Below are 57,671 nucleotides of genomic sequence, written 5' to 3'. Positions count from 1 at the left end.
CTTACCGGAGGAAATCCTTACCTCGCGGGAGGGGAGATGTTACTAATTGGAGGATCTGCTGCAGCTGTTGCTTTTTTTATTGGAAGTTTGATCGAACAATGGCAGTAAATACAGAGTATCACCGTTAAACCACTGTTGTGGATAAAACATTTACTGTCCTTTCTTAGGAAACTCAATCCTGTAATTTAAAAAGGTGAGAAGGCAGTTATATTAATAATTTTCTCATCACTTGTCATATTAATTGACTTCTAATTTCTCTGATACATTGATTTCGGAGGTTATTTTTTGCTAAGCCAGTTATAAATCTTTTCCACGTCTTTTTTACGGCATAATTCTGTTGCGGGGGTTATTGTGGCAGCAGTACCTGCGGCAACTCCCCATCTTACGGCATCCAGTAATGAGTCTCCACGGGAAAGAGATAAAACCAAGGCTCCAACCATAGAATCCCCCGCACCTACGGTACTATCCTGTTTGACGGTAGGAGGTACTACGTATTCAATGCTGTCTTTAGTAACTAGCATTGCTCCCCGGGCACCCAGGGAAACTATTAGGATGTCTGCTTTGCCTTCATTTATTATCTTTTTTGCGATCTTCTCCTGTTCCAGTCCTGAAATTTCCTTTTTCTCTGCCAGCGTACTTAACTCTCCTAAATTGGGCTTCATGATACAAACCCCCATTTCTGAAGCTTTCACTAAAGCCTTTCCTGAAGTGTCTATTATGCATTTAATATTTTTGCTTTTGGCAATTTCCGCTATTGTCCCATAAAAATCATCCGGTGCATCGGGCGGTAAACTGCCGCTGGCAACCAGGTATTTAACATCATCCGGGAGATTCTTTATTGCATCCAGGCATTTTTGAAGGCCTTCTTGTCCTGCATTTGCTCCCGGCATCCCGAATCTAAAATGATTTCCGGTTAAATTTTCAACAACCATCAAATTTTCCCGTGTATTTTCTTTTACGTTGACGCGCTGTTGATTTACTTCTTCCTTCTTAAGCAGTTCTTCAATTTTATCGCCAACAGGTCCCCCTCCTGCATAAATTGCTAAGGATTCGCCCCCAAGGATCTTTATAGCCCTTGAAACGTTAATACCACCTCCCCCGGGATGATAAACAGGTTCCTTACAACGTAGTTTCTTCTGCGCCTGCAACCTATCTATAGATGTGCTTTTATCCAGTGCCGGATTCAGGGTTAAGCTTACAATTTTCATATGTATTTGTTTATTGATTAAGAGTGAGTATATCAGTTAATTTTTATTGAAAGATATTTTACTTAGCCGTTTAGACTTAAAAGTTTTTTTTGAAAATTTTTATAAGCTGAATTATTATTAAGGGTAGTAAACTTGTAATAATTATAAGTCCCCAAATCCTTAATTCAAGTTGTTGAAAAGAAAGAATTTTAGAAATTCCGGGAATAAAATAGGCGGCAATCAGTATCGTGAAACAAAATGCGAGGGCCATCCATATATATTTATTACGGGTTACCTGGTTATTAAAAATTTTCTCTTCAGTTTCTCTCATATTAAAAACGTGGAGTAATTGAGCAATTGCAAGACTAAAAAAAGCAACGTTATTTGTAATCTCTTTGGGCTGATTCCATACATAGTGGGCAAAGAAATACGCTCCTGAAATACAAATCGTCAAAATCACTCCGTATAAGCCTATCTGGATCCAGTTCTTTTTGGTTAGAATAGGTTCTTCAGGATCTTTTGGAGGGTTTTTCATAATCCCCGAATTTCCCTTCCCTATACCCAATGCAAGAGCAGGAAAAACATCTGATAATAGATTAAGGAAAAGTAGTTGTAGCGGAAGTAAGGGCAGGTAAAAAAGAGTAAAACTAATAAGTGCTATTATAAGAATTTCACTCAGGTGATAAGAGAGCTGATAAATGATGAATTTTCTTATGTTTCCAAAAATAATTCGCCCTTGTTCAATGGCAATTACAATAGACGTGAAGGAATCATCCTTGAGAACCATATCAGACACCTCCTGGGCAACCTGGGTTCCGCGTTTGCCCATGGCTATTCCTATATTAGCCCTTTTAAGGGCAGGAGCATCGTTTATGCCATCCCCGGTCATTCCCACTATCTCTCCGTTTTTCTGAAAATGTTTTATCACAGCTAATTTCTGGGCAGGATCTACTCTGGAAAATATTTTGGTGTTTACCAAGCTCGAAACATTTTCTTTTTTAATTTCATTTCGGAGTTTTTCCCCGGAAAGTACTCCGTCTCCGTTTTCTTCTTCCTCGTCATACAAACTAACCTGTTTTCCAACATTTTTTGCCGTCCCGGGATGATCTCCGGTGATCATGATTACTTTTATTCCTGCCTCTTTGCATACATCAATTGCATCGGAAACTTCTTTTCGGGGCGGGTCAATAAAGCCTATTAAACCGGCAAAATTCATTTCATGAATAAAATCTTCCGCTTCTTTTCCTTCAGGTAGCTTGTCTATATTTTTATAGGAAAAAGCGAGTACCCGTAAGCCTTCTTCAGATAATTCATTGTTTTTTTTACGCCAGTACTCTTTGTCTTCATCAGAGAGTTCTTTTAGTTCATCACCAACTAGAACTTTGGTTGAACGATCAAGAATGGCTGTGGCAGCGCCTTTTCCCGCCACATAAAAACCTTCATCAACCTGGTAAATTGCCCCCATAATCATCGATTCGGAGTCGAATGGATCATGTAATTCTCTCTTTAATTCACGATTTTTCCGGTAAAGATTCTCATCAAACTTTTTAGTGAAGTTTAGTAAGGCTATTTCCAGTGGATCTCCATCTCCTTTTCCGCTTTTCTCAATTCCTTCATCATCTTTTTCCTCATTTTCTTCTTCAGATATACCTTCTTCTAAACTCGCATCATTGGCCAGTATTGATATTTTGAATATCTGAAGAAAGTTTTCGTTTTCCTTTGGTTCCTGTTTTTCTTCAATATTGGGTTTAGCATCTTTCCACTCCGCATCCATTCTTATGTCTCCAGGAAAAAATAAGGTGTTTACCGTGAGCTGATTTTTTGTAAGGGTTCCGGTTTTATCTGTGAAGATGACTGTGGTTTCTCCAAGAGTTTCTACAGCTTCAAGTTTCTTAACAATAACATTTTTTTTTGCCAGGCGAAGCATGCCCCTTGCGAGAGCTATACTGGCTACGATTGGTAAACCTTCGGGGATGGCGGCAATTGTCCATGCGATAGAGGTTTGAATAAGCAAGTATATTTCTTTTCCGGCTATCCAGCCGAATACCAGGAAAGCAATGGCAAGCCCTAAAGTTACAAAGATTAGATTTTTAGTGAGTTCACTTAATTTTTTATTTAAAGGAATCTCATCTTTTTTCTCTTCTCCTACCATGGCCGAAATGCTCCCTAATTCGGTTTGCATTCCAGTTGCATACACCACAGCTTTTGCTGTACCGCCGCTTACAGCGGTTCCCTTATACAGAATATTTTTGCGATCAGCTACGGTTTTTTTTTCCTCCAGGGTATCTGAAGATTTGCTTATAGGTACCGATTCTCCGGTTAACGGGGATTCGTCAATTTGCAATTCTGTGGCCTCAATTATTCTCCCATCGGCGGGAATAAGGTCGCCAGAATCCACAATTAAAATATCGCCGGGCACTAAATTTTCAGCATCTATATTTTCTTTTTTGCCGTTGCGAATTACTCTTGCTTTTATTTTATCTAAATCCTTTAGGGATTTCATGGATTTCTGGGCTTTATATTCCATCCAGAATCCTATAATTGTATTTATCACGAGAACCACAACAATAGCGATTCCTTCGGCAATATCATTAAAGGAGAAGGCTAAAATAGCCGCAGCGGTTAAAAGGTAAATTATTGGGTTATTGATCTGGGAAAAAAGTATTTGCCAGATACTTTTTTGGGATTGTTCTTCCAGAATATTCTTGCCATGTTTTTTCAATCTTTTCCGGACCTCTTCTTCTGAAAGCCCTCTTTCCTTATCTACAGAAAATGCATTAAGAATCTCTTCTGAAGACTTAAGAGAGGCATCTTTAATGTTTACCTTCGGTCTGTTTTTCATTTTCATTAATGATTTTGTTGAAAAAAGATGTGAATTTTATCTTCAGGGGTTTAGGATTGTGGCAAGAGAGAAAACTCCCTAACTTCTCCAATTTTGAATTTATATATTTTATTAAGAACCCCAATATTCACTTCATTGCTCCAGCCTTCTTCAAAGGAAATTTTTATCTTTTCATGTTGCACTGAGACATAGATCCAGTGCTTTTTGTAATTAATGCGCATAGAAATCTGTTTAATACCGTCAGGCACGCTTGGATTTATCCATAAAGCATCATCGCATACAGCAAGTCCTGCAAAATTGCGTTGAATAAGGTCTAATGATCCTGCCATCGCTCCCAGATGAATTCCCTCTGGTGTAGTCCCGCCCTGAATGTCTTCAAAATCACTGATAATGAGTGTTTCAAAATTCTTCCAGGATTTTGCTTTGTCGTATTTTGACTGGATCCAGGAAAAAACCAATCGGCTAAGCGTAGATCCATGAGAAGTGCGTTCGCTGTAATATTCAATGTTTCTGTTGATCATCTCTTCCTGAAATTCATACCCCAGATTTTCAAGAATATTTTTTAATTCCTCCTGAGTGAACAGGTAAAAAAGCATGAGGACATCTGCCTGTTTACTAGCCTTATAGTTGTTTGGGGTGTCTCCTTCTTTTTCAAGGATCCTGTCCAGGCGTTGTATATCATCATATTTATTCTGGTAATCCTTCCACGGAAACTCCTGAAGCTTTTCATAACCTTCAAATTGATTGATAATACCATCTTTGATAAAGGGGACGTACATTTTTTTACTGATGTCCTGCCACAAAGAAAACTCTGCATCATCGATACCCAGAACCCGGAGCAATTCACGTTTTCGGCTTTTCTCAATAAGTTCCAGAATCTCTAAAGCTTTTTGTAGCACCCAAGCTGCCATTATATTTGTATAAGCATTGTTTTTTAGGCCTTGTTCCTCAGAATCTGGATAGGAGGTGTGGTACTCGTCGGGCCCAACCACTCCGTGAATTTCATAACGATCCCGCTCCTCATTATACTTAGCTTTACTAGCCCAGAATAAAGCGATGCTCAGGAACATTTCTGCTCCAAAATAGGAAAGGAAAAGTTTGTCATCTGAGGCTACATAATAATTCCAGATATTAAAGGCAATAGCTGAATTTACATGTCTTTGTAAATGGGTGTTATCGGGGATCCAATTCCCCGATTCGGGATTCAAATGTATTATTTGGCTTTCTTCCCTTCCGTTGCTTCCACTTTGCCATGGAAACATAGCACCTTTGTAACCTTTCTGGGTGGCGGCATAACGGGCTTCATCCAGCCTGTAATAACGATACATCAGTAAACTTCTGGTGATTTCAGGAAACCTCAGGTTCAGAAAAGGATAAATATAAAGCTCATCCCAAAAAATATGGCCTCTGTAAGCTTCCCCATGCAAGCCCCTGGATGGCACTCCTGCATCAAGGCTTATCGTGTTTGGAGAAATGGTTTGCAGACTGTGAAAAATATGTAGGCGTGCTAATTGTTGAATTTTTTTACTACCAATTATTCCTATGTCCGAACGGTGCCACAAAAACCTATATATTTCTTCTTGCCTATTTAGTAAATGTTTGAATCTTTTCACCCGGCTAATATCATTACAGGCTTCAAGGGATGGTTCGGTGATGGCTCTGTCGCGGTTGGTATAAATAGCCACGATCTTTTCAACCACGTATTTTTTTCCTTCTTTAGCTGGAAAATGAAAAACCTGCTCTATATATCCATCTTTTTGATGTGAGGTAATATCACTTTTTACGATTTTCTGCCTGGAATAAATCTGGGTTCTGGCTGCCTGGGCCATTATAATTTTCGATTGTTTTGTCTGGACCTGTAAAAGCATGCTATTTTGATTGAATACCTCCGTGTTTACAGGATCCAGATGATGCCCTTCCAGTTCCTTGTATCGGGCAACATTATCATTTTTAACAGTACCGTCCAGAGCTGTGCGTATTTCCAAATTCCCGCTCCAGTTTTGAGGAGTAAAATGCCATTGTATAGCAGCCAGATGCATATCTTTCATACTTACAAGGCGGCGGCTGTGAATAGAAGTTATTCTGCCATCTGGATCTTTAATTTTGAAAATTCGTTCCAGCGTGCCTTTTTTCATGTCCAGAACCTGCCGGTATTCAAGTATTTCTACATTCTCGAGATTTAACCATTCCCCTCCCTCCGGTCTGAAACTAAGGCAGAGCCAGTTGGGGAAATTCACCAGGTCTTCATTTTCAATATTTCTGTCTGCAATTTTTGTTTTTGCCCGGTTGTATCCTCCAGCAAGATAAGTTCCGGGGTAATTGAAGCTGTTGTTGGAATTTTCTTCAGCCGCACCTCTGGAGCCAATATAGCCGTTACCTAAAGTACAAAGAGCCTCCCGGAGTTTTTGTTCCTCTGGTTTCCATTCATTATAGGTAATACGAAAAGGCGCCATAATTCTTTTTTTTCTGCCTATTTTATCTAATCTTTTCTTCTAAATGTTGAAGAAAACTGGTCACTTCTTTAGTATTACGAAGTGCTAAAGAAGCTGAAGTTTTTTCACCATGTGTACCTACCAGGATTCCGATACCATCTTTTTTGATCACCTCAAATCCGTCCTCATCAGTAATATCATCACCCAGATATATTCGAAGATATTTTTTCTTGTCCCAGCCTAGTTTTTCAGTAAGCCAATCTAATGCATAACCTTTGTTCCAATCTATATTCGGCTTGAGTTCACGGATCTTCTTCCCGCTGCCGATTTTTAATATTTCCAGACGATCGGCTTCTTTCTGAACTACATCTTTTATTTCCTGAATATTTTCTTTTTCTACATTCCTGTAGTGAACGGCAATAGCGAATTTTTTTCTTTCGATTTTTACCCCCTGGATATTTTGTAGCTGTTCTTTTAAATGTTTTTCAGCTTCGTCGAGGGCAGGAGTAACTTCTTTTTCAGATTCATGTACCATTTGCAAGCCTTTAGGACCTGTAATATCAAAGCCATGACTTCCGGCATAAATAACAGTGTCTATTTTAATCTTTGATTTTAGATCTTTGAGATCACGTCCGCTGATGATCGCTACGGGAGTAATATTAGAAAGCCCGGTGATAATTTTCCTGTTATCATCCGGCAATTCTGCGGCATCGGGATCTGAAACAATAGGGGTCAAGGTGCCGTCATAATCGAGAAAAATGGTGATCTTCCTGTTCCCTTTTTTTTCGAATAGGTCCTCAATTTCTTCGAGGGCATTGGGGAGGGTCTCCGGGTTTTTTTTATCCTGGTATAAAAGTTCTGTGAGTTTATTAACTACTATATCTGCACCGGCCTTCTCTAATGATTTTTCTTTGCCATTTCTTGACACCCCAACTACATAAGCAAAGTTTCCTTTTTTTCCTGCTTGTACACCCTGGATGGCATCTTCTATTATGATAGTATCTTCAGGCTTTACCTGGAGATATTCAGAGGCTTTTAGAAACATATCCGGTTCCGGTTTTCCTCTTAAGTGTTCTTCTTTTAATGTATTTCCATCTACTCTTACCTTAAACTTATCTTCAAGGCCTGTTTTTTGCATGATGTATTTACAGTTTTGACTGGAAGAGATTACGGCAAGTTTTATATTCTCTTTTTTCCACTTTTTAATCATTTCCGCGGCATCGTCATAAACCTGAACTCCATCCTTTTCAACAACATCCATAAAGATATTGTTCTTTCTTTTGCCCAATCCGTGAACTGTGTTTTTTCCAGGTTCATCATCTGGGTTTCCTTCCGGGATGTTGATATTACGAGATTTTAAGAAACCCCTGATTCCGTCCAGTCGTGGAATGCCATCTATGTATTTGTTGTAGTCAATTTTGATGTCCAATGGCCGGAAACTTTCTCCTTCTCTTTTCTCTAAAAATTCATCAAACATTTTTTTCCATGCCTTGGCATGAACTCTTGCAGTTTTTGTAATCACTCCATCCATGTCTAAAATTACAGCTCCAAAATTCAGGTTTTTAATTTCCGACATCTCTTATATCTTTTATTAATAAACGTTATCAATTTTTAATACTACCTAATGATTACTTTAAAATAAGTTACTAATAATTTCCAGAAAAACAGGGGGATTTTACAGGATTAGAATAAATTTAACGAGCAAGGAACATTGATATACAGCAGTGTAACAGGATAAGTTTTCTAAAAATAAGTCAAAAAAAACCTGCAAAAATAAAAGTTCTGCAGGTTAGGTATAAACGTAGAAATTGTAACTTATTCTATAAAAGAAGAATCAATATAAAACTCAAGGTCGTTTACTCTTATATCATCCAGATCCTCCACTTCCGGATCAAAAAACTGCCAGCTTTCAGTGGGAAAGATTCTCTTTTCGGTACCATCAATAAAAATATCAACCGGCATTGTAAACTCTTCAACGTCGGCTTGCCAGCGATAACCCACTCTCTCATTTTCTTTTTTAAACTGAAGTTCTGGTAGGTCGGTATAACGTAAATATTGATCAAAAACAGGTTGTAGGTCTACCTTCACAGGCTCATTAAAAAATGCTTCAGTTTGCTCTGTAACTATAGTTTGGTGTTTATAGGTTTCGGTGTAATCTTTTAAGGTTTTCCACCATAGCTCATCGTCGTCATAGATACTTCTAATCATATTTAATAAATTAGCTCCTTTAGGGTACATATCGCCAGAACCTTCACTATTCACACCATAATCCCCGATTATAGTTGTAGAATTACCAATTCCTTTTCTTGTGCCTTTAAGATATTCAAGCGCTTCTTCTTTTCCCCAGCGACATTCAATATAAACGGCTTCAGAATAAGATGTGAATCCCTCGTGGATCCACATATCGGCAATATCGTTAGCGGTTATACTGTTGCCATACCATTCGTGTCCCGATTCGTGAATAATGATGAAATCCCATTTCAAGCCTATCCCTGTTCCCGAAAGATCATTGCCCAGGTAGCCCATTTTATATTCATTCCCGTAGGCTACTGCACTTTGATGTTCCATTCCCAGATATGGAGTTTCCACCAGCTTAAAACCATCATCTACAAAAGGATATTCCCCAAATTTCTCATAAAAACAATCCATCATGGGCTTAACCTCTTCAAACTGCTTTTTGGCTTTTTCCAGGTTGTAGGGCAAAACATAATAATCGAGTTGCAGATCTTTATAGGAATCTGAAAAATGTTCATAATTCGCAATGTTTATCATTACGTTATAATTATTGATTGGGTTTACGGTTTTCCAGCTCCACTCGGTAAAACCATCACCTAAATTTTCCTCGCCTAAAAACTGCCCGTTAGAAACGTTCATTAGTCCGTTGGGAACTGCAATATCCAGCTGAACTTCTTCCGGTTCGTCACTTTGATGATCTTTGTTGGGGTACCAAAGGCTGGCCCCGGTTCCCTGTACAGCTACTCCAACCCAGGGATTCCCATCTTCATCCTCATCCCAAACAAATCCGCCATCCCAGGGAGCATTTTTTGCTACAATAGGATGCCCCGAGTAATAGAACTCAATTTCACCTTTCACCCCGGCACCTATCCTTTGATTCAATTCAATAAATACCGCATTATGTTTTCGTTCATAATCCAAAGTCTCCTCATTCTGAAGGATAGAATCTATTTTCATATTTTCAAAGAGATCAATTTGAATTGTAGAGAGTTCTTCTTCAGCAATAAAACTAATTGTATTAGATCCAGAAATAAATTCTTTATCAGGTAAAACCCTTAGTTTTAAATGATATTTCTGAACATCGAAAGCTCGCTCCGGCCTTAGGGAGCCACGAAGCGAATCGGCTTGAGTGTACCCTCCTTCTTTATTGGTTAAGACCTGGGCACATGAGACATTGGCAGCTGTAATTAACACAGCCAGAAATAGAATTATTTTTTTCATATATACTTTAAAATTTCTCTATTTGGGATTTAAGTGATTTTAGGTCTGGATAACCCCCATATTAAAATCCTTCTCAATAGGAGCGTGGTTGGCAGCTTCAATTCCCATGGAGATCCACTTTCTGGTGTCTAAAGGATCTATCACTGCGTCTGTCCATAAGCGGGCGGCCGCATAATAGGGAGAGGTTTGCTCGTCGTACCGGGATTTGATCTTTTCAAAAACTTCTTTTTCCTTTTCCTCATCAACTTTCTCTCCTTTTTTCTCCAGAGCCGCGGTTTCAATTTGGGCTAGTACCTTTGCTGCTTGTGTTCCTCCCATCACGGCCAGTTCGGCACTTGGCCAGGCTACTATAAGTCGTGGATCGTATGCCTTTCCGCACATAGCGTAATTCCCGGCACCGTAAGAATTTCCCATAATGATAGTAAATTTCGGAACTACCGAATTACTTACTGCGTTCACCATTTTAGCGCCATCTTTTATAATTCCGCCGTGTTCGCTTTTACTACCTACCATAAATCCGGTTACATCCTGAAGGAATACTAAAGGAATTTTTTTCTGATTACAGTTAGCAATAAAACGTGTAGCCTTATCGGCCGAATCTGAATAAATCACCCCGCCAAACTGCATTTCGCCTTTCTTGGTTTTTACAACTTTTCGTTGATTGGCAACAATGCCTACGGCCCAGCCATCAATCCTGGCATAGCCGGTTATGATGGTTTGTCCGTAGCCTTCTTTATACTCTTCAAAGTCTGAGCCATCTACCAGGCGGGAAATAATTTCCCGCACATCATATTGGTCACTGCGTTTTTTGGGAAGAATTCCGTAGATATCTTCAGGTTTTTCTTTTGGCTTTACACCTTTTTTATGGCTGAAACCGGCTTTGTCGAAATCCCCAATCTTATCCATGATGTTTTTAATACGGGTAAGGGCATCTTTATCGTCTTTTGCTTTGTAATCCGTGACTCCACTTATTTCAGAATGCGTGGTTGCTCCCCCCAGGGTTTCATTATCTACAGATTCGCCTATGGCAGCCTTCACGAGGTAACTCCCGGCAAGAAAGATACTTCCGGTTTTTTCCACAATAAGTGCTTCATCGCTCATAATGGGTAGATAAGCACCACCGGCTACACAACTGCCCATTACCGCAGCGATCTGGGTGATTCCCATGGAGCTCATCACGGCATTATTTCTAAAAATCCTTCCAAAGTGTTCCTTATCCGGGAAGATCTCATCCTGCATGGGAAGATAAACCCCCGCACTATCTACAAGATAAATTATAGGAAGACGATTTTCTATGGCGATTTCCTGGGCTCGAAGATTCTTTTTTCCCGTTATAGGGAACCAGGCACCTGCTTTTACCGTGGCATCGTTGGCCACAATTATACATTGTTTTTCAGAAACATAACCTATTTTTACAACCACTCCTCCTGAAGGGCAGCCCCCGTGTTCCTCATACATCCCATCTCCTGCAAATGCACCTATTTCTATAGATTTATTGGGATCATCCAGGAGGAAATCTATGCGTTCTCTGGCAGTCATTTTTCCTTTTGCATGATGTTTTTCTATGCGCTTTTCACCACCTCCAAGTTTAACTCGTTTTAATTTATGGTTTAATGAAGATACCAGGAGTTTATTATGGTCTTCATTCTTATTAAAGGTCATATTCATATTATCTTTTTTCTGAAGTAAATGGATTATTCCTTATTAAAATTTCAGATTTTAATTTAAATGTTGTCTCTATTTTGGCTAAAATACAAAATAGGTGGTATTTTTAAACTCTAAATTATACTCAAAAAAATCCGATATTTACACTAAAGAATAGTTTATGGGAATGAATAAAAATACCATCTTCGGATGGGCCTCCTTTATAATGTTTATAATAGGTGCGGCCCTGATACTGCTGGGTGTGCTAAAATATATAGATTACGCCATAGGTTTTTCGGTGGCAGGCATTGGGTTTTTTGCTATTTCCTGGGCTTTTAACGCGCTAAAAGGAAGGGTTTAAAATGAATTCACCAGAATACCGGCAACAACTAATCAATCATCTTCGGGGAGGGGAAGCCTTTATGCCCATAGATGAGCTTGTTGATAAGGTTCCTTTCGAAATTTTGGGTGAACGCCCTTCAGAATTACCTTATTCATTTTATGAAATCTTCTATCATATCAAATATGCTCAGAAGGATATTCTGGAATTTTGTACTGCCGATAGTTATAAAACCCCGAATTGGCCTGATGACTACTGGCCTGGTGCCACAGCTCCTGAAAATGAGGTGACCTGGAAAAAAATTAAATCAGATTATTTTAAGGAACGTGAAGAATTTGCTTCTTTTATTTTGGAGGAAAGTAATGACCTGCTATCTCCGGTGAAAAATGCTAAAGATCAGAGTTTGTTGCGGGAGGCCATGCTGGTAGTAGAACACACCGCTTATCATACAGGCCAGCTTCTGATTATTTCCAGACTGCTCGGTGTTTATTCAGCATAAAAAGGATTAATTTTCTAAAGTTATTTTATGATATTTGCATTTCTTCAGAAATTAAGCTTCTGAAGTTCAATCTATTAAAAACAAATTATTATGTCAGACGATAAAAAAGTAATCTTTTCAATGTCTGGAGTGACTAAAACGTATAAAAATGCGAACACTCCGGTTTTGAAAAATATATATTTAAGTTTCTTTTATGGTGCAAAAATTGGGATTTTAGGTCTTAACGGCTCGGGGAAATCTACTTTGCTTCGCATAATTGCCGGGGAAGACAAAAATTACCAGGGAGATGTGGTATTCTCACCGGGGTATTCGGTAGGGTACCTCGAACAGGAACCTCAACTCGATGAAGATAAAACAGTTCTTGAGATTGTGAAGGAAGGCGTTGCTGAGACTGTGGAGATCCTTGACGAGTACAATAAGATCAATGATATGTTTGGTTTACCTGAGGTTTATGAAGATGCCGATAAGATGCAGAAGCTAATGGATAAGCAGGCAGTGCTTCAGGACAGGATAGATGCCAGCAATGCGTGGGAACTCGATACTAAGCTGGAGATTGCAATGGATGCGCTACGTACTCCGGAGCCTGATAAACCTATAAGCGTGCTTTCGGGAGGAGAAAGAAGAAGGGTGGCTTTATGTCGGCTTTTACTGCAGGAACCCGATATTTTACTGCTGGATGAGCCTACCAACCATCTTGATGCCGAATCGGTACATTGGTTGGAACATCACCTGGCACAGTATAAAGGTACCGTGATCGCCGTAACTCACGATAGATATTTTCTTGATAATGTGGCAGGCTGGATTCTTGAACTGGATAGAGGAGAAGGGATACCTTGGAAAGGGAATTACTCTTCCTGGCTGGATCAAAAATCGAAGCGTTTAGCCCAGGAGCAAAAACAGGCTAGCAAGCGCCAAAAAACGCTTGAACGAGAATTGGAATGGGCCAGGATGAACCCCAAAGGGAGGCAGGCTAAACAAAAAGCAAGACTTAATAACTACGATAAACTCCTTAGCCAGGATCAAAAACAGGCAGATGAGAAGCTGGAAATATACATTCCAAACGGTCCGCGTCTTGGTAATAATGTGATCGAAGCGAAAGGTGTAAGTAAAGCTTTTGGTGATAAATTGCTCTATGAAGATTTGAATTTCAATCTACCCCAGGCCGGGATTGTTGGGATCATTGGTCCTAACGGAGCGGGTAAAACCACAATCTTTAAAATGATTATAGGAGAGGAAAAACCCGACAAAGGAACTTTTGAGGTTGGAGAAACCGCAAAGATCGCTTACGTGGACCAGGCGCATTCCAATATTGAACCTGAAAAAACAATCTGGCAGAACTTTAGTGATGAACAGGAACTTATTATGATGGGTGGCCGTCAGGTGAATTCCAGAGCTTATTTAAGCCGATTTAACTTTAGTGGAAGTGAGCAAAACAAAAAGGTGAACATGCTCTCCGGTGGTGAAAGAAACCGACTTCATTTAGCGATGACTTTAAAAGAAGAAGGTAACGTTCTCCTGCTTGATGAGCCTACCAACGACCTGGATGTAAATACGCTTCGGGCTTTGGAAGAAGGTTTGGAGAATTTTGCAGGTTGTGCCGTGGTGATCTCTCACGATAGATGGTTCCTGGATAGAGTATGTACCCATATTCTTGCTTTTGAAGGGAATTCTCAGGTTTATTTCTTTGAAGGTAGTTTCTCTGATTATGAAGAGAACAAGAAGAAACGCCTGGGTGGTGATACAATGCCAAAACGAATTAAGTATAAAAAACTGGTGCGGTAAGCAATCCCGTTTATGTAAACTAAAAACCTCCTTCAATTTGAAGGAGGTTTTTAGTTTAATTTTGTTTCTTTTTAGGTTTCTTTTCGGGCATTGGTCCACGAAGATGAATAATGAGACCGTTAAGGAAGTTTCGGAGGAACTGGTCTCCACACTCCATATATTTTGGATGATCTTCACTGCGGAAAATAGCTCCAATTTCGCTTTTTGTCACCTTAAAGTCTACAAGCGCACAAATTTTCACAATATCATCATCGCGTAATTTATGAGCTACTCTTAATTTCTTAAAAATATCGTTGTTTGTTAATCCCATCCTGCAAAATTAAACTTTTCCGAATTCAACCTGTTAAGTATTCAAATTTAATTTTTCAGAAAGGTTTTTTAGTAATTCCTGATCCGCAGGGTTGGTGATGCTTTGAAACGCATCTACTAATAATGTTTTAGCCTCTTTGTCTATAACATCATAAAATCCGGGGTTGACACTTTCCTGGGTTTTTAAATACCGAAACATCTGCATAAGTTTTTGAACGATTGTAATATCCTCTTTGCAATAAGTGCGAAGGGAAGCCATGACATTATACATTAACTCTTCAAAACTTATAACATCTATTTTAATTTTATTGTTTTTCTCTGTGATATGCACACTGTAATCATTTTTTTGCATTCGCATCGCCCATAGTTCTGTTAAATAATCTATTCCATTCATTGCTGTACCGGGATCATTGATTCCCGGGGACATTGCTTTCACAATGATCTCGGTTATTTGTTTGAATGCAAGCGCATAATTTCGGGAAACCAGTTCATCTCTGGAATAAACAACCGTTTGGCGTATTTCCTGAAATGTGGCCTCATCTATTTTCCTGGATGTTTTTAACAAAGGGATACCTTTTAAAACAAAGACTCCCTTGACCGGAAGAATATGAAGGTTAATCTCTTTTTTGTCGCAAATCGCTTTTAAATTTTCGAGATGAAGATTCTGAAAGTATCCGCTTTTTTCAGCGTAGAATTCTGACCAGTCTGTGCTATCCGGGAAATTCTTTTCGTTATCTGCAGGATCTTCAATTAGAAATTTTAATCGGGTTTTTGCTGATTTATAAATTTTATCAAGAATATTATTGATCTGAATATTTTGTGAAATTGTATGAATGAAATAAATGAAGGCCCACATACAGATCACGGTAAAGATAATGCCCACCAAAACCGAAAATCCCGGGACCTGGTACTCTTCACCTTTAGGTTGAATTGACACCGCTATAAAAATGCAATAAAGAATTGTTGCCAGATAAACCCCCAAAATAACCTGGTGTTTTTTGTTGGAGATAAGCCCCGGTAGGAGTCGGGGAGAATAATTGGTAGAAGCCTGATTTAGCAAAACCATAACCATGGAAAAACTAAAGACCATCATAGAGATTAGTCCCGTAATACAGGCGCTCAAAATGGTTAATGCAGTATCGCCGTCATTAACCACAAGGCTGGGGAAATTATCCATAAGATATGCTGAGATTCCGCGGTTCTCAGCATAGATTAACAGGAAAGCCATAAAGAAACCAATCGCTGCAAACAGACTGGGGTAGAATGCGATTTTGCTTTTTAAGGAGTTGAAAGCACCAATGAGTTTCGACCAGAGTTTATTCATTTTAGAAAAGTTTGGTCTAAGTTAATTAATTCCCATTTAAGTGAATGCGTCAAAAAGGCAGTGAGAACAGCACTAATAAAGACAAATAGTCATTATTTTTCTATTGGAATTTAATTTGCTAATTACAATTCAGAAAATAAAATGTTCAACAAAAAATATAAAAGCTATGAGTTTAATTAAAAGAGATGAGACCAATTGGTTGCCTTCGGTTTTTGACGATATGTTTAAAACCGATTGGTTAGGAGGTACCACTAATGTTAACAGTATTGGGACCAGTATTCCTGCAGTGAACATCCAGGAAGATGATGAAGGATTTACCGTTGAGGTAGCCGCACCCGGAAAAACCAAAGCCGATTTCAATATCGAACTTGATAATGATGTGTTGACAATTTCCTCTGAAGAGAAAAAAGAAAAGGAATCTTCAGAAAAGAATGGAAGATACACTAGGAGAGAGTTTAGCTACGGCAACTTTAAGCGCGCCTTTAGTTTGCCGGAGAGCGTAGATACTGAAAAGATTTCTGCCTCTTACAGAGATGGAGTTTTGTTTATCGGTCTGCCAAAAAGAGAAGAAGCTAAGGTACAAGCGAAAAGAATGATTGAGATTAAGTAATAATTAGTTTATCTATTATTTAAACCCCATAGAATTTCTATGGGGTTTGTTGTTTTAAGGAGGCCAGGGGTTTTGATTTAGAAAGATATTTACCGGTGTTTTGAAGTTTTAAACTTATTTTAAATCGAAAATACACTTGAATATCCTTATAGTATGACCTCCGTCATACCTAATTACTCACGATACTTTTAAATTAGTTTTTAGAACTTAGAGTATTTTATGAAATGCCTGTTAAGAATTAAAAAATCACAGCTATGATTATCACCGTATTTCGTCCGTCTCATAAAAAAAATCACAGATGAAAAGTTTACTATTAGGTAATGAAGCACTTGCTCAAGGTAGTATTGATGCGGGTTTGTCGGGTGTTTATGCCTATCCTGGCACACCTTCAACTGAAATAACAGAATATATTCAAAATTCGAAACTTGCTAAGGAATTAAAGATACATACCACCTGGTCTGTTAACGAAAAAACAGCCATGGAAGCTGCTTTAGGAATGTCTTATGTTGGTAAGAGATCTATGGTAGTAATGAAGCATGTTGGTTTAAATGTGGCTTCAGATGTTTTTATGAATATGGCTGTTTCCGGAATAAATGGCGGACTGGTGGTCGTAGTAGCCGATGACCCTTCTATGCACTCATCTCAGAATGAACAGGATTCGCGGTTTTATGGAAAATTTGCGATGATTCCAACATTAGAGCCATCAAATCAGCAAGAAGCTTATGACCTTATGTTGTATGCTTTTGACCTCTCTGAGAAATTAAAATTACCTGTGTTATTCAGAATGGTTACCCGTTTATCGCATTCCCGTGCAGGAATAGATGTTAAGCAAAGACATCATCAAAACGATATAAATTTACCATTAGATACTTCACGCTTTGCTTTGCTTCCTATGAATGCTAGAAAGCAGTTTGATTTATTAATTGATAAACAGGAAACCTTAATAGAACTTTCTGAAAAATCTGAATTAAATAAACTAAAACTAGGGGACCAAAATGGGATAGGGATTATCGCGTGTGGAATAGCCTATAACTACGTGATGGAAAATATTGGGGAAGATGAAACCTCATATTCTGTCTTAAAGGTGTCACAGTATCCTTTACCCAAAGAAAAAATAAAAACTTTATACCGGCATTGCGAGCAAATCCTGGTTATAGAAGAAGGTTACCCGGTGGTTGAAGAGTTATTGCACAATTATTTTGATGAAAACGATAAGATTAAAGGAAAAATATCCGGTAATCTTCCACGAACAGGGGAGCTTAATCCTTCTATTGTTGGTAAATTATTAGGCCTTAAGGAAGGAATTGCTAAACCTATTCCCTCTGTAGTTACTGCAAGGCCTCCACAGCTTTGCGAAGGTTGTGGCCATACAGATCTATTTAATACTATTAATGAAGTGGTCGCCGATATTGGAAACAAAAGTGTTTTTGGAGATATTGGTTGTTACGCACTTGGTGCTTTGCCGCCTTTAAATACCATTAATGCCCTTATCGATATGGGAGCCTCTATTACAATGGCTAAAGGTGCTGCTGATGCAGGCCTGGAGAATGCCATTGCAGTTATTGGCGATTCAACTTTTACCCATTCCGGAATGACCGGGCTTTTGGATGCTGTGTATGAAAATTCCCCCATAACTGTTATTATTTCAGATAACTCTGCAATTGCTATGACTGGAGCCCAGGAATCAACTGCTGTGGGGAGATTGCATAAGATTTGTCTGGGAATTGGAGTTGATCCAGAGCACCTGAAAACTATTGTGCCTTTAAAGAAGAACCATGAGCACAATGCAGAAGTGTTGCGAAACGAATTAAAATATAAAGGCGTTTCGGTTATTATTTCTGAAAGACCTTGTGTTAGGTTGTCCAGGGAACAAAAAAAGGAGATAAAAGCCAAAATTGCATCCCTAAATTAAAGTAAACAGAGTGTAAAGTTTCTTTCGGGCTGGGCATTCTCTCTTAACTAAGTAAAAACATTTAAGTTTAAACAGATGAAAACAAATATTATATTATCAGGTGTTGGTGGTCAGGGTATTCTAACCATTGCTGCGGTTTTAGATACAGCGGCTTTAAGCGAAAACTTGTTCATTAAACAATCAGAAGTTCACGGGATGAGCCAGCGCGGAGGCGCGGTGCAATCTCATGTTCGGATATCTGATAAAGAAATATTCTCTGACTTAATCCCTGAAGGAAAAGCCGATTTAATTCTTTCGGTAGAGCCAATGGAACTATTAAGGTATTTGCACTTTTTGTCAGAAGATGGCTGGCTTGTAACAGATTCAGAACCATTTATTAATACTGCCAACTACCCTGATAAAAACGATTTGTTTGACCAAATAAAAAAGCATCCTAAGAATATCATCGTAAATGCTACTGAAATTGCAAAATCTATTGGGAATTCAAAAGTTGCAAATATGGTTTTACTGGGAGCTGCTTCTACTATTTTACCATTATCGGAAGAAAGTTTGTTGGCAGCTATTACAAAGTTATTTCAACATAAAAGTGAAAGGATTATCAAGTTAAACCAGGAAGCATTTTTTGAAGGTAAAAGAGTTGCTCAAGAATTTATGAATCTAGCTGCAAGGGAGTAAATGGGGTAAAAAATAAACCCCACCTATCTCTATTAGTATAGGGTTTTCATCTAGCCAATCCAGTGGATTTAACTACTAAAATGAAAATGTATCCAGCATACTGGTTTATTTAAGGGTGACTTCAGAATTTTCGAGTACCTTTTTTATGGCTTTGGAGAGTATGATTACCCCTTTCTCTATACTGTTTTTCGGCATATTTGAATAAGATAGACGTAATCTATCATCCTTTTTACTGTCTGGATCGAAGGTTCTCCCCGTAACGAATACCACCCCTTCCTTAAGGGTTTCTTTGAATATATCTGTTGATTTTATATGCTCCGGTAATTTAAGCCAGATATAGAAACCTCCTTTCGGTTCATTCCAGGTAATTTCTTTCGGCATATAGGTTTCAAGATGTTTTTGTAACAGGTTTTTGCGTTCGGAATATTCGCTTCTCAGAAATTTTAAATAAGGATCCAGCATATTTTGAGCTAAAAATTCATTTGCTAAAATTTGCATGAAATTAGAAGTGCAGGCATCCAATGCTTGTTTTACCGATTCTGCTTTTTCGAAAATTTCCTCAGAAGATAACATATAACCTAATCTAAAGCCCGGACCAAGTATTTTGGAAAATGAACCTGTATAAATTATTTCAACATCCTTCACCCCAAATGATTTCATGGACCTGGTTAAATGTTTTTCCTCAACTTTAAAAAACAAATCACTATATGCATCATCCTCCAATAAGATTATTCCCGTGCCTGACAGGACTTCCAGAAGCTCTTTTTTTCTTTCCGGGGTGTAAATGATACCAGCCGGATTATGATAATTCGGTGTAACGTATAGAAACTTTGGTGTTCTGTTTAAGGAAGTGATTTTATCTTTTAAGGCTTGTATGTCTATACCATCTTTGTTAATAGGGATACTATGTATCTCGGCTCCAAAAGTTTCAAAAACAGATAAAGCTCCGACAAAACTGGGGTTTTCTGTCAGTATAATATCTCCCTCGTTTACGAATTCCTGAGTAATAATGGAAATGGCCTGAAGAGAACCGGTGGTGATTAAAATTCTATTATCACCTATTTCTAAGCCTTTGTTTTCCAAATAGTTTTCAAGGGATTTGACCAAAGGAGGATACCCTGAGGTTGGTCCGTATTGAAAACATAATTTTTTAATTTCTTCAGGAAGAGAATTGTAAATAACATCAATTTGTTTTAATGGAAACAAGTCATTGTTGGGCATCCCACCGGCAAATGAAATCATGCTTTTTCCGGAAGCCTGTTTCATTAATTGCTTGATGTCTTCAGAATGCATAGAATTAACCGCGTTTGAAAATGCATACATATCCTTATGATTTAACTATCTTTTCAAAGCAACAAAAATTTATTTAAACAAATTGTGATGACGATCAGCTAAAAAGCCTTTTTTAATATTTTACTTTACAAGTATTAAATTTCTTGTCTTTTATGCTTCATTCAAAATTAATTAATCCGAAAAGTATCGTTGTTGTTGGAGGGTCTGATAATATACATAGTCCCGGTGGGAGAGTCCTTAAAAATTTAATCGATCATAAATTTAAAGGAGAATTATTTGTAGTAAACCCAAAAAAGGATATTGTTCAGGGTTTAATCTCTTATAATAATATCAATGATATTCCCGAAGTAGATTTAGCTATAATTGCGATCTCAGCAAAATATGTTTATGATGCTGTTAAAGTTCTCACCCAATACAAAAACACAAAAGGCTTTATCATTTTTTCAGCAGGTTTTAGTGAAAAGGATCGAAGTGGGGAACTATTAGAAAAAGACATTGTTAAATTAATCAATGATACAGGTGGGAGTTTATTAGGACCCAATAATATTGGATTGATTAATAAATACTATACCGGAGTTTTTACTACTCCTATCCCTAAACTTGACGATAAAGGAGTTGATTTTGTCTCAGGTTCAGGTGCAACCGCCGTTTTTACCATTGAAGCCGCAAAAGATACAGGGCTTAGCTTTTCCAGTATTTATACCGTGGGTAACAGTGCTCAGATAGGAGTGGAGGAAGTTTTGGAATATTTAGATGAGTCTTTTGACAAAGATTTAAGTTCAAAGGTTAAGCTACTGTATATTGAGAGCATAAAGAACCCTCTTAAGTTTTTAAAACATACAACTTCCTTAATACGCAAAGGCTGTAAAATAGCGGCTATAAAAGCCGGTAGTTCTGAAGCAGGAAATAGAGCTGCTTCCTCCCATACCGGTGCTATAGCCAATTCAGATGTTTTTATAGATACCCTGTTAAAAAAAGCGGGAATAATACGTTGCTATGGTAGGAATGAACTTATCACTGTTGCCGGAATTCTTTTGCAGAGAGAAAGTAAAGGAAAAAATATAGCAATCATCACTCATGCCGGAGGACCGGCGGTTATGCTTACAGATGTATTGTCTAAAAACGGAATAAATATCCCTAAGTTAGAAGGTAAGGAAACTGAAGCTTTATTAAGCCAATTATTTGATGGGTCTTCGGTTTCTAATCCAATTGATTTTTTAGCAACTGGCAATGCCCAGCAATTAGATGCCATTCTTGAATTCTGTGAAAAATCTTCTGAAATTGATGCTATTGCGGTTATTTTTGGGAGTCCGGGTTTAAGTGGCGTAGATGATGTCTACGAAGTGCTAAATGATAAAATCAAGAAATCTGAAAAACCGGTCTATGCCATCCTGCCCTCAGTGGTGAATGTAAAAAATGAGATTAAGCAGTTTTTAAAGAAAGGAAATATAGCCTTTTCTGATGAGGTTTTATTCGGAAATGCCCTAGCTAAGGTAATGAATCGGCCATTGTTTGATGATATTAATGGGGATACCGACTTTAAATTTTTACAAGAGGCAAGGAAACTGGTAGACGGGCTGCCTAATGCTTACATGCCAACAGAATCAGCTATTAAATTGTTGAATTACGCAGGAGTAAATTTCGCCACTCCGTTTCATGTTAAGAATAAAACGGAACTTCATACTGTTTCAAAATCAGTTGCCTACCCTGTAGTACTTAAAGTTGAAGGGCCTTTGCACAAGTCTGATGTTGGTGGCGTTATCTTAAATGTTTCTAATGAAACCGAATTATATGACGGTTTCTATAACTTGATGCAAATTGATGGGGCTTTATCTGTTCTGGTTCAACCCATGATAAAAGGAATGGAGCTTTTTATTGGAGCCAAAAAGGAAACCAATTATCCGCACGTTATTTTATGTGGGCTGGGAGGTATTTTTGTTGAGGTTTTAAAAGATGTAAGCGCTGTAATGACTCCTGTCGCAGATCAGGATGCTCTTAAAATGATCTCTGATCTGAAAGCTTATCCAATATTAAAAGGAGTAAGAGGTCAAAACGGTATTAATATCCAATTGTTTGCGGATATTATTGTAAAAATATCGAAGTTGCTTGGCGCCATACCGGAAATTGCAGAATTAGATCTCAATCCTCTTATGGCTACTGAAAATGACGTGACTGCCGTGGATGTAAGAATTCGATTAGAAAAGTAGATTTTTCACTTACTTATATAGGAGTAGCCATCGGTTACCAGCACTTTGAATAGTAAACACCTCATTGGAGTTAATTTGGTTTATCAGGGTATTAGATTTTATATCCAAAAGATTATCACCTGATTTAAAATTTAAATTTTTAGTCGCGTTGCCGGGCCAGTTAATTAAAATAATTATTCTGCCCTTATTTGTGGAAGCATCTGGAATGTTGATACCTGAAACGTTATTATTAATTCTTAAGGTATATGTTTCATCAGGTATATTGTAGTTTCCCGTTGAGCTTGTAGTGGAAGAGTAAACTTTGTGCCCACTATTTTTCCATTTAACTTCTCCGTTATTTTCAGCCATTAATACCTGGCCTTCAGTACCCCGAATATCAGGTAAAACATAAAAGTTAGTAGGATTACTTCCAATGCCAACCTTACCTTCAAAATAACCTGCATAAACCTCAGAACTGCTATTTCCCAGGGCTTTTGCATAAATTCCATAGATATTACCCCTCCCGGATGCTTCTCCTATTTCGGTATAAATACCATAATTATGACTATTGGCACCCTCTGTCCTTCCTACCGAATTATAGATTCCATAAATATCTGTGGTATTGAGGCCTTGAGAGGTTGTATTATAAATACCATATCGTATTCCGCCTCCATCACCTGTTACATGATTTTTTATCCCATATTTAATCGCATTGGTTTTACTGCTGTTTTTGACTTCTATGCCATAGGTATTTCGCGTATCTTCCGAATTGCTGTTTACCACTTCAATTCCTTTTTTTATATCCAGGTCCACCCCGGGATTAATGGCGATTTGAAGTTTGCTAACAATTTGTTCGGTTCCTATTCCGATATTTCCTTTTCTGAAAATTGGATCGTCCACGTTTCCCGGACTCTCGAGGGTATTTTCTTTATAGAAATTAGCAGCCTTAGCATCTGCTACAATGGATTTCCATTCGGCATCCTGATTATGCCAGTAATAAAAACCTACAGGAAATTTCGGGAGATTGTTATTGAGGTAGATTAACATCCCGTGTTGGGCTGCACCCGGATTGACAGCTGGAAAATTGTTGATTCTTGGGATTAAAAGTCCGTCAATATTCTCCGGATTAGAAGGATTTGAGGCTACGATATCCAACTGTGCGTCCGGGGTTGTGGTACCCACTCCCACTTGGGAAAAAATCAAAACTGGCGAAAAAACCAGAAAAAACAGAAGCGTACTTTTCATTTTGTTTAGGATTTGAAAAGTTCGCTAAAGTGCTATGGAGAATTTAAAAATAGACTAAAATCCAAAACCGCTTTTTAAAAAACGAAATTTACTTGAAAACCCCTACTGGATCAGGCCTTTTCCTTTGCTTTTTCCTGTAAAGCTTTTATTTCATCTCTTAATCTGGCGGCTTCCATAAAATCAAGGTCTTTAGCCGCGGTCTCCATAGCCTTGCGTTTTTCCTTTATTTTTTTGTCCAGCTGAGGTTTGGTAAGATAGGCCATTTCTGCTTCGGCAGCCTTTGTGGTTATTGGTTTTTCATAATCATATACATCTAGCTTCTGCTTTACCAAAGCACTATCTATCTTTTTAACCAGCGGGGTAGGGGTGATATTATGTTTCTTGTTGTACGCAATTTGTTTTTCCCGGCGGTAATTGGTTTGTTCTATGGTTTTTTGCATACTGTCAGTTATTTTATCAGCATATAGAATTGCCTTTCCTTCTACGTGCCGGGCAGCACGGCCAACGGTTTGGGTTAGAGAACGATTACTGCGAAGAAAACCTTCTTTATCAGCATCTATTATGGCGACCAGGGAAACTTCCGGAAGGTCCAGACCCTCCCGAAGAAGGTTAACTCCAATCAGGACATCAAAAATACCTTTTCTCAGATCCTGCATAATTTCTACCCGCTCCAGGGTATCAACATCAGAGTGTATATAACGACAGCGGATATCGATTCGGGTTAAATATTTTGTTAGCTCCTCTGCCATTCGTTTGGTTAGCGTGGTTACCAGGATGCGCTCATCTTTTTCTACACGTACATGAATTTCCTCAACCAGATCATCGATTTGATTTAAACTTGGCCGCACTTCAATTACCGGATCCAGCAACCCGGTGGGACGTATTACCTGTTCCACATAAACCCCTTCAGATTTCTGAAGTTCGTAATCGGCGGGCGTGGCACTAACGTAAACCACCTGATTTTGCAAAGCTTCAAATTCTTCAAATTTTAATGGTCTGTTATCCATCGCTGCCGGCAGTCTAAACCCATAATCTACCAGGGTTTCCTTTCGGGAACGGTCCCCACCATACATCGCATGTACCTGTGGAATAGTTACGTGACTTTCGTCTACTACCATTAAATAATCATCGGGGAAATAATCTAAAAGACAGAAAGGGCGTGTACCGGGCTTCCTACCGTCCAAATACCTTGAATAATTTTCAATCCCGGAACAATACCCCAATTCCCGAATCATTTCGAGGTCGAAATTTGTTCTCTCATCTAGACGCTTGGCTTCCAGGTGCTTTCCAATATCCCTGAAGTAATCTACTTGTTTAACCAGGTCATCCTGAATCTGATGAATCGCACCTTGTAACACATCGGGTGAAGTCACAAACATATTTGCGGGATATATATTCAGGCGTTCATATTTCTCTATCACGTCATTGGTGCCGGGATCGAAAGCCTCAATTTCTTCAATCTCATCCCCAAAAAAATGTATTCTGAAAGCATTATCCGCATAACTCGGGTAAACATCTACGGTATCTCCTTTTATTCTGAAATTTCCATGGGAGAATTCAGCTTCTGTCCGGGAATACAGGCTTTGTACCAACTGATGCAATAATTTTGTGCGGGAAATATTCATATCCCTTTCAATAGAAACCACGTTTTTGCGAAACTCCACCGGGTTCCCGATACCATACAAACAGGATACCGAAGCTACTACCAGTACATCTCTTCTTCCGCTTAATAGTGAGGAAGTAGTACTTAGGCGAAGTTTCTCGATCTCTTCATTGATCGAAAGATCTTTTTCTATATACGTGCCCGAAGAAGGAATAAAAGCTTCTGGCTGATAATAATCATAATAACTAACAAAATACTCTACCGCGTTATCGGGGAAAAACTGCTTGAATTCTGAATAAAGCTGGGCGGCCAGGGTTTTGTTGTGGGCAAGAACCAGGGTTGGTTTTTGAACCTCCTGCACCACATTGGCCATGCTAAACGTTTTACCCGATCCGGTCACGCCAAGAAGCGTTTGGTAACGGTCATTCTTGTTAATTCCTTCTACCAGTTGGCGTATGGCTTCCGGTTGGTCTCCGGTTGGTTTGTAATCAGATTGTATATTGAATTTCATAAATTTCTTTAGCTATAGCTCTTCGACACACGCAATTATCATACCTTTTAAACTCAGAAAATGCTATTTTCTTTCCCGTTTCAGGCTAAAGTGATCCTTGAATTCCCGGCCGTTTTCAAGACTGATCTTAAACCAATAATCATCTGAAGGCATATCGCTGCCATTATAAGTCCCGTCCCAACCAATCCCATCCGGGTCAAGCTCCTTTATCAGTTTTCCGTAGCGGTCAAAAATATGGATGCTTTTAATGCGATATTGAGGGTCCTGAATCTGATATGGTTTCCAGCTATCGTTGTATCCATCATTGTTGGGAGTGAAAAACCTTGGAAACCCAAAAACCAGGACCTCTTTTAGCACAATTCCACAATTATCGGTGTTTTTGGCATAAACCACGTGGGGGCCACCTGGTACATTCCGGAATTCAGGACTGTCCTGAAAAGGGCCGTTAATGTCATCCAAAGAAAAGGAAGTGGGAGTGTCTGAAGTGTAAATTACCCTAAGCGTACTTTTGTCTCCCTGACTTTCAATTTCGATATCCTGGATTGATGGGCTGGAGAGCTCGGCAACTTCAAAAGACACGGTTCTTCCACATCCAATATTGTTATCAATAATCTCTACAGAATAAATGCCTGGCCCATTTATAGTCAGGGTTTCACCGATGTTTCCATCCTCCCAGTAAAAACTAAAATCTGCTTTATCAGGAAGGCTTATATTCGGGAAAATTTCCAAAGGAAATGCTGAAGCACACACATTTAATTCGGTTATCTGTTCAACTTCAGGAAATGGATTGACTTCCATCTCCATACTACCAAAACCGTAACAAATGTTTTGATGATCGGCACGCAGGTATAAGGTTCCCGCTTTAGAAATATGTAAATTAGGCAGGGGATTCTGACCTATTGCCGCTTCGTCTTCATCCTGATGGAAGCTTATGTCAATTCCGGCAGGTAAATTCAGGTCAGCAATAATGTTCTGGCGTATTCTTTCCAGATTAAATTCAGCTGTTCCATCCCCCAGGTCACAACCTTGTGCGGGAGACGGAGACATATCAATGGTTGGTTTTGTTTTTAAAGTGACTTCAGCAATATCAAAACACTCCGAGTTGAATTGATTGATCTTAGCGTAGACTACTTGTCCAGGCCTTTGGTTTGTGTAAAAATCATCAATGGCCAGTTGGTTTAAGGTATCGTTCACCGCGGTTTGGTAATCTTCATAAAAGAATGCCTGGGTATTAGGATTGTCGTAAGTTAAAGGGGCTTTAGCCTGCTGAAGATTAAAGATCGCAATCCCATCCTTAGTATCTTCTCCTGAATCGCATTGTACCAGTTCATATTTGCCTCTTATAGCGGGAACTTCAGCGATGAAAATTTCCTTTCGGATAGGATCCAGAGCTTCACCATCTATATACTTGGTTAAGCTTACCACATAACTTCCCGGGGAAGCGTAAGTATGTTTAGGGGCTTCAGAATTGGAGAAATTTCCGTCTCCAAAATCCCAACTAACCGAATCAAAAGGTTCATCACTGGTAATAAAAAATTCGGTGGTATCACCAAGACAAAGGTTTTTAAAATCAAAATTGGTAAGAAACAGTGATTGTATAAATGGAGGAAGCCCAAGTTTAACCACGCCGGGTCTTATTTCAATACTATTGTGATCGTAATTAACGGAATTAATTGCAGCTTCCGGGTTCTTTATAACAGACATAAATCGGTGTCTCTGTTCAAAAACAGGATAACCGGCGCGGTAGATCCTTCCGTCTATTGCCAGTTGAAGCGCTCCGGCGACATTATTGGTTCTGGCTACAGTCTTACGGGAGTTAGCAATATTGTTGCTTTCCAGGTCAAACTGGTAAAGATCGCTGTTTAATAAAACATCTTTCTCATTATAGTTATTTGCGGTAACATATAGCTTGGTTGATTTTGGAGAGAATTCTACTCCATAAGGATAGGAGTCTACCAGTAAAACCTGTTCATTACTAACTCTCCCGGTTAAATTATCAAATTGGTATAAAAATACTTTTCCCGATTTTTTTGTGCCGGTACGGGGACTGCCCAGGGCAGTAGAGCTATTTACAGAAGCTATCATCTTTGCATCAGGAGAGATCTTGAGATAACCAATTGCCGTGACATTTATATTGTTTTCATCCAGCCTGGGAGGAACCGAATTTGGGGTTGTAGAAACTACCGGAGTGTTATTCACCCCCTGGGCACTCACCTTGAATGCAAAAAACTGATCTATGAACTGGGTAACTACCCAAAATGAGCTTCCATCTGCGTGGTTTACTGAAGAAATTTTTTCTGAATTTTTAAATTCATTTTCGGTAGCATCATTAGGATTATAAGTGATAAGGTGAATATTTTTTCTCCCTGAGACTACATCTCCAAATCCGTTGTTTAGTGACATATCTATCTCGGTATAGTTAACACCTTCTATGGGATCGTCTTCTATTTGGTAATAATCTGGTTTATCTACCGTGAATATGTAATATTTGCCGGGATTTGCTGGTTTGGGAATAATAATAGCTGATTGTGTGCTGGAAACATTCCCTTTAAGGCCATAGCCATTAGGCATCCTATTATGCTGGCGATCATAAACCTGGATTCCATCGGTATAAAAGAGCAAGTTCCCTAATCGGTCTGAAATAGTGGCACATCCTTCTACGGTTTGAAGATTCCCGGTTTGACTTACAGGCACGCCAGAGTTGAAATCAAGCCCGGCCCGGTCACCAAAATACCAGTTGGCCGCTTCCCGTTGAGCCATGACCGGCTGGAAAAACACCAGAGAAATAATAAACAGCAAATATAGGGAAGACTTCATTTTAATGTTGTGTTCCCCAATGTATTATAAATCCCGCTTCTTTAATAATTTATACGATAGAAAGACAAAAATTACCGTCCAAACAACCACAATTAGAATATTGGTGAAGTGTACCGCATAATCTTTTTCAATATCAGAGCCCATTTGGGTGGCTGCCATTTGGACGGCTCCAAGTCGGCTAAAAGGTTCTACAAGAAGCTTGCTCATGGCTTCTAAAGGAAAAAAAGCGGCAATTTTATCGGCGACTTCTGAATCACGGAACAGGCGCCATTTCATGATTCCGTAAGCCACATTTTCCAAAACCCACCATATAAAAATAAATCCCAGGGCAAAAGCAGATCTTTTGATAAGCATTCCTGCGAACATACAGAAAGCAAAAAAACCGGTGAGATTTATAAAATAGGCAAGCAAATATTCCAAGTTTGAAAATATGATGGAAGCTTCGGTATAATCTGAAAAAGAGAACCCGAGGATAAGAGACAGAAAAAACAAGAAAAGAGTAGAGGCTATGGAAAAAACCAGTACAGTAAGAAACTTTGAGCTAATGAACTCCTTTTTACTTAGACCATCTATCAAATTCTGTTTTAAAGTACGGTTACTATATTCATTGGAGATCATTGAGACGATAACTATCGCCAGGAATAATTTCAAAAAGGACGCGATATAGGCGTTGAAATGCCAAATAAACGGGAAATTAAATATTCCCTGATCTGCAACCCTGAATTCCAGACTTCCTATATTGAACTCTATTGAAGCGATCAAAGCGATAAAACTTAGCAGAATAAAATAAGAAAACACCAGAATTTTTGCAGACCGGCTGTACCTTAACTTATGAAATTCTATGTCTAATAATCGTAACATAATTAAGCAGAATGAGTTTGTTTAGTTAATTCCAGAAACTGTTCTTCCAGGCTTTCGCGGCGTTTTACCAAATAAGATAGAGAAAGACCTTTTTCAAAAATGTATTCGTTTATGGTTTCTGGCTCCATGGGTTCAGCAAGAATTGCGGTAACCAGGCCATTTTTTTCTGATACTTTTGAGATATGAGGATTTCCTTCCAGGATTTGGATAAGAAAATCCTTGTTTTTGGCTTTCAGCTCAAAAAAGCCATGGCTGGCATTAATTCCATCTACCGGCCCGCTGTATAATTTTTTTCCTTTTCTGATAATTACCACGTGAGAACATACTTTTTCAACTTCGTCCAAAAGGTGAGAGGCCAGTAAAATTGTAGTTCCTCCGGCAGCGATCTTTCTAATAATCTCCCTGATTTGATGAATTCCCTCGGGGTCAAGTCCATTAGTAGGTTCATCCAGAATAAGGATTTCAGGATCATTTAGTAGGGCTGAGGCGATTGCCAGACGTTGTTTCATCCCCAGGGAAAATGTTTTGAATTTGCTGTCTTTCCTGTCCAGTAAGCCAACAAGCTCAAGTTTTTCTTCTATCTTTCCCTTATTCACCCCTTTTATCTTACAGACCAGTTCCAGGTTATGAACAGCTGTCATATAAGGATAGAAATTGGGATGTTCAATAATAGCTCCTACTTTTTTAAGCGCCTCGTGAGTAGATTCGAAACCTTCAAACCAGGAGAAACTACCGCTGGTTTTATTTACCACATTAAGAATCATTCCCAGGGTAGTGGATTTCCCACTCCCGTTCGGGCCTAAAATCCCGTATACATTCCCTCTTTGAATACTAAAGGAAAGTTGATCAACTGCAGTGAGGGAACCAAATTTCTTGGTAAGCTGGCTTATTTTTAGAATTGTTTCCAAAATTGAAGAAATATTTGTAATATGACTACTAAGATAAGCTTTTGTTACAGAGTTCAGGACAGATAGCTTATTTTTGAAAAAAGGAGAGCCAGAATGGAACAAAAATTAATGTCAAGGAAGAAACCCTCTTTTCCTGTAAATGAAAGATTTAATCGTTACCTCGCAAAGCATAACCGAAACACAAAAATCCCCGTATTTTATGATGATCTTTTGCGGTTTTCGGGATCTATTGTAGTTTACGATCAGCACGAACAGGATACATTCTGGGTACGTTGTTATTATGAAGATCACGAGCGAACCGAAATTGATGAAAGCCTGAAACAGGTTTATACCATCCTTCATTCTGATGGAAGTGACGATTCGCTGGAATTCCTTAATATTGATGCTATAGATTACTGCACCTTCGGAAATTCAAAACCATTCAGGGTGCGGGTACGTAATATTCTGAATGACAGTTTCACCTATTTTTATGTAAAAAAAGCTGATGCTTCCAGAATCTACGGGCTTGAATTTGAACATTTGCTTTCACCCCACCGTATTAATTTTCTGGTTTATAAAGACACTTTAATTGAAGAACATATAGCCGGGATTCCCGGGGATGTATTTATTGAAGAACATTTGCCGGCCTGCGATAACCGTGCGCAAACACAAATTGCAAAACAGTTTGTGAAGTTTAATGAACGTTGTACCGTAAGATTGCTGGGAGACATGAGATCTTATAATTATGTGGTGATTCCAACCCACGATTTTGACCACGTGGAATACCAGATTAGAGCCATAGATTTCGATCAACAATGTTTTGAAGGGAATTTAAAGGTTTACCGACCCCAGTTTTTTAAAGAGAATTACACCATGGTGAAACTTGTTCAGGAAAAATTACAGGAATCTTCCATCGAACAGTATAGAAAAGAAGAGCGCTCTCTGCTGGCTAAAAGAATGATCAATACAAGACAGCGTTATAAGGAATTAATTAGATGTATGATAAATGACCATGTTTCCACTCAGCAGAATGTGAAACAACTTCGTAAAGATCTTTATAAGTACACTAACGATATGAAGTTTAAACGAGCCAATACAATGGGGCAAATTCTGCGTACCGCGCTGGATTTTGTGATGCGGAATTATGAGAATGTTAATATGAAACGTCTGCTACAGGATTAAATAAAAAAAGGGACCTTGCAGTCCCTTTTTACTTTAGCTTTTCTCCTCTTTGTTGAAATAAACAAGGTAATAGTACATCTGTTTTTCTTCATCCCAGCCTTTTTCTACAAATTTATCTGCCGATTCGGCATTTACAAAGTCCATCTTGATCTGGATATTGGTATCGAGATTAATGATATTTTTAATCTTTTTGCGAGCATCGGTTACTGCTTTATTGGCAATAGGAAACTCCGTGAGATCTTCTATTTTATATTTTGGCGCTTTCTCTGTTTTATAATGTTGAAATTCAGGTAAAAGATCAGGATTGTCGATTACAGAATTAAGAAAATTGCTTTCTTCGAAGTCATCGTTTTTAGCGAAATAATCCATACTTCGGTTCATAAACATAACCTCTTCTTTTTTGTCTTCAGCAGGCAGAACAACATCCTTGGCAAAATTCTTACAGAAATTCAGGTAGCTTTTGGTGTTGTAATTTTCATCACGCATCACATCTACTCCAAGGAAATTTTCCAGCCAGTATTTGGTGTCGTATTTATTGGAATCTACTGAAAGGATCTTGTAGCCTTCAGCCCTGTTTTTATTGAAAATAAGGGCGCCTTTGTCCAGTTTGTTGAGGTTTATTCCTTGCTGAACGATCATATCCAGGATACTTCCTTTTTCTTCAAATTGAAGGAAATCGTGTTTGAGCTCCGATTTGAAGATCCCGATGGCTGAAACCTTTTCATTGTCCAGCTGCATGTTTTCAAAATAAACCACATATACCTCTCCGCTTTTTATGTGCGGATGCGAGGATTGTTCAAAAAGCAAGGTGGTTATTTTTTTGGAAACCTCATGGATCCCCGAAGGATCGTCGAAGATGGCATTGGCCATATTATAGAGTTCGTTGAACTCTATATCTGCTTCGTGCGCAAAATTGAAATAATTCTCTTCTTTTTCTCTAAAGGGTTTAAGGAAATATTCCTTGATGAGGGGCATGATCTCATCGTTTAACTGATATGGCGCCGCCGACAAAAAAATATTCTCGTTTCTGCTTTTATTTCCTACCCGGTGAATAGAAAGCGATTCAATTTGAGCGTTAAAAAGGTTGATCATTCAGTACACTGTTTTTAGTCATTTCCGCAAAGGCAGAAATCTGTTATTTTAGTCATTCCCGCCTGGGCGGAAGCTTTTTATTCATTACAAAATTAGGGTTCCTGGGATTTCAGCATAAAGAAATACCAAAAACACAGTTTTTAAATAAAGCTGTAATAGTAGTGAAATTTTTCTTCTGAAATTAAGGACTTTAAAAATTTTAAAGCGCTAATAAAAGACTCAAGAAAGTTAGAAACTTTAGAAATTAATTCCAGTTTTCGTCAAAAGACAAATTGTCGTAATCGTCAATATCCAGATCATCATCAAATTCACCGGCAGGACCGTCGTCTTCGCCAACAAAATCCTTATCCGGGGCCGAATCCGGTAGCTGTCCGTGCACGAACATAAGGTTAGGGTAGTCCCGGCCTTCTTCAATTTCAGCGATTTCTCCAAGTTCAATAAGGAAGGTCCACATATTTAAAAAATCGTATACGTAGATGATTTTTCTGTTTTTCTCGTCCAGAATACTTTCCAGGCTGGTTTCATTCATAAGGCGAACCTCTCCACCCATATCAAACTGTGAAATTTCTTCTCCCTGGTTCCAGTCTTCGTCACTAAGGTAAAATGAAGCCATTTCTGCGCCATCAAACCCAAAGGACTGAACGATAGTATTATGGAGGTCCTCCAATGTACTTTCCTGAAGTATTTCTATATCTCTGAACACATCTTCCTCTGCATCGAGAATTACTCTAAATCTGTAAACCATAATAAAAATTTTAAGGCTCCAAAGTTACGTTTTTTAGACGAGAATGAAAGTTATTTGGTAAATCTGTGCAGGGTATAGGTCATAGCCGCCAGGAGAAAAAATGCACCAACCTGGTGGGCAACTCCCAGCCAAACCGGTACATAAAGTATTAAAGTTAATACGCCAAGCAGGAACTGAAGTCCCAGTAATATCAATAGTGCATTTATGGCTGTTGGGTGTTGATATTCAGGGATTAGTTTTTTTGACCTGTACCAGATGTAAAGGATGACACCTGCAACAATATACGCAAGATATCTATGCACGAACTGTACCCCACTTTTTCCTTCAATAAAATTCAGTAAAAGCGGTTCCTTTTCGATCCAAACGCTTTCATGCATTAATTTTCCTTCGGCCATTAGTGGCCAGGTGTTATGAATAAAGCCTGCATCAAGCCCGGCTACAAAAGCTCCCCAAATGATTTGTATGATAAGAATAATCATCCCAAATCTTAACAGGTTTCTAAAGCCTTTATCTATACTACTTCTATTGGGATAAATAAGGTCGAGGGCCACCCATAAGGTATATGCGAAAGTTATAAATGCAGTGGTGAGGTGGGCCGCCAATCTGTAATGACTTACATCTGGCATATCTACCAAACCGCTTTTTACCATGTACCAGCCTAGGAAACCCTGAAACCCGCCAAGGAATAAAAGAATGATGGATTTTTTGATAGTGGGTTTGGTGAGTTGTTTGGTAATAAGGAAATATAGAAAAGGGATGATAAAAACTATGCCAATTAGCCTGCCAAGGACACGGTGCAGCCACTCCCAGAAATAAATATCTTTAAATTCCTCTAGTGTAAAATGATAGTTAATCTTTTGATATTCGGGAAACTGCTTATAATACTCAAAGGCCTCTGTCCACTCTTGCTCATTCATTGGAGGAATAGTACCCGTAACAAGTTTATAATCTGAAATCGATAAACCGGAATGTGTAAGTCGCGTTATGCCACCAACAACCACCATTATAAAAATTAGAATGCAACCCGTAAACAGCCAGTAAACTACTTTTTTATTGTCTTTCATCTGATGAACATTATAGGCTTATATTATAATTTTCAAAAGAACCTCAGTTAGCCTTTAAACCAAGCTCCTTTCCTTTTTTTAGCATTAATTCCCTTGCAGCTTCATGTTCATTAGGGATTTCACCTTCCAGGATTGCTTCCTTGATGCTTTCCTTTATAATCCCTATTTCTCTTGAAGGTTTAATATTGAAGGTCTCCATTATCTCCTCACCGGTAACAGGAGGTTGGAAATTTCGAACTTGATCGCGCTCTTCCACCTCTTTCATCTTTGAGCGTACCAGTTTAAAGTTGTTATGATACCTTTTAAAGCGTTTGGGGTTTTTCGTGGTAATATCGGCTTCGCAAAGTGTCATAAGATCTTCTATATCTTGGCCGGCATCAAAAATAAGTCGGCGTACCGCAGAATCGGTCACATCATTATCTACTATAGCGATGGGCCGGGAGCTCATTAATACCAGTTTCTGAACGAATTTCATTTTTTCGTTAAGTGGTAATCGTAAGCGTTTAAAAAGCTTATAGACCATTTTCGCACCTACAAATTCATGTCCGTGAAAGGTCCATCCTATTTTTTTGTGGAATTTCTTAGTAGGGGCTTTCCCTATATCGTGTAAAAGTGCTGCCCACCGCAACCAAAGATCATCGGTGTTTTCTGAAATATTATCAACCACCTCAAGGGTATGCCAGAAGTTGTCTTTATGACGCTGGCCTTCGATCTCGTCTATACCTTCAAGTGCAGTGAGTTCAGGCATTATAATTTGAAGCAAACCTGTTTTATGTAACAGGGAGAAACCTTTGGAAGGCTTATCGGCGAGCAAAATCTTATGAAGCTCTTCAGTAATCCTTTCTTTGGAAATTATTTTAATCCGGTTTTTATTTCTGGAGATTGCTTCCAGAGATTCCTTCTCGATTTTAAAGTTTAACTGAGTTGCAAACCTGATTGCACGTAGCATTCGTAAAGGATCGTCGGAATAAGTGATATCGGGATCCAGAGGAGTCCTGATTATTTTAGCCTTCAGGTCTTCTAATCCATTAAAAGGATCCAGAAGATCCCCGTAATGTTTTTCATTAAGGCCAAGAGCCAGAGCATTTATCGTGAAATCTCTGCGGTTTTGATCGTCTACAAGTGTTCCGTCTTCTACCAGGGGTTTCCGACTGTCTTTTTGATAACTTTCTCTGCGGGCACCAACAAATTCAACTTCCATATCAAAGGCCCTAAGCATAGCCGTACCATAGGTTTTGAAAATCTGAACTTTTGGTTTATGCGGAAGTTTTTCTGCTACTTTTTTTGCCAGGTCGATTCCACTGCCTACCGCGACAATATCTATATCTTTTGGTTCCCCGCGTTTGAGGAGGTAATCACGTACAAAGCCACCAATTACGTAGCTTTCCAGTTGAAGCTCTTCAGAAGCTTCAGAAATTACTTTAAAAATATTATGAGTTAGGGCGTTCTTGTAATTCTCCACCTTAGGGGTATTTGGGGTATTTCAGTATTACTGTGGAGTGCTTTTAACTCCGCTTCTTATGCAATTTTTTGCGTTGCAAATTTAGTACATACACAACAGGTTCTAAAATTTAGCCTTGCTTTTATTTAAAGATAGGATTAAATAGTTAACCTGATTTTTTCCTTTTAACCTTATTGAATTTTGGATAAGATTTAGCCAGATTTTACTATTAGTTGGATTGAATTTTTTTCTAATAATTATAAAACAATCCTTTTATGATCCAGTAAATCTCTGTGGAAATTAGCTATGATAGCCAATCTGTTTTCTGAAACTTTTAGATAATATATACACTGGGAAATATGCCTGTCATTAATATTTTCTACAGCTTTTATTTCCAGAATTATTTTTTCGAAAACTACAAAGTCGGCATAAAATCTATGTAGTAAAATTTTCCCTTTATAGGAGACTGTATATTCTTTTTCTCTTTCAAAAGGGATGTTCAACGAATTAAACTCTAATTACAATGCGTCTTTATATACAATTAGTGAAAAGCCGCTTCCCAGGTGATTATAAACATTGAATAAAGCACCAATAATAGCATAACTTCTTCTTTGTAAATAATTTCAGCCATAATTCGTGTGGCGAACAGTTTATTTTCTAATCACTGTCACCTTGCCGTCGTTTGTTAACTTGATTATAGCTGAAGGTTTACCAGACTGTTTTGAGCGCTGCAAGTTTACTACATAGTCAACACCTTTTAAAATCTCGGGGCTAATTTCGGCAAAGGATTTCGGGGTTTTTTCACCACTTATATTAGCCGAGGTGGAAACGATAGGTTTTCTAAATCTTTTAACCAACTCATTGCTGAATTTATCTTTAGAAACCCTAATGGCCAGCGAATTATCATCGGCGATAAGGTTCTCGGCAACTCTTATAGGATCGTCATAGATTATGGTGGTGGGTTTATTGGCATATTTCAGGATATCGTAAGCCACTTCCGGCACGTCTTCCACAAACTGATTAAGCATTTTATAATCTGAAACAAGACAAATTAACGCCTGACTTTCTTTGCGTTTTTTTAAAGCATAGACTTTCTCTACCGCATCTGCATTAGTAGCATCGCAGCCAATTCCCCAAACGGTATCGGTAGGATAAAGGATGAGTCCCCCGCGTTTAAGGGTTTCCATGCAATTTTGCATCTCGGTTTTATAATCGCTCATTGAGTATTTTTTTATATTCGGTTAAAGTTTTTTCCGCCATTAATTCAGAAGTGAAATTCTTCAATAACTTCTGATGGGAAATTTCTGCAAATTTCGGGATCAATTCTTCATTATTAACTAAAAACAAGATGTTTTCGCATAATTTTTTATCGTCGTGGGCCTCTGCCAGTAAACCATTGGATTTATGGCTTATAATTTCGGGGATTCCGCCCACCGAGGTGCTAATTACCGGAACCTTATGAAAGAAGGATTCAAAAATAAATTGTGGCAGGCCCTCACTTTGAGAAGTCATTATGGAAATATCGAATTGAGGAATAAGTGCCGAAGCATTTTCACGAAAGCCCAGGAAGCTAAAATTTTCCTCCAAACCGTATTGTTTCACCGCCAATTTAAGCAAATTGGTACGTTCCTTTGCAAACTTCCCAATTTGAACAAAATGAAAGTCGCTTCTGTTTTCAAAATTTATAAGTTGGTTTGCAGTCTTTATTAGTGTATGAAGATCTTTTGCTCTTATATGATTGCCAATATTACCAATAATTTTTTTTTCTACAGGAATTTTAAGGCGGTCCCTGATATTGTAAGTGTTCCTGGAAGATGCCTGTGAATTCCTGTCAATCCCATGATAAAGGGTTAAGACCTTTTCGGGAAATTTAATGCTTTTAATACAAATCTTGCGGGTTGCTTCTGAAACACAAAAGATTTTTTTGATCTTGGGATAATTGTACTTATAAAGGCTTTGCCTTCTCGGTTTTATAGGAAAACTCGTTTTTTTGCTTAAAACAAAGGGAGGAAGTTCTTTAAAATGATCAGCCATCACTGCCAGACTTAGGGCAGTAGGATCGTGTAAATGGATTAGGTCTATTTTTTCCAGGTTACAAACCCTAATTAATTTGAGAATAAACCTGGGATCAATTTTAAGGGCCAGAGGAGCAGTATGAAACTTTAAATTTGTTTTTTCTAAATGCCTGGCTAAGCTTCCATCTTTAATACAAAGAATTAGGTTTTCAATTTCTGGATGATGATTCTTGAATTCCCGGCAAAGCAACTGTATTTGGTTTTCACCACCACCCCAGTTTTTCACTCCCGAAACATGAAGAATTTTCAAAATAGCTTAATTAAATTTAGAAAAGCATTTATTTCCAAATTTTGGAAATCACTACAGGTTTAAAACCGGCAGCTAAATTACAGATTTAATTTCAGGAATCGCAATGAGCCGTTATACCATACTTGCTGGCAAGACTAAGCTTCGGCTAATTGTATTAAGCTATATTTAATTAAAACTTTACCTTTGCAAGGCCATCAGGCCTTATTAAAAGCAATGATTTGGAAATGAAATCTGCCTTAATTATCTCTACTTATAACTGGCCGGAGGCCTTAAAGCTTGTATTGAAAAGCTTTCGAAATCAGTCGGTTTATCCAGATGAGGTTATTATTGCTGATGATGGCTCGGGAAAGGAAACCAGGGAAGTTATAGAAGATTTCAGGAGAACGATTAAATTGAAAGTTAATCATATCTGGCAGGAGGACAGGGGATTTCGTAAGTCTGCAATTCTTAATAAAGCTTTGGCTCAGGTTACTGCAGAGTACGTTATTCAGATAGATGGCGATTGCATCATGCATAAGGATTTTATAAAAGACCATCTTGCCCGGGCAGAACCAGGTGTATTCTTATTTGGTTCCAGGGTTAATATTAAACCAGGAGCCGTAGAGAAGGTTTTGAACTTAAATAAAGCTGAATTCTCTTTCTTTTCCCCGGGCATAAAAAATAAAACCCGCAATATTAGAATTCCCGTTTTTCAAGATCTTTACAAGCCAAAATCTGATTTTTCAGAAAAGACACGCGGGTGTAATCTTTCTTATTGGAGAGAAGATTTTATAGCTGTAAACGGATACGACGAAACTATGGAAGGTTGGGGCAGGGAAGATTCTGAGTTTGTGATTAGGTTGCTAAATAAAAATATAAAAGGGAAACGATTGCGATATGGCGGGATTGTTTACCACATTTATCATCCTGAAAAATCTAAAGAATTTCTAAAAGCTAATTCTAAAATTCAGCAACGCACTATTAAAGAAAATAAGCAATGGTGCGAGAATGGGGTAGCCAAATACTTAGCTCAAAACTCAATGAACAAACCGATAGAATGAAAATAATAGTTTCTCCCCAATACCAGAACCGGAAGGACCAGATTTTTCACTTTATTAAAAACTTTAGTGATGAAGGGGAAATCTATGGAAACGGGAAGAGGAATATTATCAAACTTTTTGATTTAAATGGGGAGCAAATAAATATTAAATCCTTTAAAGTTCCCAATGCAATAAATAAAATTGCCTATCGGTTTTTTAGGAAATCCAAGGCTGAAAGGTCTTATAATTATGCTCAGATTTTACGAAGGAAGGGAATTGGCACTCCAACCCCGATTGCCTATGTCGAGAAAACCACTTCTCTTCAGTTTTTAAACAGTTACTATGTAAGCCAACAGCTTAAAGCAGATCTCACCTTCAGGGAAATAAATCTTAACCAGGAAGGGCATGAGGCTATTTTACGTGCATTTACGCGGTTTACCTTCTACCTTCACGAGCAGGAAGTCGAATTTCTGGATCATTCCCCGGGCAATACCCTAATTAATCTAAATGAGGGGGACTATAAATTTTTTCTGGTAGATCTAAACCGAATGAATTTCGGTAAACTGAATTTTACTCAACGCATGATGAACTTCTCCCGTCTTACACCTAATAGGGACATGATTAGAATCATGGCGAATGAATATTCATCGTTGATTGACAAACCGGAGAATGAGGTTTTTGAACAAATGTGGTTCTTTACCAACCAGTTTCAGGAAAAATTCAGAAGAAAAAAAGCGCTAAAAAAGAGATTAAAATTCTGGAAATAGTAACCTGCCCTGCAAATTAATTTCTAAAGTTTCTTCTATTTTGTTTGAACATTTTGTTCATTTTCCTTCTTCTTAGGAACGGAAGTTTCCTTTTTTGAGGAACCCCGTTTTCTTCGATGTATTTTTCCACCGCATCTAGCATTCTGCTGGCAGACTGCCCGTCGTTGTATGGGTGGTATTCTGAGATCACAATTTTCCTCTTCTTTCTAAATTCATCTTTTTCGAGGTTTTCAGCCACTTTTTCGGTAAGATTAGCATAGTTTTTCTGATCGTCCCAAAGGATTTTCTCGGAGTTATTTCTGTAGGTGATAACAGGTTTGTCTAACAGGAGGAATTCATAGACTACCGAGGAAGTATCACTTATCATGATATCTGCCATTAGAAGGAACTTAACGATGTTGGGCTCTTCCTCAAAAACAATATTTTCTTTTTTGGCAGCCAGCGCTTTATACTGAGCGATAATTTTAGGAGCCATCAGGTCATGAAACTTGATTACCACCAGGTATTCTTTATTTGTGGCAAGTTTCTCTATTTCCTTAACCAGAAAAGGAGCAGAGGTGAGAGAAGGAGAAAAGGTAGGGGCGTAAAGTACCATTTTTGAAGCAGCGTGTTCTTTTAAGAGTTGATCTTTCTCTGCTTCATATTTCTGGGCATCTTTTCCGTAGATGTCCAGTTTAGGCCATCCGGTTTCCATGACCTCGAAATTCTGGTGTTTTTGTTTTAACTCATTAAATCTCCGGGTGAAATATGGCCCCTGGGTGAGATAAAGATCAAAATAATGACGTATTCTGAAATGTCCCTTTTTCTCCCCTGCAAGGCCATGAAAAATTTGCACTTTTACTCCGCGTAAATAATGAGGCACCTCATTTCCCGGACACAGAATAGCATCGCTTTCAAAGGAGATGAGCTCCTCCATATCAAATGTGTGGGGTTCGTTCTCAAAAGGAAATTTACCCGAAAGATTGGGAGTTAGAAACCACAAATATTTATCTCCTCTTTCCTTCAGGTTCTGCATTATGGGTTTTAAAATCCCGAAGGCATAAGGATTCTGGCAAAAGAGTGTGAATTTCATATTAGAACATATTGTTTGCAGCTTCGAGGTCTTCTTTAAAATCTACTTCCATGCACCTGAAATTTGAAATATCTACAGCCTTTATTTTTAGGTCGTCCCGTTCGATGGCCATTTCTATACCTTTTTCAAAGTAATCGTTGTCATCACAATTTTCAAGCTGCTCCAGGAATACCGGCATATCTTTTCTGGAGATAAAATTTATACCTACAGCTTCCCCCAGGCCGTCTTTTACCTGTTTAGAAAGCTCATCAATATATCCGTTTTTTAAAGTGTACTTAACTTCTTCTTCGGCTACTCTGGAGGTATTGACGGAGACAAAAGAATTCTTTTTTTCGATCTCCTGGTTTAAAACAGAAAAGAGTTCAACATCGAAGATTACATCGCCGTTAATCCACAGTACATCTTCATTGCGGTATTTCTTCAGGGCCTTCAACAAACTCTTGGAGGTGTTGGTAGCATCAAAGAATTGATTGTAAATATAGGTGAGGTCTGGAAATCGCTCCATGATAAGATCCTTTTTAAATCCGACGACCACCGAAATATCATGCTCATTAAAATTTTGCGACAAATTCTCCACCTGTCTTTCCATAATGCTTTTTCCTCCTTTTAAAGGGGTTAAAGGTTTTGGAAAAGGATTACCCAGGCGGGAACCAATTCCTGCGGCTAAAATAATAATCTTCATAATGTTATTTTGTCCCCACTTTTTGCGTGGAGGTTGTTATCTCTAAAAATTTATTAAGGGAGGCGAAGATAAGATTTGGTTCCAGCAGTTCATAATAACGCCTGCTGTTTTTTCTGATCTCCTTTTTGGAAAGGCCCTGTAGAACTGTGCTGAAATCATTTAAATGTACCGAGACATTCCTTATTCCATCTTCATATAAGCTCCAATTCTCTTTCTTGATTTGGGGCGAAAAGATGGAAAAGCTAGGGATGTCCAAGGCTTTTGCCATATTGATAGCGCCTCCTTCATTACCTATTAACGCATGGCAATGGGCGGTAAGCGCCAGGAATTCTCTGAGGCTTTTCCCAAAAACATCCAGATGAATTCGTTCTTGTGTGTTGGGTGCACATAAATTATAGATTTCTTCTACTTCCTTTTTTTGCTTCGGAATATAGTTAAATAAAAAACCGGCCTTTGTTCTTTTTGCAATTTCATCCAGTAGAATGGCCATGAATTCCGGGGGATAGGTCTTGTTTTTTGAACTTCCTAAAACTCCAATCATAAATAAAGGCTTTTCAGGATCAATTCTTGCCTCTGAAAGTTGTTTACCGGCAGCTGCCTTTTCATTTTTCGTAAGATAAATTTTAGGCTTTAACTCTGTTGGGAAGTCTTTGCCTAATGCTTTTAACAACAACATCCTGTTCTCGATGGCTAAGCCCGCATTTGTTTTGGGTTTGTGAAGCTGTCTTACAGTTTTAGTGTAAAAAGTTGCAGTGTACCATTTGTGATAGCTAATACGAACAGGAGCTCCTGATGCTTTACTTATAATTCCCGTAGCAATCTTGGAGTAAACATCGATCACCACCTCATATTTTTCATTTCTGATAAACTTCAGAAAATTCAGAAAATTTTGAAGTTTCCCATCTTCCTCCGGGGAATAGGTGATAATCCGGTCTATAAACGGATTGTTTTCGATAACCGGGGCAGTGTGCGGATAAATCAAATAATGCAGCTCGGCCTCTGGATACTCCTTGCGTAGCCCTTCGAATAAGATTGATGATGTAAGAACATCACCAATCATCTTCTGCTGTATTATTAAAATTTTCATATTAGGTAAGCCTATACTGCTACATCATATTCCCTTAGCGCATCATTAAGAGAGGTTTTTTTGTTGGTGCTTTCCTTGCGCTTACCAATTATAAGAGCGCAGGGCACATTGAACTCTCCTGCGGGGAATTTTTTCGTGTAGCTTCCTGGAATAACCACAGATCTTGCAGGAACAACTCCCTTCATTTCCTTAGGCTCATCACCTGTTACATCTATAATTTTGGTGGAAGCGGTAAGCACGACATTGGCGCCAAGCACAGCTTCTTTTTCAACTTTTACGCCTTCAACAACAATGCTTCTTGAACCAAGAAAAGCATTGTCTTCTATAATTACCGGGGAAGCCTGAAGCGGTTCTAAAACGCCACCAATTCCAACTCCGCCGCTAAGATGAACGTTTTTGCCTATTTGTGCACAACTTCCAACAGTTGCCCAGGTATCTACCATAGTTCCCTCATCTACATAGGCACCAATATTTACGTAGCTTGGCATCATAATAACTCCGCTGGAGATATAGGCTCCGTGGCGGGCGACAGCATTGGGTACTACACGAATTCCTTTTTCTTTATAGCCTCTTTTTAGTGGCATTTTGTCGTGGTATTCAAAAATACCGGCTTCCATGGTTTCCATTTTCTGAATGGGGAAATAAAGAACTACGCCTTTTTTAACCCATTCGTTAACCTTCCAGCCGTTTTCTGTAGGTTGGGCAGTTCTAAGTTTCCCTTCGTCCAAAAGCTTGATCACTTCCCTAATGGCATCAGCCGTGTCTTTATCTTTAAGCAGCTCCCGGTTTTCCCAGGCCGCGTTGATCTTCGATTCCAAATGTTCCATAGTCTAAAATTTTAAGCAAATATAAGGGCTTCGGGCTAAATTTTGGCAGCAATGGATTATAAACATTACCTTTGCGCAAAATTGTGGAATGGCACGTATTTTGGCTATAGATTATGGAACTAAACGAACCGGGATCGCGGTAACCGATGAGCTTCAGATAATTGCATCTGGGCTTACCACCGTTAATACCGGGGAACTACTGCCATTTCTTGAAAGATATTTCAGGGAAGAAAAAGTAGAATTGGTGCTTGTAGGAGAACCAAAGCAAAAAGACGGTTCGGCTTCTCAAAGTGAAGTTCATATTCAGGAGTTCTTAAAAAGTTTTTCTGAAAAGTTCCCTTCGATGTCTGTAAAAAGGGTGGATGAGGCTTTTACCTCAAAAATGGCATTTCAAACAATGATAGATAGCGGACTCAAAAAAAAGAAACGCAGAGATAAAGCCCTTATCGATGAGATTAGTGCAACCATTATCCTGCAATCGTATTTGTATAAATGACGATTAATGAATGTATAATTAATATTCCGCAGAAGTCTATCAGGAATTAAAAAATTAAATTAAATAGAATGATTTTACCAATAATAGCTTACGGAGATCCGGTTTTAAGGAAAAAATGCAAACAAATACCTGAAGACTATCCTAAGTTGAAGGAGTTGATAGATAATATGTGGGAAACCATGTACAATGCCTATGGGGTTGGTCTGGCGGCTCCGCAGGTGGGTATCCCTATTCGGCTATTTATTATAGACCCGAGTCCGTTTGCTGAAGATGTGGATTTGGAAGAACAAGAAAGAGAAGGGCTTAAAAATCTCAAAAAGGTATTCATCAATCCTAAAATTGTAAATGAAGAAGGAGATAAATGGTCTTTTAATGAAGGTTGCCTTAGTATTCCCGAGGTTAGGGAAGACGTTTTTAGAAAACCAGTGATCACTATAGAATATCAGGATGAAGATTTTAATAATCACCGTGATACCTATTCCGGACTGGCTGCCAGGGTTATCCAACATGAATACGATCATATTGAGGGAATTCTCTTTACCGATAAGCTTTCAAGCCTTAAAAAGAGACTTTTAAAAAGCAAACTTGCCAATATCTCAAAAGGGAAAATCAAGATCGATTATAAGATGCGTTTTCCCGAAATGAAAAAAGGGAGGTAAAGACTTTGATAATTTATTCAGGCAGGTGATATTTGCCAGCCAAAATTGAAAACATACTATGGGATTAGAGAAAATATTAGCGATTTCAGGAAAACCGGGATTATACGAGCTAACCGCGCAAAGTCGGGGTGGTTTTATAGTAAAATCTATTCCTGAAGGAAAAAAGATGGCGGTAAATATCCGTCATAATGTTAGCTTGTTAAGCGAAATTGCAATCTACACTTATACTGAAGAGGTCCCACTTGCCGAGATCTTTGAAAAGATTAAAGAAAAAGAAGATGGAGGAGAAGCGATAAGTCCGAAATCCTCTAAAGCCGAGATGGAAAAGTATTTCGCCGAGATCCTTCCGGATTATGATGTAGACCGTGTTTATGCGAGTGATATGAAAAAGATCTTTCAGTGGTATAACCTGTTAATCAAAAATGGATTTACAGATTTTTCCGATTCAGAAGAATCTAAGGATAAAAGCGAAGAAGAATAAAAACTAACAACGATAATAACAAAAGGCTGAAATTTAATTTTCAGCCTTTTGTGTTTCTAAGAGTATTCTTTTTTTATCCTGTCGAGTTTGCGTTTGCTTTCCCGATCCTTAATAGTTTCCCGTTTGTCATATAGTTTTTTCCCTTTAGCCAGGACGATTTGCATCTTTGCGAGGCCACGCTCATTGATGAAAAGCCTTAAGGGAATAATGGTTAAGCCGGTGTTCTTTACTTCCTTTTCCAGTTTGCGAAGCTCTTTGCGTTGCAATAAAAGCTTACGTTCGCTCTTGGGGTTATGATTAAAGTGCGTGGCGTGAGAATATTCTTCAACATGCATGTTAATCACAAAAAGTTCGTGATTCTGAAATTCACAAAAACTTTCGGCGATAGATGCTTTCCCCTGGCGAATTGCTTTTATCTCGGTCCCGGCCAGTTTTATTCCAGCCACGTATTTATCGAGAAATTCATATTCAAATTTCGCCTTTCGGTTTTTTATATTGATCGTGTTAGTCTTCTTTTTCATACTCCAACAAAAATAGGAAGCTTATTTTAGAATTTGGTATAAGGGAATTGTAAATTATAAAGTATGAGCTTCAGAATTATATTTTAGTATTAAATTCAAAGTACATTAATTACCTTTGATATTATATTCCAAATAAAATGAAAAATATCATCTTTTTAATGGCCGTAAGCGCCCTGTTGTTTTCCTGTGATCAGAAAAAAGAGTTGACAGCTCAACAAATTATAGATAAGACTATAGAAAAAGCTGGCGGCGAAAAGTATAAAAATGCGGAGATTAGCTTTGAATTCAGGGATACAGAATACAAAAGCACCCGGAACGGGGGTAAATTCCAACTGGAACGCTTTATCACCGATTCTACGGGCACAGAATATCATGATGTGATCAATAACGAGGGTTTTACAAGATACCATCAGGATTCAGTAGTCACGTTAAGCGATTCCATGAAAACCGTTTATAGCAATTCGGTGAACTCGGTGCATTATTTTGTGCAACTTCCCTATGGCCTTAACGATCCTGCGGTGAATAAAAAACTGTTAGGAAAAGATAGTATTAAAGGTAAAGAATACTACGAGATCAAGGTGACCTTTGAAGATTCGGAAGAGGTAACCGATCACGAAGATGTGTATTTATACTGGATCGATACCGAAAATTTCACAATTGATTATATGGCCTATAGCTTTAAAATCAATGATGGAGGAGTTCGTTTTCGCAAGGCTTACAACCCTCAAACCGTAGGAGGGATAAGATTTGTGGATTACGAGAATTATAAAGCTGATGACCTGGATATTCCCTTGCAGGAGTTGGATGAAAAGTATGAAGCCCGGGAGTTGGAATTACTTTCTATAATCGAAAATGAAAATATTGAAGTTAAGCTTTAATTGAAATAAAGCACCTCTGATGTGCGTGTTCCATCAGGATGAATCACTGCGATGAAAAGACTGCCATATTCTGTCTCATCGAGATTTTCATATTTTTTCTCCTGAATAATATAATTAACAAATTCAGGATTCAGATTGCTGTGACCAACTACCAGTACAGTCTTTCCCTTTGTTTGCTGTTGAAACCCCTCATCGTTTAACTTATCGGTATTAAAAAAGTTGATTTCCTTATCCTGAGAAGCGGCTATAGGTTTGGCAGTATTTAGGGTTCGCTTATAGTTAGAGCTATATATAAGGTCAAAATCAATATCCTTGAAAACCTCTGCCCATTTTTGAGCACGGTCCACCCCTGCTGCCGTAAGTTCGGGATCTTTATTATCAGGGTTTAGGGTGTCTTTTTCTGCGTGACGAATAAAATAATAAGTGGTAACCTCAGAATCTTTTATTTTTTCTGAAGTATCTTTCTGTTGAAAGTTGCAACCTGCAAGGATTAGCAGTGATAAAAGTATTAAATGTCGCATTTTATAATTTTTTAAACTCAATTTCTAAAAGTATGAACTGGGTTATCTGATGCCCAAAACTGCTAAAGTTGTCATCTGATACTAATATCAGGGACTGCTTCCCATTGGGTAAAACCGGGCCGAAGCTCATTCCCTCAATATTATCGATTATTTGTTCTTCCAGAAAGTTTTTCACCGATTTAAAGTCGAATACGAGCTTTTTCTCCGCTGGTATAAAATCAGTTTCCCTAAGGTTTTTTAGTTGCAAAGTGTTTGTTGTGTTTGATGCATCCACCTCAAAGATCTTAATGGTATTGCCATTGGAGCCATAACCTGCAGAGTAAGCCCGTTCCAGTATCAAGAATTTATTATCTGCATATTCCAATAGTTCTGTCACCCCGTTAACCGCAAACCAGTTTATGGGAAATTTTGAGATTCCATCCAACATATAAGCAAATTGGCTTTCGGCCTTTTGGCTCTCTTTATTGAATTTAGTAATACGCACCGGAGACTTTGTGGGATAGATCTTTGGTTTAGGACCATCATTTTCCAGCGGAAGTTCCATGGCCACCCAATAACCGGTCCCGTCCGTACTTTCTGCTAAACCTTCAAAAACACCATTGTTTCTGGGTTTTTGAATTCCCGAAGCATTAAAATAATCCGGGAGTTCATAATGAGATAAATACTCTCCTTCTTTAGAAATACGAAAGAGTGCCGGAGCTTTTCCGTTTTGGATGGCACCTTCAGAACTAATTACTATTTCTTCGGTTTCAGCATTAAATCGTATAGCCTCCAGATCGGGGGTGCTTTCTCTGTAAAAAGCATCCTCTTTATCCAATTGGATCATTTCAGAAATAATCACAGTATCAATACTGCGGTTTATAAGAGGTATTTCTGCCTTATAGATACGCGGATTTGAAGCTTGATCGGCTACTAAATAATAAATGTTTTCGTGAAAATCTATTCCCGAAAGCCCACCTACTTTGCTGCCGTCTACCTCCAGGCCTTGCTTAAGTACAAAATCGTCGAGGTAGTTTATTTTAAGGTTTTCATTCTCTAATGTTCTGGTGGTGGCACATCCTGAAAGCAGGATAACAGCTAAGAGTAAAAGCTTAATGTTTTTCATTTGAAGTTTCTTCAAGGGCTAAAAATAACAAATCCTTAAGATAAGAATAGGAGTTTTTTGAGAGACTTTAGGAATGTAAAACTTTAATTTTATGAGAGAATTAAAAACTAAAACCAAGATATTATGAATGATGATCAATTAGAAGGAAAGTGGAAACAGATTCGAGGAGAATTCAAGCAAAAATATGGAGATCTTACCGATGACGATACCACCTATACTGAAGGAAAATTTGATGAAATGCTGGGTAGACTTCAAGAGAAAACCGGTAAAAACAAAGAAGAACTTAAAAAAGAGATTGATAAGTGGTAATTTTTTTTAAAGTTGAATAATTGTTTAAAGGAAAGGGCCGCATTAGCGGCCCTTTTTATTATTAATTGTTTTCAGCGAGATTCTCCTGATTTCTAAAAACCATCTCGTCATTAAATTCATCCAGTAGAATAATACTTTCTGTATGAATTTTTCCTGAAAGGATTTCCTTTGAAAGTTTATTTAGAACTTCCCTTTGTATCACCCGTTTTACCGGTCTTGCTCCATACTGCGGATCGAAACCGCGGTTGGCAAGATATTGAATGGCCTCGGGAGTAGCATCTAAGGTGATATTCTGCTGTGCTAGCATTTTTCTTACGCCTTTTAACTGAAGCTCTACAATCTTGTTTATGTCTTCCTGTGTTAGTGGGCTAAACATTACAATATCGTCAATCCTGTTTATGAATTCCGGTCTAATGCTTTGTTTCAATAGTGCCAGCACTTCGGTTTTAGACATTTCCATGGCAGTGTCTACATCCTTTATAGTATCAAATTTCTCCTGAATAATATGGCTTCCCATATTTGAGGTCATAATTATAATGGTGTTCTTGAAATCGGCAAGGCGACCTTTATTATCAGTTAACCTACCTTCATCAAGTACCTGCAAAAGGATATTAAAAGTATCTGGATGCGCTTTCTCGATCTCATCCAAAAGTACTACCGAATAAGGTTTGCGACGAACGGCTTCGGTCAATTGTCCGCCTTCATCATAACCTACATATCCGGGAGGTGCACCTACCAGACGGCTCACCGCATGTCTCTCCTGGTATTCACTCATATCTATACGAGTCATTGAAGCTTCATCATCAAAGAGATATTCAGCCAGAGCCTTGGCAAGCTCGGTCTTACCAACCCCTGTAGTTCCAAGGAACAGGAATGAGCCTATTGGTCTTTTTTGATCCTGAAGCCCGGCGCGACTTCTTCGTACTGCGTCACTTACCGCGGTGATAGCTTCTTCCTGTCCAACCACTCTCTTGTGAAGGTGATCCTCCAGTTTGAGTAATTTCTCGCGATCGCTTTGGAGCATTTTTGTTACCGGGATGCCGGTCCATTTAGCTACTACCTCAGCAATGTCTTCCTGGGTTACTTCTTCCTGGATGAGGGATTTAGCTTCTTGCTTTTCGTCGTGTTCCTGCTGAAGTTTCTCTAATCTTTCCTGAGCCTCTTTGATCTTGCCGTAGCGTATCTCTGCGACTTTTCCATAATCGCCATCTCTTTCTGCCCTTTCTGCTTCCAGCTTGAAATCTTCAATATCCGATTTCAGATTCTGAATATTATCAACTACCGATTTTTCATTCTGCCAGCGAGCATTTAATTCATTGCGCTGTTCTTTTAATTCAGCAAGTTCAGAACGAAGAACTTTGAGTTTGTCTTCATCTTTCTCCCTTTTAATGGCTTCAATCTCGATCTCCAGCTGCATGACTCTGCGATCTAACACATCGAGTTCTTCGGGTTTGGAATTTATCTCCATGCGTAGTTTTGAAGCTGCTTCATCCATAAGGTCAATAGCCTTGTCCGGTAAGAAGCGGTTAGTGATATAACGCTGAGATAATTCTACAGCAGCAATAATCGCTTCATCTTTGATCCTTACTTTATGGTGGGTCTCGTATTTCTCCTTAATTCCGCGCAAAATAGAAATTGCACTTTCGGTATCGGGCTCATCCACTGTTACCTTCTGGAAACGACGTTCCAAAGCTTTATCTTTTTCAAAATATTTCTGATACTCATCCAGGGTAGTGGCACCAATAGCTCTTAATTCACCACGGGCAAGGGCGGGTTTTAGAATGTTTGCCGCATCCATAGCTCCTTGTCCCCCTCCGGCACCAACAAGAGTGTGAATCTCGTCAATGAAGAGCACTATATTTCCGTCACTTGTTGTGACCTCTTTTATTACTGCCTTTAGTCTTTCTTCAAATTCGCCTTTATATTTTGCTCCCGCGATAAGAGCGCCCATATCCAGATTATAGATCACCTTATCCCTAAGGTTGTCGGGAATATCTCCTGCAATTATCCTGTGGGCAAGTCCCTCTGCGATGGCGGTTTTACCGGTACCTGGTTCTCCAACCAGCATTGGGTTGTTCTTGGTACGGCGTGAAAGAATCTGGAGTATACGACGTATTTCTTCGTCCCGTCCAATAACCGGATCAAGTTTCCCTTCCTCGGCCATCTGGTTGAGGTTCTTAGCGTATTTATTAAGAGCATTATAGGTTTCTTCTGCACTTTGAGAGGTTACCCGATCTCCTTTTCTCAATTCTTCAATAGCAGCTTTTAAGCCTTTTTCGGTAGCCCCCTGGTCTTTCAGAATTTGGGCCACCTTACTCGAAGATTTAAAGATCGCCATGATTAAATGCTCTATGGAAACATACTCATCATTCATTTTTTTGGCGATGATGGGTGCCTCATTTAGTGTTTTGCCCGCCTCGCGGGAAAGAATTATATCTCCACCGCTAACTTTGGGAAAGCTTTCTAAAGTTTTACCCAGAATATCATTGAAGAGATTTACATTTATATTTAGCTTTTTTAGCAAGAAAGGAGTTACATCTTCGTCAACCATTGTTATGGCTTTAAAAATATGCTCGTTCTCAATTTGCTGATGTCCTAATTCCTGGGCAAGTTGCTGAGCCTGCTGAATAGCCTCCTGCGATTTTATGGTAAAATTGTTGAAATTCATAGTCAAGATGTTTTTCTGGATTAAAGCAATACTTATACCATTGAAAAATAAAGACAAAATGACATATTTATCTAAGAATTTACAGACAAAAAGTCATTTTAGTTTAATTTTATGGAAAAATTTTTGAGATTTGGCGGGTTATTAAAGTTATTAAGAAATTAGATTTAAAAAAAGAAAAGTAATGGGATTATTTGATAAAATGTTTAGGAGTGAAAGGGATGTTGCAAAGGAAGAGATCGAAAGAATCCCGTGGGTAAATATTACCGAACAACAGGATATTGAGGATTTAAAAAAACGCTCTTTTGAAAAGCCGGTGGTTATTTTTAAATACTCAACGCGCTGTGGAATAAGCCGTATAACTTTGCGCAAGTTTGAAAACGATTTACCAGAAAACCTGGATGTGGATTTTTATTTTATGGATCTTGTTAAATATAGGTCTTTATCAAACGAGATAGCAGAGAGCTTCAAGGTGCGTCACGAAAGTCCGCAGCTAATTGTTCTTAAAGAGGCTAAAGTACAGCATCATAGTTCCCATCAGGATATTAATGCAAAACAGCTACCAGACTATATTTAATTATTTTTTGCTGTTAAAAATGATATAATTCTTCAGGGATTCCCACTTGGCTTTGTATCTTTTAATTAAAATCTGAAGAAATGGCTAAAAAGGAAGATATCAGGAAACTGGAAGAAAACTGGAAACAGTTAAAGAAGGAAGACAAAGAAAGGGAGCAGGAGGAATTTCAGGATCGTTCTCAGAAGAAAAATAATGAAAAGGAAAAGCCTGGGCCTGATAAATCTGCTGATGAAATATCCGCCGATCAGGACCGCCAGAAAGAGGAATTTATGGATCTGAAGCAGCAGAAAAAAAAATAAAGGCAAAAAGTAAATGACTTAAAAAGAAAAAAGCCCGGTCTCCCGGGCTTTTAAATTATTTCTTTTTCGGTTGAAACACAGGAAGTAGTTTGGTCCTTACTTCGCCAAAGCCTATGCGGCGATCCTTGCCATTACAAAAACCACGCATAATTACCGTATCGTTATCTTCAATGAATTTTCGTTCGCTTCCATCTTTTAATTTGATAGGTTTTTCACCCTTCCAGCTTAGTTCGAGCATAGAACCATAAGAATCGGGCGTAGGGCCTGAAATAGTCCCCGAAGCCATCATATCCCCCGAATTTACCGGACAACCGTTCACGGTATGGTGGGCCAGTTGCTGACTCATATTCCAGTACATATATTTGAAATTCGATTGGGCAAGAAGGTTTTCTTCGCCGTTTTCAGGCTGAAGAGAAACTTCCAGGTGAATATCAAAACTTTTCTTTCCACTACTTTTTAGGTAGGGAAGTGGTTCAATTTCTGGTTTCGGACTTTCTGTTCTAAATGGATCCAGGGCATCTAAAGTCACGATCCAGGGAGATATAGAAGAGGCGAAATTCTTTGCCAGGAATGGCCCTAATGGTACATACTCCCAGGTTTGCATATCCCGCGCACTCCAGTCGTTAAACATTACCATCCCGAAGATATAATCTTCTGCTTCTTCAATAGGGATAGGTTCCCCAAGTACGTTAGCATCAGTTGTGATAAAAGCCATTTCCAGTTCGAAATCCACACGTTTAGAAGGTCCGAAAACCGGTTTATCTGAATCTTTTGGTTTGGTTTGCCCTTGTGGGCGGTGAACAGGAATTCCACTGGGAATAATGGAAGAGCTTCTTCCGTGGTATCCCACCGGAATATGTAACCAGTTTGGCAATAAAGCATTTTCAGGATCGCGGAACATTGTCCCCACATTGGTCGCGTGCTCTTTGCTGGAATAGAAATCGGTGTAATCACCAACCTGTACCGGCATTTGCATCTCGATTTCATCAAGGGTGAAAAGCACAGTTTGACGATGCTCTTCGTGGTCTCTTAATTTGGAGTTTTCAGAATCAAAGATATCTGCAATGCGGTTTCGAACCAGTCGCCAGGTTTTCTTTCCATCTGATATAAAATCGTTTAGAGTATCCTGTAGGAATATGTCATCGGTTAACGGAATCCCTTCAAAATAACCCAGTTGGTGCAGTGCTCCCAGATCTATGGCGTAATCCCCAATACGGGTACCAATTGTAATTACATCATCCCGGGTTAAAAACACTCCAAAAGGAATATTTTGAATCGGGAAATCGGTATCTGCGGGAGTATCCAGCCAGGTTTTTCTTTTAGGATCGTTAGCAGTAATAGGCATATATTTTTTGTTTTTTTATTAAAATCTAATGCATCCAAATATATTATTTTCCTGCTATTAACCGAATGTATTTCTTACTTTTGAGGAATATTTAACGTAAACAATTGAAATGCAACGAGACACAGAACTTTTTAATTTAATAGCAGAAGAAAAAGAGCGTCAGTTAAATGGATTGGAGTTGATTGCCAGTGAAAACTTTGTGAGCGAACAGGTGTTAGAAGCTGCCGGTTCGGTACTTACTAATAAATATGCTGAAGGATACCCGGGAAAACGATATTATGGTGGTTGTGAAGTGGTAGATAAAGTGGAACAACTTGCCATAGACCGCGTCAAAGAACTATTTGGTGCAGAATATGCTAACGTGCAACCTCATTCGGGCTCTCAGGCCAATACAGCTGTTTATCACTCCTGTCTTAAACCGGGAGATAAATTCCTTGGATTTGATCTTTCTCACGGAGGACACCTTACTCACGGGTCTCCCGTGAATTTCTCCGGAAAACTTTATCAGCCTGTTTTCTACGGAGTAGATAAGGAAACCGGAAGAATAGACTATGACCAGGTTGAAGAGATCGCTATAAAAGAAAAACCTAAAATGATCATCGCCGGAGCCTCGGCATATTCAAGAGAGTTAGATTATAAAAGATTTCGGGAAATTGCTGATAAGGTAGGAGCTATTCTTTTTGCCGATATGGCGCATCCCGCAGGTTTGATCGCTAAGGGATTGATTAGCGACCCGCTTCCTCATTGTCATGTGGTTACCTCTACCACCCATAAAACTCTTCGTGGACCTCGTGGAGGAATTATCCTTATGGGAAAAGATTTTGATAATCCTTTTGGAGAAAAACTTAAAAGCGGAAAGCCCAAAAAGATGTCATCAATCCTGAATTCTGCCATCTTCCCTGGAAATCAAGGTGGGCCATTGGAGCATATTATCGCTGCAAAGGCGGTTGCATTTGGCGAGGCCCTAACCGATGAATTCCTTCACTATATGGTGCAGGTGAAAAAGAACGCTGCTAAAATGGCTGCTGCTTTCGTTGAAAAAGGCTATAAGGTGATTTCTGATGGAACAGATAACCATATGATGCTTATCGATATGCGAAATAAAGAGGTGAGCGGAAAAGAAGCTGAAGAGGCCCTTGGAAAAGCTGAGATCACTGTGAATAAGAATATGGTTCCTTTTGATGATAAATCTCCTTTTGTTACCTCAGGAATTAGAGTTGGAACTGCTGCCGTAACAACCCGTGGACTCACAGAAGCAGATATGCCCAAAATCGTAGATCTAATTGATCGGGTAATTACCAACATCAGTGATGAAGCGGCTATTGAAAAAGTGAAAAACGACGTTTTTGAACTTATGAAAGCTCGTCCGCTTTTTAAGTGGGACTAAGAATATTAATATAGAAAAAAAGCTTTTTGGAATTTGGATGGCTTCAGCCTTTTGACTTTTCAAAAAGCTTTTTTTATGCTCAATTTTGACAAAGGTTTACTGCTCGAAGATCTTTATAAGGTCTTTGTCTATTTTGGAAGGTTTCTGGGTTACCTTATCTATAAGCGCCCAGGTGGTTTTTGCTTCAACAAGTACTTTTTTGGTTTTAGCATTTTTTATAATCACGTGGCGCAGAGACTTTACGTGTGAAGTTTCAGAAACGTAAGTCTGCAACAGAATCTCCTCGTTTAAAAAAGCCTGTTGTTTGTAATCTATCTCGTGACGCACTACTAACCAGAAATATTTCTCCTGATATTCCTGTGGCGCGCGGCTCTCCCAGTGGGCTTTGGCCACGTCTTGTACCCATTGAACATATTGAACATTATTTACGTGGTTTTGCTCGTCGAGGTGAGTTTTCTCTACCTTGAGCCTTTGCTCGAATATTTCAGGAACTGCTGCCATTATTTTTCTTTTATTTCTACTTCAAAAAGCTTATCCCAGTTTTTTCCCGTAACGTAAAGTTTCCCCGAGTTAGGGTTCCAGGCGATTCCATTTAACACATCCAGCTTATCGTGCTGGGTAACTTTCTCCCTTAATCCGCGGAAATCTATCAGGCCTTCTATTGCACCATTCTCAGGATTTATGATGGCCACTCCGTCTTTCTGATAGGTGTTGGCATAGATTCTCCCGTCTACCCATTCGAGTTCATTCATCCTGGATACTATACTTTTATGAGTCGCGATTTGAATAAAATCTTTTTCTGCCAGGGTTTCAGCATCAAGGATCCAAATTTTTTCTGTACCGTCGCTTTTATAGAATTTTTCTCCGTCGTTACAAAGACCCCAGCCTTCTTTACTTTGATTATAACCAAAGGTCCCCGTTTGCTTGAAATTTTCAAGGTCGTAAATAAGGCCTACTTCTTCATTCCAGGTGAGCTGGTAGATCTTCCCGTTTAAGATGGAAAGTCCCTCCCCGAAATAATTATCGGGAAGCCTTTTATTCTGAAGGATTTTTCCCGTTTTATAATCGGTTTCCCTTAGGCTGGATGAGCCATACTGGCCTGTACTTTCATAAAGGGTGTCGTTGAAGAATTCCAGCCCCTGGGTGTAGGCATTTTGATCGTGGGGGAATTCGTTTTTAATTTCATAAGTGTAGGAAACCGGAGGGGTATTATTATAAATTTTCACGTCTGAAGTAATAGTGTCGGTTTTACCTTCGTAGAAAACCACAGCCTCAAGAATGTGCTTCCCTAGTTTTACTTCCTCAAATGTGAATGACAAAACTGTTTCAGTGGTTGCTTTTAATTTTTTCTGCTGAAAATAATAAATAACTGAATCTATTTCCCGCTCTTTTTTGTTCTCAAGATTAAGCTTCAGGGTTTCTCCCAGCTGAAATTCGTCTTTATTTTCTTCGATTTTCAGAGAAAAATCAGAAGATGTTTTTGCAGAATTGCTTCCGCAGGAAAAAATAGAAATACTTAATAATAACAGTAACAGGGATTTAAATTTGTTCATCATTTCAGGCTAAATTTTCTATGGCTAAATTAACCATTTCGTATTAAAAATTACTTGCCAGAAGTATGAAAGATTGTATATTTGCAGCGGCAAGTCCCACACAACCAGCTCCTGCTGAATCCCCCAGGGCGGGAACGCAGCAAGGGTAGGCGGTCGTAGCGGTGTGATGTGGGTCGCTTGCCATTTTTTGTATCTGGAATTCTCCTATTTTTATCGCATCTTTGCGGCCTATGAAAACAGATACTTCTCCCCAAAAAACAGTATTGATAACCGGAGCTTCCTCCGGGATCGGAAAATCCATAGGTAACTTTCTGAAGGATAAAGGCTTTAGAGTTTATGGAACCAGTAGAAACCCTCAAAAAATTACCAATAGCAAATTTCCATTGCTCGCACTGGATGTTACTAAAAACGAAACTATTTCTTCAGCAATAGAAGCATTGCTCGAAAAAGAAGGTCGGTTGGATGTGTTGGTGAATAATGCGGGAGTTGGCATTACCGGCCCAATTGAAGAAACTCCCGACGAGGAGATCAGAAAAGCTTTTGAAACCAATTATTTTGGTCCTGTAAAAGTAATAAAGGCGGTATTGCCGGTTATGAGGAAACAAGGCTCAGGACTTATTATAAATATAACCTCTATTGCGGGCTACATGGGCTTGCCTTATCGGGGGATCTATTCGGCATCAAAAGGTGCATTGGAACTTACTACGGAAGCTTTTAGAATGGAATTAAAGGATTTCAATATTGAAATGACCAATGTGGCTCCCGGAGATTTTGCGACCAATATTGCTGCAGGACGTTATCATGCCCCGGTATTGGAAGATTCTCCTTATGAAAAAGCCTATGGGAATACACTCAAACTGATGAATGAGCATGTAGATTCAGGTAAAGATCCTCAAATGATGGCTAAGGCGATATTTGAGATCATTAAAACCCCAAAACCAAAGGGACATTACAAAGTAGGGGAGTTGCTTCAGAAATTTTCTATTGCACTTAAACGCGTGCTACCTGATAAAGTATACGAGAGAATGTTGCTAAAACATTATAAATTGTAATTTTGCAAACCAGAATCCGGTAGCCCGGAAATACTAAACTTTTAAACACACAACTATGAAATTTTTTATTGATACCGCTAACCTGGATCAGATTAAAGAGGCCAG

General features: G+C 38.7%; 51 protein-coding genes, 1 other RNA gene and 1 pseudogene (1 of these 53 running past the window's edge). 21 read left to right on the top strand and 32 right to left on the bottom strand.

What is annotated here, in order from left to right:
- Positions 1-108, top strand: the end of a protein-coding gene (locus VIM94_RS08050) for a VIT1/CCC1 transporter family protein (protein ID WP_332038780.1). It extends 411 nt beyond the left edge of the window; only the last 108 of its 519 coding nucleotides appear in the window; the start codon falls outside the window, past its left edge; it ends in the stop codon at positions 106-108.
- A 170-nt stretch (positions 109-278) separates the two neighbouring features.
- Here VIM94_RS08050 and VIM94_RS08045 read toward each other — a convergent pair whose 3' ends face one another.
- The 6 genes from VIM94_RS08045 to VIM94_RS08020 all read right to left on the bottom strand — a co-directional run bounded on the left by VIM94_RS08045 (position 279) and on the right by VIM94_RS08020 (position 11,585).
- A complete protein-coding gene (locus tag VIM94_RS08045; RefSeq protein ID WP_332038779.1) occupies positions 279-1,208 on the bottom strand; it encodes a 1-phosphofructokinase family hexose kinase in 930 nt (309 codons plus the stop codon).
- Between the two features lie 76 nt (positions 1,209-1,284).
- Positions 1,285-4,029, bottom strand: a complete 2,745-nt coding sequence (locus VIM94_RS08040; RefSeq protein WP_332038778.1) for a cation-transporting P-type ATPase — start codon at positions 4,027-4,029, stop codon at positions 1,285-1,287.
- Positions 4,030-4,079: 50 nt separating this feature from the next.
- Positions 4,080-6,482 (bottom strand): glycoside hydrolase family 65 protein, encoded by a 2,403-nt coding sequence (locus VIM94_RS08035; protein WP_332038777.1) that lies wholly within the window; start codon positions 6,480-6,482, stop codon positions 4,080-4,082.
- A gap of 22 nt (positions 6,483-6,504) precedes the next feature.
- Positions 6,505-8,037: a trehalose-phosphatase gene (gene otsB, locus VIM94_RS08030; protein ID WP_332038776.1), complete on the bottom strand. Its 1,533-nt coding sequence runs from the start codon at positions 8,035-8,037 to the stop codon at positions 6,505-6,507.
- Between the two features lie 239 nt (positions 8,038-8,276).
- Complete coding sequence (locus VIM94_RS08025; protein ID WP_332038775.1) at positions 8,277-9,917, bottom strand: M1 family metallopeptidase; 1,641 nt, start codon at positions 9,915-9,917, stop codon at positions 8,277-8,279.
- Between the two features lie 39 nt (positions 9,918-9,956).
- Positions 9,957-11,585, bottom strand: a complete 1,629-nt coding sequence (locus VIM94_RS08020; protein WP_332038774.1) for an acyl-CoA carboxylase subunit beta — start codon at positions 11,583-11,585, stop codon at positions 9,957-9,959.
- A 157-nt stretch (positions 11,586-11,742) separates the two neighbouring features.
- On the opposite strand from VIM94_RS08020, the gene VIM94_RS08015 reads away from it, so the two are divergent.
- From VIM94_RS08015 to ettA, 3 genes are all read left to right on the top strand, one after another.
- Positions 11,743-11,922, top strand: a complete 180-nt coding sequence (locus tag VIM94_RS08015; protein WP_332038772.1) for a CAL67264 family membrane protein — start codon at positions 11,743-11,745, stop codon at positions 11,920-11,922.
- Between the two features lies 1 nt (position 11,923).
- Positions 11,924-12,400: a DinB family protein gene (locus VIM94_RS08010; protein ID WP_332038771.1), complete on the top strand. Its 477-nt coding sequence runs from the start codon at positions 11,924-11,926 to the stop codon at positions 12,398-12,400.
- A gap of 90 nt (positions 12,401-12,490) precedes the next feature.
- Positions 12,491-14,182, top strand: coding sequence for an energy-dependent translational throttle protein EttA (gene ettA, locus VIM94_RS08005; RefSeq protein WP_332038770.1), 1,692 nt, complete (start codon positions 12,491-12,493; stop codon positions 14,180-14,182).
- Positions 14,183-14,237: 55 nt separating this feature from the next.
- Here ettA and VIM94_RS08000 read toward each other — a convergent pair whose 3' ends face one another.
- Together VIM94_RS08000 and VIM94_RS07995 are read right to left on the bottom strand one after the other, a co-directional pair.
- A complete protein-coding gene (locus VIM94_RS08000) occupies positions 14,238-14,492 on the bottom strand; it encodes a DUF1456 family protein (RefSeq protein ID WP_332038769.1) in 255 nt (84 codons plus the stop codon).
- 33 nt (positions 14,493-14,525) lie between these two features.
- Positions 14,526-15,815, bottom strand: a complete 1,290-nt coding sequence (locus VIM94_RS07995) for a DUF2254 domain-containing protein (protein ID WP_332038768.1) — start codon at positions 15,813-15,815, stop codon at positions 14,526-14,528.
- A gap of 166 nt (positions 15,816-15,981) precedes the next feature.
- On the opposite strand from VIM94_RS07995, the gene VIM94_RS07990 reads away from it, so the two are divergent.
- From VIM94_RS07990 to VIM94_RS07980, 3 genes are all read left to right on the top strand, one after another.
- A complete protein-coding gene (locus VIM94_RS07990; RefSeq protein ID WP_332038767.1) occupies positions 15,982-16,425 on the top strand; it encodes an Hsp20/alpha crystallin family protein in 444 nt (147 codons plus the stop codon).
- Positions 16,426-16,723: 298 nt separating this feature from the next.
- Positions 16,724-18,337, top strand: coding sequence for a thiamine pyrophosphate-dependent enzyme (locus tag VIM94_RS07985; RefSeq protein ID WP_332038766.1), 1,614 nt, complete (start codon positions 16,724-16,726; stop codon positions 18,335-18,337).
- 75 nt (positions 18,338-18,412) lie between these two features.
- On the top strand, positions 18,413-19,012 hold the full coding sequence (locus VIM94_RS07980; protein WP_332038765.1) for an indolepyruvate oxidoreductase subunit beta: 600 nt from the start codon (positions 18,413-18,415) through the stop codon (positions 19,010-19,012).
- 105 nt (positions 19,013-19,117) lie between these two features.
- Here VIM94_RS07980 and VIM94_RS07975 read toward each other — a convergent pair whose 3' ends face one another.
- Positions 19,118-20,335, bottom strand: coding sequence for a PLP-dependent aminotransferase family protein (locus VIM94_RS07975; protein ID WP_332038764.1), 1,218 nt, complete (start codon positions 20,333-20,335; stop codon positions 19,118-19,120).
- A 122-nt stretch (positions 20,336-20,457) separates the two neighbouring features.
- Here VIM94_RS07975 and VIM94_RS07970 point away from each other — a divergent pair, with 122 nt between their 5' ends.
- Entirely contained in the window at positions 20,458-22,512 is a 2,055-nt protein-coding gene (locus VIM94_RS07970) for an acetate--CoA ligase family protein (RefSeq protein WP_332038763.1), read from the top strand.
- A 9-nt stretch (positions 22,513-22,521) separates the two neighbouring features.
- Here VIM94_RS07970 and VIM94_RS07965 read toward each other — a convergent pair whose 3' ends face one another.
- The 5 genes from VIM94_RS07965 to VIM94_RS07945 form a co-directional block, all read right to left on the bottom strand.
- On the bottom strand, positions 22,522-23,736 hold the full coding sequence (locus VIM94_RS07965; RefSeq protein WP_332038762.1) for a hypothetical protein: 1,215 nt from the start codon (positions 23,734-23,736) through the stop codon (positions 22,522-22,524).
- A 110-nt stretch (positions 23,737-23,846) separates the two neighbouring features.
- Positions 23,847-25,850, bottom strand: coding sequence for an excinuclease ABC subunit UvrB (gene uvrB, locus VIM94_RS07960; protein ID WP_332038761.1), 2,004 nt, complete (start codon positions 25,848-25,850; stop codon positions 23,847-23,849).
- 63 nt (positions 25,851-25,913) lie between these two features.
- A complete protein-coding gene (locus VIM94_RS07955) occupies positions 25,914-28,667 on the bottom strand; it encodes a T9SS type B sorting domain-containing protein (protein ID WP_332038760.1) in 2,754 nt (917 codons plus the stop codon).
- A 24-nt stretch (positions 28,668-28,691) separates the two neighbouring features.
- Complete coding sequence (locus tag VIM94_RS07950; RefSeq protein WP_332038759.1) at positions 28,692-29,528, bottom strand: ABC transporter permease; 837 nt, start codon at positions 29,526-29,528, stop codon at positions 28,692-28,694.
- A 2-nt stretch (positions 29,529-29,530) separates the two neighbouring features.
- Complete coding sequence (locus VIM94_RS07945; protein ID WP_332038758.1) at positions 29,531-30,436, bottom strand: ABC transporter ATP-binding protein; 906 nt, start codon at positions 30,434-30,436, stop codon at positions 29,531-29,533.
- 93 nt (positions 30,437-30,529) lie between these two features.
- Here VIM94_RS07945 and VIM94_RS07940 point away from each other — a divergent pair, with 93 nt between their 5' ends.
- Positions 30,530-31,597 carry a hypothetical protein gene (locus tag VIM94_RS07940; protein ID WP_332038757.1) on the top strand — a complete coding sequence of 356 codons (1,068 nt, stop codon included), beginning with the start codon at positions 30,530-30,532 and terminating at the stop codon, positions 31,595-31,597.
- A gap of 33 nt (positions 31,598-31,630) precedes the next feature.
- Here VIM94_RS07940 and VIM94_RS07935 read toward each other — a convergent pair whose 3' ends face one another.
- The 7 genes and pseudogenes from VIM94_RS07935 to VIM94_RS07905 form a co-directional block, all read right to left on the bottom strand.
- Positions 31,631-32,689 carry a nucleoid-associated protein gene (locus VIM94_RS07935; RefSeq protein ID WP_332038756.1) on the bottom strand — a complete coding sequence of 353 codons (1,059 nt, stop codon included), beginning with the start codon at positions 32,687-32,689 and terminating at the stop codon, positions 31,631-31,633.
- Between the two features lie 244 nt (positions 32,690-32,933).
- Positions 32,934-33,434, bottom strand: a complete 501-nt coding sequence (locus VIM94_RS07930) for an IS1096 element passenger TnpR family protein (protein ID WP_332038755.1) — start codon at positions 33,432-33,434, stop codon at positions 32,934-32,936.
- A gap of 50 nt (positions 33,435-33,484) precedes the next feature.
- Positions 33,485-34,498 carry a COX15/CtaA family protein gene (locus VIM94_RS07925; protein WP_332038754.1) on the bottom strand — a complete coding sequence of 338 codons (1,014 nt, stop codon included), beginning with the start codon at positions 34,496-34,498 and terminating at the stop codon, positions 33,485-33,487.
- Positions 34,499-34,541: 43 nt separating this feature from the next.
- Positions 34,542-35,960: a CCA tRNA nucleotidyltransferase gene (locus VIM94_RS07920; protein ID WP_332038753.1), complete on the bottom strand. Its 1,419-nt coding sequence runs from the start codon at positions 35,958-35,960 to the stop codon at positions 34,542-34,544.
- A 236-nt stretch (positions 35,961-36,196) separates the two neighbouring features.
- Positions 36,197-36,502, bottom strand: a pseudogene (locus VIM94_RS07915) (GxxExxY protein).
- Between the two features lie 87 nt (positions 36,503-36,589).
- Entirely contained in the window at positions 36,590-37,159 is a 570-nt protein-coding gene (locus VIM94_RS07910) for an L-threonylcarbamoyladenylate synthase (RefSeq protein ID WP_332038752.1), read from the bottom strand.
- Positions 37,146-38,264, bottom strand: coding sequence for a glycosyltransferase family 4 protein (locus VIM94_RS07905; RefSeq protein ID WP_332038751.1), 1,119 nt, complete (start codon positions 38,262-38,264; stop codon positions 37,146-37,148). Before VIM94_RS07905 ends, VIM94_RS07910 begins: the two co-directional genes overlap by 14 nt.
- Positions 38,265-38,488: 224 nt before the next feature.
- Here VIM94_RS07905 and VIM94_RS07900 point away from each other — a divergent pair, with 224 nt between their 5' ends.
- Together VIM94_RS07900 and VIM94_RS07895 are read left to right on the top strand one after the other, a co-directional pair.
- Complete coding sequence (locus VIM94_RS07900; protein WP_332038750.1) at positions 38,489-39,304, top strand: glycosyltransferase family 2 protein; 816 nt, start codon at positions 38,489-38,491, stop codon at positions 39,302-39,304.
- Entirely contained in the window at positions 39,301-40,050 is a 750-nt protein-coding gene (locus VIM94_RS07895; RefSeq protein ID WP_332038749.1) for a lipopolysaccharide kinase InaA family protein, read from the top strand. Before VIM94_RS07900 ends, VIM94_RS07895 begins: the two co-directional genes overlap by 4 nt.
- Before the next feature lie 16 nt (positions 40,051-40,066).
- Here VIM94_RS07895 and VIM94_RS07890 read toward each other — a convergent pair whose 3' ends face one another.
- From VIM94_RS07890 to VIM94_RS07875, 4 genes are read right to left on the bottom strand one after another with little or no spacing between them, the layout of a single operon-like run.
- Positions 40,067-41,122 carry a CDP-glycerol glycerophosphotransferase family protein gene (locus tag VIM94_RS07890; RefSeq protein ID WP_332038748.1) on the bottom strand — a complete coding sequence of 352 codons (1,056 nt, stop codon included), beginning with the start codon at positions 41,120-41,122 and terminating at the stop codon, positions 40,067-40,069.
- Between the two features lies 1 nt (position 41,123).
- The gene (locus VIM94_RS07885; protein WP_332038747.1) at positions 41,124-41,804 is read right to left on the bottom strand and encodes a phosphocholine cytidylyltransferase family protein; all 681 of its coding nucleotides are present in this window, start codon (positions 41,802-41,804) and stop codon (positions 41,124-41,126) included.
- Positions 41,805-41,808: 4 nt separating this feature from the next.
- On the bottom strand, positions 41,809-42,891 hold the full coding sequence (locus VIM94_RS07880; RefSeq protein WP_332038746.1) for a glycosyltransferase family 9 protein: 1,083 nt from the start codon (positions 42,889-42,891) through the stop codon (positions 41,809-41,811).
- A gap of 11 nt (positions 42,892-42,902) precedes the next feature.
- The gene (locus VIM94_RS07875) at positions 42,903-43,718 is read right to left on the bottom strand and encodes a 2,3,4,5-tetrahydropyridine-2,6-dicarboxylate N-succinyltransferase (protein ID WP_332038745.1); all 816 of its coding nucleotides are present in this window, start codon (positions 43,716-43,718) and stop codon (positions 42,903-42,905) included.
- Between the two features lie 88 nt (positions 43,719-43,806).
- On the opposite strand from VIM94_RS07875, the gene ruvX reads away from it, so the two are divergent.
- The 3 genes from ruvX (at position 43,807) to VIM94_RS07860 (ending at position 45,354) form a co-directional block, all read left to right on the top strand.
- Positions 43,807-44,214: a Holliday junction resolvase RuvX gene (gene ruvX, locus VIM94_RS07870; protein ID WP_332038744.1), complete on the top strand. Its 408-nt coding sequence runs from the start codon at positions 43,807-43,809 to the stop codon at positions 44,212-44,214.
- Between the two features lie 68 nt (positions 44,215-44,282).
- Positions 44,283-44,873, top strand: coding sequence for a peptide deformylase (gene def / locus VIM94_RS07865; protein ID WP_332038743.1), 591 nt, complete (start codon positions 44,283-44,285; stop codon positions 44,871-44,873).
- Between the two features lie 58 nt (positions 44,874-44,931).
- Positions 44,932-45,354 (top strand): DUF5606 domain-containing protein, encoded by a 423-nt coding sequence (locus VIM94_RS07860; protein ID WP_332038742.1) that lies wholly within the window; start codon positions 44,932-44,934, stop codon positions 45,352-45,354.
- 56 nt (positions 45,355-45,410) lie between these two features.
- On the opposite strand, the gene smpB is transcribed toward VIM94_RS07860, so the two are convergent.
- On the bottom strand, positions 45,411-45,875 hold the full coding sequence (gene smpB, locus VIM94_RS07855; RefSeq protein ID WP_332038741.1) for an SsrA-binding protein SmpB: 465 nt from the start codon (positions 45,873-45,875) through the stop codon (positions 45,411-45,413).
- Between the two features lie 137 nt (positions 45,876-46,012).
- Here smpB and VIM94_RS07850 point away from each other — a divergent pair, with 137 nt between their 5' ends.
- Positions 46,013-46,753 (top strand): DUF6503 family protein, encoded by a 741-nt coding sequence (locus VIM94_RS07850; protein ID WP_332038740.1) that lies wholly within the window; start codon positions 46,013-46,015, stop codon positions 46,751-46,753.
- Here the strand turns inward: VIM94_RS07850 and VIM94_RS07845 are convergent.
- Positions 46,750-47,274 (bottom strand): phosphoglycerate mutase family protein, encoded by a 525-nt coding sequence (locus tag VIM94_RS07845; RefSeq protein ID WP_332038739.1) that lies wholly within the window; start codon positions 47,272-47,274, stop codon positions 46,750-46,752. The genes VIM94_RS07850 and VIM94_RS07845 overlap by 4 nt on opposite strands.
- Before the next feature lies 1 nt (position 47,275).
- Positions 47,276-48,379, bottom strand: coding sequence for an esterase-like activity of phytase family protein (locus VIM94_RS07840; RefSeq protein WP_332038738.1), 1,104 nt, complete (start codon positions 48,377-48,379; stop codon positions 47,276-47,278).
- A 123-nt stretch (positions 48,380-48,502) separates the two neighbouring features.
- Here VIM94_RS07840 and VIM94_RS07835 point away from each other — a divergent pair, with 123 nt between their 5' ends.
- Complete coding sequence (locus tag VIM94_RS07835) at positions 48,503-48,688, top strand: CsbD family protein (RefSeq protein ID WP_332038737.1); 186 nt, start codon at positions 48,503-48,505, stop codon at positions 48,686-48,688.
- A gap of 61 nt (positions 48,689-48,749) precedes the next feature.
- On the opposite strand, the gene clpB is transcribed toward VIM94_RS07835, so the two are convergent.
- Positions 48,750-51,356 carry an ATP-dependent chaperone ClpB gene (clpB, locus tag VIM94_RS07830; protein WP_332038736.1) on the bottom strand — a complete coding sequence of 869 codons (2,607 nt, stop codon included), beginning with the start codon at positions 51,354-51,356 and terminating at the stop codon, positions 48,750-48,752.
- 181 nt (positions 51,357-51,537) lie between these two features.
- Between clpB and ytxJ the strand changes: the two genes are divergently transcribed.
- A complete protein-coding gene (gene ytxJ, locus VIM94_RS07825) occupies positions 51,538-51,930 on the top strand; it encodes a bacillithiol system redox-active protein YtxJ (protein WP_332038735.1) in 393 nt (130 codons plus the stop codon).
- 80 nt (positions 51,931-52,010) lie between these two features.
- Positions 52,011-52,229: a hypothetical protein gene (locus VIM94_RS07820; RefSeq protein WP_332038734.1), complete on the top strand. Its 219-nt coding sequence runs from the start codon at positions 52,011-52,013 to the stop codon at positions 52,227-52,229.
- A gap of 55 nt (positions 52,230-52,284) precedes the next feature.
- On the opposite strand, the gene fahA is transcribed toward VIM94_RS07820, so the two are convergent.
- Positions 52,285-53,574, bottom strand: a complete 1,290-nt coding sequence (fahA, locus tag VIM94_RS07815) for a fumarylacetoacetase (protein WP_332038733.1) — start codon at positions 53,572-53,574, stop codon at positions 52,285-52,287.
- A gap of 109 nt (positions 53,575-53,683) precedes the next feature.
- On the opposite strand from fahA, the gene glyA reads away from it, so the two are divergent.
- Positions 53,684-54,961 carry a serine hydroxymethyltransferase gene (gene glyA / locus VIM94_RS07810; protein ID WP_332038732.1) on the top strand — a complete coding sequence of 426 codons (1,278 nt, stop codon included), beginning with the start codon at positions 53,684-53,686 and terminating at the stop codon, positions 54,959-54,961.
- A gap of 96 nt (positions 54,962-55,057) precedes the next feature.
- Here the strand turns inward: glyA and VIM94_RS07805 are convergent, their stop codons facing one another.
- Both VIM94_RS07805 and VIM94_RS07800 read right to left on the bottom strand, forming a co-directional pair.
- Positions 55,058-55,462, bottom strand: coding sequence for an acyl-CoA thioesterase (locus tag VIM94_RS07805; protein ID WP_332038731.1), 405 nt, complete (start codon positions 55,460-55,462; stop codon positions 55,058-55,060).
- Positions 55,462-56,517 carry a glutaminyl-peptide cyclotransferase gene (locus VIM94_RS07800; protein ID WP_332038730.1) on the bottom strand — a complete coding sequence of 352 codons (1,056 nt, stop codon included), beginning with the start codon at positions 56,515-56,517 and terminating at the stop codon, positions 55,462-55,464. The genes VIM94_RS07805 and VIM94_RS07800 overlap by 1 nt, the downstream gene beginning before the upstream one ends.
- A gap of 84 nt (positions 56,518-56,601) precedes the next feature.
- Here VIM94_RS07800 and ffs point away from each other — a divergent pair.
- Positions 56,602-56,700, top strand: an RNA gene (gene ffs / locus VIM94_RS07795) — signal recognition particle sRNA small type.
- A 44-nt stretch (positions 56,701-56,744) separates the two neighbouring features.
- Positions 56,745-57,566 carry an SDR family oxidoreductase gene (locus tag VIM94_RS07790; RefSeq protein ID WP_332038729.1) on the top strand — a complete coding sequence of 274 codons (822 nt, stop codon included), beginning with the start codon at positions 56,745-56,747 and terminating at the stop codon, positions 57,564-57,566.
- The last annotated feature ends 105 nt before the right edge of the window (positions 57,567-57,671 follow it).

It is taken from the genome of Salegentibacter sp. (assembly GCF_036568425.1).
Lineage (GTDB): Bacteria > Bacteroidota > Bacteroidia > Flavobacteriales > Flavobacteriaceae > Salegentibacter.
This window is presented reverse-complemented; position numbering and strand designations above follow the sequence as displayed.

Bases quoted from the DNA above. Each gene is read 5' to 3' on its own strand.
- VIM94_RS08045 (WP_332038779.1), bottom strand. From the start codon at position 1,208: ATGAAAATTGTAAGCTTAACCCTGAATCCGGCACTGGATAAAAGCACA.
- VIM94_RS08040 (WP_332038778.1), bottom strand. From the start codon at position 4,029: ATGAAAAACAGACCGAAGGTAAACATTAAAGATGCCTCTCTTAAGTCT.
- VIM94_RS08035 (WP_332038777.1), bottom strand. From the start codon at position 6,482: ATGGCGCCTTTTCGTATTACCTATAATGAATGGAAACCAGAGGAACAA.
- otsB (WP_332038776.1), bottom strand. From the start codon at position 8,037: ATGTCGGAAATTAAAAACCTGAATTTTGGAGCTGTAATTTTAGACATG.
- VIM94_RS08025 (WP_332038775.1), bottom strand. From the start codon at position 9,917: ATGAAAAAAATAATTCTATTTCTGGCTGTGTTAATTACAGCTGCCAAT.
- VIM94_RS08020 (WP_332038774.1), bottom strand. From the start codon at position 11,585: ATGAATATGACCTTTAATAAGAATGAAGACCATAATAAACTCCTGGTA.
- VIM94_RS08015 (WP_332038772.1), top strand. From the start codon at position 11,743: ATGGGAATGAATAAAAATACCATCTTCGGATGGGCCTCCTTTATAATG.
- VIM94_RS08010 (WP_332038771.1), top strand. From the start codon at position 11,924: ATGAATTCACCAGAATACCGGCAACAACTAATCAATCATCTTCGGGGA.
- ettA (WP_332038770.1), top strand. From the start codon at position 12,491: ATGTCAGACGATAAAAAAGTAATCTTTTCAATGTCTGGAGTGACTAAA.
- VIM94_RS08000 (WP_332038769.1), bottom strand. From the start codon at position 14,492: ATGGGATTAACAAACAACGATATTTTTAAGAAATTAAGAGTAGCTCAT.
- VIM94_RS07995 (WP_332038768.1), bottom strand. From the start codon at position 15,815: ATGAATAAACTCTGGTCGAAACTCATTGGTGCTTTCAACTCCTTAAAA.
- VIM94_RS07990 (WP_332038767.1), top strand. From the start codon at position 15,982: ATGAGTTTAATTAAAAGAGATGAGACCAATTGGTTGCCTTCGGTTTTT.
- VIM94_RS07985 (WP_332038766.1), top strand. From the start codon at position 16,724: ATGAAAAGTTTACTATTAGGTAATGAAGCACTTGCTCAAGGTAGTATT.
- VIM94_RS07980 (WP_332038765.1), top strand. From the start codon at position 18,413: ATGAAAACAAATATTATATTATCAGGTGTTGGTGGTCAGGGTATTCTA.
- VIM94_RS07975 (WP_332038764.1), bottom strand. From the start codon at position 20,335: ATGTATGCATTTTCAAACGCGGTTAATTCTATGCATTCTGAAGACATC.
- VIM94_RS07970 (WP_332038763.1), top strand. From the start codon at position 20,458: ATGCTTCATTCAAAATTAATTAATCCGAAAAGTATCGTTGTTGTTGGA.
- VIM94_RS07965 (WP_332038762.1), bottom strand. From the start codon at position 23,736: ATGAAAAGTACGCTTCTGTTTTTTCTGGTTTTTTCGCCAGTTTTGATT.
- uvrB (WP_332038761.1), bottom strand. From the start codon at position 25,850: ATGAAATTCAATATACAATCTGATTACAAACCAACCGGAGACCAACCG.
- VIM94_RS07955 (WP_332038760.1), bottom strand. From the start codon at position 28,667: ATGAAGTCTTCCCTATATTTGCTGTTTATTATTTCTCTGGTGTTTTTC.
- VIM94_RS07950 (WP_332038759.1), bottom strand. From the start codon at position 29,528: ATGTTACGATTATTAGACATAGAATTTCATAAGTTAAGGTACAGCCGG.
- VIM94_RS07940 (WP_332038757.1), top strand. From the start codon at position 30,530: ATGGAACAAAAATTAATGTCAAGGAAGAAACCCTCTTTTCCTGTAAAT.
- VIM94_RS07935 (WP_332038756.1), bottom strand. From the start codon at position 32,689: ATGATCAACCTTTTTAACGCTCAAATTGAATCGCTTTCTATTCACCGG.
- VIM94_RS07930 (WP_332038755.1), bottom strand. From the start codon at position 33,434: ATGGTTTACAGATTTAGAGTAATTCTCGATGCAGAGGAAGATGTGTTC.
- VIM94_RS07925 (WP_332038754.1), bottom strand. From the start codon at position 34,498: ATGAAAGACAATAAAAAAGTAGTTTACTGGCTGTTTACGGGTTGCATT.
- VIM94_RS07910 (WP_332038752.1), bottom strand. From the start codon at position 37,159: ATGAGCGATTATAAAACCGAGATGCAAAATTGCATGGAAACCCTTAAA.
- VIM94_RS07900 (WP_332038750.1), top strand. From the start codon at position 38,489: ATGAAATCTGCCTTAATTATCTCTACTTATAACTGGCCGGAGGCCTTA.
- VIM94_RS07895 (WP_332038749.1), top strand. From the start codon at position 39,301: ATGAAAATAATAGTTTCTCCCCAATACCAGAACCGGAAGGACCAGATT.
- VIM94_RS07890 (WP_332038748.1), bottom strand. From the start codon at position 41,122: ATGAAATTCACACTCTTTTGCCAGAATCCTTATGCCTTCGGGATTTTA.
- VIM94_RS07885 (WP_332038747.1), bottom strand. From the start codon at position 41,804: ATGAAGATTATTATTTTAGCCGCAGGAATTGGTTCCCGCCTGGGTAAT.
- VIM94_RS07880 (WP_332038746.1), bottom strand. From the start codon at position 42,891: ATGAAAATTTTAATAATACAGCAGAAGATGATTGGTGATGTTCTTACA.
- VIM94_RS07875 (WP_332038745.1), bottom strand. From the start codon at position 43,718: ATGGAACATTTGGAATCGAAGATCAACGCGGCCTGGGAAAACCGGGAG.
- ruvX (WP_332038744.1), top strand. From the start codon at position 43,807: ATGGCACGTATTTTGGCTATAGATTATGGAACTAAACGAACCGGGATC.
- def (WP_332038743.1), top strand. From the start codon at position 44,283: ATGATTTTACCAATAATAGCTTACGGAGATCCGGTTTTAAGGAAAAAA.
- VIM94_RS07860 (WP_332038742.1), top strand. From the start codon at position 44,932: ATGGGATTAGAGAAAATATTAGCGATTTCAGGAAAACCGGGATTATAC.
- smpB (WP_332038741.1), bottom strand. From the start codon at position 45,875: ATGAAAAAGAAGACTAACACGATCAATATAAAAAACCGAAAGGCGAAA.
- VIM94_RS07850 (WP_332038740.1), top strand. From the start codon at position 46,013: ATGAAAAATATCATCTTTTTAATGGCCGTAAGCGCCCTGTTGTTTTCC.
- VIM94_RS07845 (WP_332038739.1), bottom strand. From the start codon at position 47,274: ATGCGACATTTAATACTTTTATCACTGCTAATCCTTGCAGGTTGCAAC.
- VIM94_RS07840 (WP_332038738.1), bottom strand. From the start codon at position 48,379: ATGAAAAACATTAAGCTTTTACTCTTAGCTGTTATCCTGCTTTCAGGA.
- VIM94_RS07835 (WP_332038737.1), top strand. From the start codon at position 48,503: ATGAATGATGATCAATTAGAAGGAAAGTGGAAACAGATTCGAGGAGAA.
- clpB (WP_332038736.1), bottom strand. From the start codon at position 51,356: ATGAATTTCAACAATTTTACCATAAAATCGCAGGAGGCTATTCAGCAG.
- ytxJ (WP_332038735.1), top strand. From the start codon at position 51,538: ATGGGATTATTTGATAAAATGTTTAGGAGTGAAAGGGATGTTGCAAAG.
- VIM94_RS07820 (WP_332038734.1), top strand. From the start codon at position 52,011: ATGGCTAAAAAGGAAGATATCAGGAAACTGGAAGAAAACTGGAAACAG.
- fahA (WP_332038733.1), bottom strand. From the start codon at position 53,574: ATGCCTATTACTGCTAACGATCCTAAAAGAAAAACCTGGCTGGATACT.
- glyA (WP_332038732.1), top strand. From the start codon at position 53,684: ATGCAACGAGACACAGAACTTTTTAATTTAATAGCAGAAGAAAAAGAG.
- VIM94_RS07805 (WP_332038731.1), bottom strand. From the start codon at position 55,462: ATGGCAGCAGTTCCTGAAATATTCGAGCAAAGGCTCAAGGTAGAGAAA.
- VIM94_RS07800 (WP_332038730.1), bottom strand. From the start codon at position 56,517: ATGATGAACAAATTTAAATCCCTGTTACTGTTATTATTAAGTATTTCT.
- VIM94_RS07790 (WP_332038729.1), top strand. From the start codon at position 56,745: ATGAAAACAGATACTTCTCCCCAAAAAACAGTATTGATAACCGGAGCT.